At 72.5% G+C, this 57,509-nt stretch carries 49 protein-coding genes (2 of these 49 cut by a window edge); 35 read left to right on the top strand and 14 right to left on the bottom strand.

The annotated features are described in order from the left end of the window. Window positions 1-681 carry the 5' portion of a methyltransferase domain-containing protein gene (locus AB0F58_RS02945; RefSeq protein WP_357137050.1) on the bottom strand. Its footprint begins 66 nt before the window's first position, so 681 of the gene's 747 nt are visible here — the first part of the coding sequence; the start codon lies at window positions 679-681; its stop codon lies off the left edge, out of view. 250 nt (window positions 682-931) lie between these two features. Here AB0F58_RS02945 and AB0F58_RS02940 point away from each other — a divergent pair, with 250 nt between their 5' ends. The 8 genes from AB0F58_RS02940 (at window position 932) to mnhG (ending at window position 8,566) form a co-directional block, all read left to right on the top strand. After that, on the top strand, window positions 932-1,375 hold the full coding sequence (locus AB0F58_RS02940) for an SRPBCC family protein (protein WP_357137048.1): 444 nt from the start codon (window positions 932-934) through the stop codon (window positions 1,373-1,375). A 22-nt stretch (window positions 1,376-1,397) separates the two neighbouring features. After that, window positions 1,398-2,324 carry an ion transporter gene (locus tag AB0F58_RS02935; protein ID WP_357137045.1) on the top strand — a complete coding sequence of 309 codons (927 nt, stop codon included), beginning with the start codon at window positions 1,398-1,400 and terminating at the stop codon, window positions 2,322-2,324. A 142-nt stretch (window positions 2,325-2,466) separates the two neighbouring features. Beyond that, window positions 2,467-5,298 (top strand): Na+/H+ antiporter subunit A, encoded by a 2,832-nt coding sequence (locus AB0F58_RS02930; RefSeq protein WP_357137042.1) that lies wholly within the window; start codon window positions 2,467-2,469, stop codon window positions 5,296-5,298. Further along, window positions 5,295-5,756, top strand: coding sequence for a Na(+)/H(+) antiporter subunit C (locus AB0F58_RS02925; protein ID WP_357137040.1), 462 nt, complete (start codon window positions 5,295-5,297; stop codon window positions 5,754-5,756). The genes AB0F58_RS02930 and AB0F58_RS02925 overlap by 4 nt, the downstream gene beginning before the upstream one ends. Next, window positions 5,753-7,312: a Na+/H+ antiporter subunit D gene (locus tag AB0F58_RS02920; RefSeq protein WP_357137037.1), complete on the top strand. Its 1,560-nt coding sequence runs from the start codon at window positions 5,753-5,755 to the stop codon at window positions 7,310-7,312. Before AB0F58_RS02925 ends, AB0F58_RS02920 begins: the two co-directional genes overlap by 4 nt. Beyond that, the gene (locus tag AB0F58_RS02915; RefSeq protein ID WP_357137034.1) at window positions 7,309-7,929 is read left to right on the top strand and encodes a Na+/H+ antiporter subunit E; all 621 of its coding nucleotides are present in this window, start codon (window positions 7,309-7,311) and stop codon (window positions 7,927-7,929) included. The genes AB0F58_RS02920 and AB0F58_RS02915 overlap by 4 nt, the downstream gene beginning before the upstream one ends. An 11-nt stretch (window positions 7,930-7,940) precedes the next feature. Then, window positions 7,941-8,210, top strand: coding sequence for a monovalent cation/H+ antiporter complex subunit F (locus tag AB0F58_RS02910; RefSeq protein ID WP_357137031.1), 270 nt, complete (start codon window positions 7,941-7,943; stop codon window positions 8,208-8,210). After that, on the top strand, window positions 8,207-8,566 hold the full coding sequence (gene mnhG, locus AB0F58_RS02905; protein WP_357137028.1) for a monovalent cation/H(+) antiporter subunit G: 360 nt from the start codon (window positions 8,207-8,209) through the stop codon (window positions 8,564-8,566). The genes AB0F58_RS02910 and mnhG overlap by 4 nt, the downstream gene beginning before the upstream one ends. Window positions 8,567-8,624: 58 nt before the next feature. Here the strand turns inward: mnhG and AB0F58_RS02900 are convergent, their stop codons facing one another. Continuing rightward, window positions 8,625-9,005, bottom strand: coding sequence for a YccF domain-containing protein (locus AB0F58_RS02900; protein WP_357137026.1), 381 nt, complete (start codon window positions 9,003-9,005; stop codon window positions 8,625-8,627). A 622-nt stretch (window positions 9,006-9,627) separates the two neighbouring features. Between AB0F58_RS02900 and AB0F58_RS02895 the strand changes: the two genes are divergently transcribed. Continuing rightward, window positions 9,628-11,517, top strand: a complete 1,890-nt coding sequence (locus AB0F58_RS02895) for an ABC transporter ATP-binding protein (RefSeq protein WP_357138634.1) — start codon at window positions 9,628-9,630, stop codon at window positions 11,515-11,517. Window positions 11,518-11,642: 125 nt separating this feature from the next. Here AB0F58_RS02895 and AB0F58_RS02890 read toward each other — a convergent pair whose 3' ends face one another. From AB0F58_RS02890 to lanKC, 4 genes are read right to left on the bottom strand one after another with little or no spacing between them, the layout of a single operon-like run. Then, window positions 11,643-11,783: a class III lanthipeptide gene (locus tag AB0F58_RS02890; protein ID WP_357137024.1), complete on the bottom strand. Its 141-nt coding sequence runs from the start codon at window positions 11,781-11,783 to the stop codon at window positions 11,643-11,645. Between the two features lie 42 nt (window positions 11,784-11,825). Then, a complete protein-coding gene (locus AB0F58_RS02885) occupies window positions 11,826-11,990 on the bottom strand; it encodes a hypothetical protein (RefSeq protein ID WP_357137022.1) in 165 nt (54 codons plus the stop codon). A 31-nt stretch (window positions 11,991-12,021) separates the two neighbouring features. Beyond that, entirely contained in the window at window positions 12,022-12,150 is a 129-nt protein-coding gene (locus AB0F58_RS02880; RefSeq protein WP_357137019.1) for a SapB/AmfS family lanthipeptide, read from the bottom strand. Between the two features lie 55 nt (window positions 12,151-12,205). After that, the gene (lanKC, locus tag AB0F58_RS02875; protein ID WP_357137017.1) at window positions 12,206-14,797 is read right to left on the bottom strand and encodes a class III lanthionine synthetase LanKC; all 2,592 of its coding nucleotides are present in this window, start codon (window positions 14,795-14,797) and stop codon (window positions 12,206-12,208) included. A 280-nt stretch (window positions 14,798-15,077) separates the two neighbouring features. On the opposite strand from lanKC, the gene AB0F58_RS02870 reads away from it, so the two are divergent. The 5 genes from AB0F58_RS02870 to AB0F58_RS02850 all read left to right on the top strand — a co-directional run bounded on the left by AB0F58_RS02870 (window position 15,078) and on the right by AB0F58_RS02850 (window position 21,450). Beyond that, complete coding sequence (locus AB0F58_RS02870) at window positions 15,078-16,400, top strand: NAD(P)/FAD-dependent oxidoreductase (RefSeq protein ID WP_357138631.1); 1,323 nt, start codon at window positions 15,078-15,080, stop codon at window positions 16,398-16,400. A 22-nt stretch (window positions 16,401-16,422) separates the two neighbouring features. Beyond that, a complete protein-coding gene (locus AB0F58_RS02865) occupies window positions 16,423-17,985 on the top strand; it encodes an aminotransferase class I/II-fold pyridoxal phosphate-dependent enzyme (protein ID WP_357137014.1) in 1,563 nt (520 codons plus the stop codon). A gap of 195 nt (window positions 17,986-18,180) precedes the next feature. Further along, the gene (locus tag AB0F58_RS02860) at window positions 18,181-19,788 is read left to right on the top strand and encodes an amidohydrolase (protein ID WP_357137011.1); all 1,608 of its coding nucleotides are present in this window, start codon (window positions 18,181-18,183) and stop codon (window positions 19,786-19,788) included. Between the two features lie 288 nt (window positions 19,789-20,076). Continuing rightward, window positions 20,077-20,799, top strand: a complete 723-nt coding sequence (locus tag AB0F58_RS02855) for a hypothetical protein (protein WP_357137009.1) — start codon at window positions 20,077-20,079, stop codon at window positions 20,797-20,799. Window positions 20,800-20,898: 99 nt separating this feature from the next. Beyond that, window positions 20,899-21,450, top strand: a complete 552-nt coding sequence (locus tag AB0F58_RS02850) for a DUF5872 domain-containing protein (RefSeq protein WP_357137008.1) — start codon at window positions 20,899-20,901, stop codon at window positions 21,448-21,450. A 70-nt stretch (window positions 21,451-21,520) separates the two neighbouring features. Here the strand turns inward: AB0F58_RS02850 and AB0F58_RS02845 are convergent, their stop codons facing one another. Further along, a complete protein-coding gene (locus tag AB0F58_RS02845) occupies window positions 21,521-22,087 on the bottom strand; it encodes a hypothetical protein (protein WP_357137005.1) in 567 nt (188 codons plus the stop codon). Window positions 22,088-22,283: 196 nt separating this feature from the next. Here AB0F58_RS02845 and AB0F58_RS02840 point away from each other — a divergent pair, with 196 nt between their 5' ends. Both AB0F58_RS02840 and AB0F58_RS02835 read left to right on the top strand, forming a co-directional pair. Next, window positions 22,284-22,634 carry a PadR family transcriptional regulator gene (locus AB0F58_RS02840; protein WP_357137002.1) on the top strand — a complete coding sequence of 117 codons (351 nt, stop codon included), beginning with the start codon at window positions 22,284-22,286 and terminating at the stop codon, window positions 22,632-22,634. Next, window positions 22,631-23,689: a hypothetical protein gene (locus AB0F58_RS02835; protein ID WP_357136999.1), complete on the top strand. Its 1,059-nt coding sequence runs from the start codon at window positions 22,631-22,633 to the stop codon at window positions 23,687-23,689. Before AB0F58_RS02840 ends, AB0F58_RS02835 begins: the two co-directional genes overlap by 4 nt. 93 nt (window positions 23,690-23,782) lie before the next feature. Here AB0F58_RS02835 and AB0F58_RS02830 read toward each other — a convergent pair whose 3' ends face one another. After that, window positions 23,783-26,248 carry a PASTA domain-containing protein gene (locus AB0F58_RS02830; RefSeq protein WP_357136996.1) on the bottom strand — a complete coding sequence of 822 codons (2,466 nt, stop codon included), beginning with the start codon at window positions 26,246-26,248 and terminating at the stop codon, window positions 23,783-23,785. A 154-nt stretch (window positions 26,249-26,402) separates the two neighbouring features. Here AB0F58_RS02830 and AB0F58_RS02825 point away from each other — a divergent pair, with 154 nt between their 5' ends. From AB0F58_RS02825 to AB0F58_RS02780, 10 genes are all read left to right on the top strand, one after another. Beyond that, a complete protein-coding gene (locus AB0F58_RS02825) occupies window positions 26,403-27,077 on the top strand; it encodes an FHA domain-containing protein (protein WP_357136993.1) in 675 nt (224 codons plus the stop codon). 88 nt (window positions 27,078-27,165) lie between these two features. Beyond that, window positions 27,166-27,429 carry a WXG100 family type VII secretion target gene (locus tag AB0F58_RS02820; RefSeq protein ID WP_357136991.1) on the top strand — a complete coding sequence of 88 codons (264 nt, stop codon included), beginning with the start codon at window positions 27,166-27,168 and terminating at the stop codon, window positions 27,427-27,429. Between the two features lie 43 nt (window positions 27,430-27,472). Beyond that, a complete protein-coding gene (locus AB0F58_RS02815; RefSeq protein ID WP_357136989.1) occupies window positions 27,473-32,032 on the top strand; it encodes an FtsK/SpoIIIE domain-containing protein in 4,560 nt (1,519 codons plus the stop codon). Window positions 32,033-32,142: 110 nt separating this feature from the next. Then, window positions 32,143-33,933, top strand: coding sequence for a serine/threonine-protein kinase (locus AB0F58_RS02810; RefSeq protein WP_357136986.1), 1,791 nt, complete (start codon window positions 32,143-32,145; stop codon window positions 33,931-33,933). Between the two features lie 102 nt (window positions 33,934-34,035). Then, window positions 34,036-35,019 carry a MoxR family ATPase gene (locus tag AB0F58_RS02805; protein ID WP_357136983.1) on the top strand — a complete coding sequence of 328 codons (984 nt, stop codon included), beginning with the start codon at window positions 34,036-34,038 and terminating at the stop codon, window positions 35,017-35,019. Then, complete coding sequence (locus AB0F58_RS02800) at window positions 35,019-36,410, top strand: DUF58 domain-containing protein (protein WP_357136981.1); 1,392 nt, start codon at window positions 35,019-35,021, stop codon at window positions 36,408-36,410. The genes AB0F58_RS02805 and AB0F58_RS02800 overlap by 1 nt, the downstream gene beginning before the upstream one ends. Further along, entirely contained in the window at window positions 36,407-38,620 is a 2,214-nt protein-coding gene (locus AB0F58_RS02795; protein ID WP_357136978.1) for a transglutaminase domain-containing protein, read from the top strand. The genes AB0F58_RS02800 and AB0F58_RS02795 overlap by 4 nt, the downstream gene beginning before the upstream one ends. Before the next feature lie 55 nt (window positions 38,621-38,675). Next, window positions 38,676-38,927 (top strand): hypothetical protein, encoded by a 252-nt coding sequence (locus tag AB0F58_RS02790; RefSeq protein ID WP_357136975.1) that lies wholly within the window; start codon window positions 38,676-38,678, stop codon window positions 38,925-38,927. Between the two features lie 3 nt (window positions 38,928-38,930). Beyond that, window positions 38,931-40,322, top strand: coding sequence for a hypothetical protein (locus AB0F58_RS02785; RefSeq protein WP_357136972.1), 1,392 nt, complete (start codon window positions 38,931-38,933; stop codon window positions 40,320-40,322). Between the two features lie 89 nt (window positions 40,323-40,411). Continuing rightward, entirely contained in the window at window positions 40,412-40,888 is a 477-nt protein-coding gene (locus AB0F58_RS02780) for a hypothetical protein (protein ID WP_357136969.1), read from the top strand. Window positions 40,889-40,948: 60 nt separating this feature from the next. Here the strand turns inward: AB0F58_RS02780 and AB0F58_RS02775 are convergent, their stop codons facing one another. After that, on the bottom strand, window positions 40,949-41,833 hold the full coding sequence (locus AB0F58_RS02775) for a tetratricopeptide repeat protein (protein WP_357136967.1): 885 nt from the start codon (window positions 41,831-41,833) through the stop codon (window positions 40,949-40,951). Between the two features lie 263 nt (window positions 41,834-42,096). Between AB0F58_RS02775 and AB0F58_RS02770 the strand changes: the two genes are divergently transcribed. Then, window positions 42,097-42,303 carry a hypothetical protein gene (locus tag AB0F58_RS02770; RefSeq protein ID WP_357136964.1) on the top strand — a complete coding sequence of 69 codons (207 nt, stop codon included), beginning with the start codon at window positions 42,097-42,099 and terminating at the stop codon, window positions 42,301-42,303. A gap of 98 nt (window positions 42,304-42,401) precedes the next feature. Here AB0F58_RS02770 and AB0F58_RS02765 read toward each other — a convergent pair whose 3' ends face one another. From AB0F58_RS02765 to AB0F58_RS02755, 3 genes are all read right to left on the bottom strand, one after another. Further along, complete coding sequence (locus tag AB0F58_RS02765) at window positions 42,402-42,620, bottom strand: DUF397 domain-containing protein (protein ID WP_357136961.1); 219 nt, start codon at window positions 42,618-42,620, stop codon at window positions 42,402-42,404. 569 nt (window positions 42,621-43,189) lie between these two features. Continuing rightward, a complete protein-coding gene (locus AB0F58_RS02760; protein WP_357136958.1) occupies window positions 43,190-43,513 on the bottom strand; it encodes a hypothetical protein in 324 nt (107 codons plus the stop codon). 148 nt (window positions 43,514-43,661) lie between these two features. Then, window positions 43,662-44,567: a helix-turn-helix transcriptional regulator gene (locus AB0F58_RS02755; protein ID WP_357136955.1), complete on the bottom strand. Its 906-nt coding sequence runs from the start codon at window positions 44,565-44,567 to the stop codon at window positions 43,662-43,664. 293 nt (window positions 44,568-44,860) lie between these two features. Here AB0F58_RS02755 and AB0F58_RS02750 point away from each other — a divergent pair, with 293 nt between their 5' ends. Together AB0F58_RS02750 and AB0F58_RS02745 are read left to right on the top strand one after the other, a co-directional pair. After that, a complete protein-coding gene (locus AB0F58_RS02750) occupies window positions 44,861-46,009 on the top strand; it encodes a glutamate--cysteine ligase (protein ID WP_357136952.1) in 1,149 nt (382 codons plus the stop codon). Window positions 46,010-46,852: 843 nt separating this feature from the next. Then, entirely contained in the window at window positions 46,853-47,152 is a 300-nt protein-coding gene (locus AB0F58_RS02745) for a MerR family transcriptional regulator (RefSeq protein WP_357136949.1), read from the top strand. Between the two features lie 177 nt (window positions 47,153-47,329). Here the strand turns inward: AB0F58_RS02745 and AB0F58_RS02740 are convergent, their stop codons facing one another. Together AB0F58_RS02740 and AB0F58_RS02735 are read right to left on the bottom strand one after the other, a co-directional pair. Further along, window positions 47,330-48,112: a M23 family metallopeptidase gene (locus tag AB0F58_RS02740; protein ID WP_357136947.1), complete on the bottom strand. Its 783-nt coding sequence runs from the start codon at window positions 48,110-48,112 to the stop codon at window positions 47,330-47,332. A gap of 379 nt (window positions 48,113-48,491) precedes the next feature. After that, complete coding sequence (locus tag AB0F58_RS02735; protein WP_357136944.1) at window positions 48,492-49,514, bottom strand: zinc-dependent alcohol dehydrogenase family protein; 1,023 nt, start codon at window positions 49,512-49,514, stop codon at window positions 48,492-48,494. 329 nt (window positions 49,515-49,843) lie between these two features. Here AB0F58_RS02735 and AB0F58_RS02730 point away from each other — a divergent pair, with 329 nt between their 5' ends. The 6 genes from AB0F58_RS02730 to AB0F58_RS02705 all read left to right on the top strand — a co-directional run. After that, a complete protein-coding gene (locus AB0F58_RS02730) occupies window positions 49,844-51,139 on the top strand; it encodes a GAF domain-containing protein (RefSeq protein WP_357136941.1) in 1,296 nt (431 codons plus the stop codon). Window positions 51,140-51,650: 511 nt separating this feature from the next. Next, a complete protein-coding gene (locus tag AB0F58_RS02725; RefSeq protein WP_357136939.1) occupies window positions 51,651-52,856 on the top strand; it encodes a Cmx/CmrA family chloramphenicol efflux MFS transporter in 1,206 nt (401 codons plus the stop codon). Between the two features lie 142 nt (window positions 52,857-52,998). Further along, window positions 52,999-53,757 (top strand): MerR family transcriptional regulator, encoded by a 759-nt coding sequence (locus AB0F58_RS02720; protein WP_357136937.1) that lies wholly within the window; start codon window positions 52,999-53,001, stop codon window positions 53,755-53,757. Further along, window positions 53,751-54,614: a hypothetical protein gene (locus AB0F58_RS02715; RefSeq protein ID WP_357136935.1), complete on the top strand. Its 864-nt coding sequence runs from the start codon at window positions 53,751-53,753 to the stop codon at window positions 54,612-54,614. The genes AB0F58_RS02720 and AB0F58_RS02715 overlap by 7 nt, the downstream gene beginning before the upstream one ends. Before the next feature lie 277 nt (window positions 54,615-54,891). Continuing rightward, window positions 54,892-55,605, top strand: coding sequence for a hypothetical protein (locus AB0F58_RS02710; RefSeq protein ID WP_357136933.1), 714 nt, complete (start codon window positions 54,892-54,894; stop codon window positions 55,603-55,605). Window positions 55,606-57,037: 1,432 nt separating this feature from the next. Next, window positions 57,038-57,509, top strand: the 5' portion of a protein-coding gene (locus AB0F58_RS02705; RefSeq protein ID WP_357136930.1) for a hypothetical protein. Its footprint extends 326 nt past the window's final position; only the first 472 of its 798 coding nucleotides appear in the window; it begins with the start codon at window positions 57,038-57,040; the stop codon falls past the right edge of the window.

Raw genomic sequence — 57,509 nt, 5'->3', positions numbered from 1 at the left:
CGGGTCCTCGGTCAGTTCGGCACGCAGCTGCGGGGCGAGGTCGTCGTCCGGGTTGTCGTCGAGCCACCGGCGCAGGTTGAGCCAGTGCGCCGCCGCGTACCGGTCCCAGCTGTCCTGGTCGGCGAGGACCATCTCGACCAGGTCGAAACCGCACCGCTGGAACAGCTCGACGAGGCCCGGCAGGTCGTGGAAGTCGTCCCGGGAGGCGGCGTGGCAGGCTGTCACGGTCGCCTGGTCCGGCGGCGTCCGCCGCCAGTAGGGCTCGCCGACCAGCAGTGTCCCGCCGGGGCGCAGACCGCGTTCCAGGATGGCCAGGGTGCCGGGGACACCCCCGCCGATCCAGGTGGCACCGACGCAGGCGGCCACGTCGACGGGCTCGTCGGGTACGTACGCCGCGGCGTCGCCGTGCACGAACCGGACCCGGTCGGCCACCCCGAGTTCGGCGGCGCGGTCCCGGGCGGCGGCGGTGAAGGCGGTGCTGATGTCGACACCGGTGCCGGAGATCCCGTGCTCCCGGGCCCAGGTGCAGAGCAGTTCGCCCTTGCCGCAGCACAGGTCGAGGAGGGACATGCCGGGGCGCAGGCGGATCGCCCGTCCGAGCGTGGCCAGTTTGCCGGCGTCGAACGGGTTGAGGATGCGCAGGTCGCCCTCGCGGATGACGTGGCTGCGGTCGAGATCCAACGAACGACTCCTCAGCGCCGGTGCGGTCGGGACCGCCGGGGTGGTGGCGGTCGGTCCCTCGTCCGGAGGGTAGGCCCGGGTGCGGCGCGCGCCAATCCGAATACTGCCCGCCCCGGTGACCTGTGCCGCGGTGAGCACCGTTCATGATTGACCCGGTCGGCGTGGATGAGGTGCGCCGACGACGGACACGGGCGTACCGGTCGGAGGGCCGGGGACGCCGACCGTGTCGGGGCCGATCGGGGGAGGAGCCGTGAGCACGTTGGACATCGCATACCACCGGCAGGTGGAGATCGCCGCGCCGGCCGAGGAGGTCGCCGGGGTGCTGCGGGACGTGGCGGGCTGGCCGCGCTGGAACGCGTCGGTGGCCCGGATCGACCGGCCGGCGTCCGGGGCGCTCACCGTCGGCGAGACCATCCGGCTCAAGCAGCACCGCCTGCCGGCGAACACCTGGACGGTCACCCGGGTCGACGGGTCCGGCTTCGTCTGGACGGCGACCAGCCCCGGGGTCCGCACCACGGGCGACCACCAGGTGCGTCCGACCGGTCCGGGGCGCTCCGAGGCCACCCTCACGCTGCGGCTGGACGGACCGCTCGCCCGGCTCACCGCCCTCTTCGGAGGTCGGCTGATCCGCCGCTACCTGGACCTGGAGGCCGAGGGGTTGCGCCGGGAGGTCGAGCGGGACACCGCCCGATGAGCAGCACGGTGGCTGCGGCCCGGTGAGCGGCGTCACCACCCGGACCGCCGGCCGGTCCGGCCTGGCCGACCGGTGCGGTCGGATCGCCCGGTCCCGCCCGTTCGAGATCGCCATCGTCGTCGTGATCATCGCCAACGGGGTGGTCCTCGGCGTCGAGACGTACCCGCACCTGGGGGTGGCCGGGCCGATCCTGCGCGGCCTGGAGTGGTCCTTCCGGGCGGCCTTCGTCGCCGAGATCGTCATCCGGCTGCTCGCCTACGGCCGCCGACCGCAGGACTTCTTCCGGCACGGCTGGAACGTCTTCGACTTCGTGGTGATCTCGGCGATCTTCCTGCCCGGCCTGCACGGCGACTCCGCGCTGCTGCGGGTGGTGCGGGTCGCCCGGATGGTCCGGCTGGTGCGCTTCTCCCCGGGCCTGCGGACGATCGTCGCCGCGTTGTGGCGCAGCCTGCCCGGGGTCGGCGGCTTCCTCGCACTGGCCGTGGTGACCCTCTACGTCTACGGGATGGCCGGCTGGCTGATCTTCGCCGAGACCCACCCGGAGGAGTACGGGGACATCGGGCGCTCGCTGCTCACCCTGTTCGTCCTGCTCTCCCTGGAGACCCTGCCGGACCTGATCGAGCAGGGCATGGCGGTCTCGCCGTGGACCCTGCTCTACTACGTCAGCTACGTGCTGATCACGGTGAACCTGCTGCTCAACATCCTGATCGCGGTCATCGTGAACTCGATGGAGGAGGCCCGCCGGTTGGAGATGACCGAGCGGCTCGCCCCGGACTACGACGCCGACGGTGACGGCGTGCCGGACGAACTCGACCGGATCGCGCTCACCCAGCGGCTGGACGATCTCCGCGCGGTCATCGCGGAACTCGAACGGGAACTGCGCATCGACCGTGACGATGCTCACCAGCGGTCACCGCACCGTCACCCGGACCGCCCGAACGGGCACTGACCGCGCGTCGTCTCCGGCGTGTCGCCTGGCCAGGGAGTGTTGCGCAGAGTAGTTGATCGATGACTTACCTCCCGAGCCGTGTCGATGACCCGTCTTCCCGGATATCGTTGGGGAAAAGCCCGGTGGATCTTGGGGAGGTTGTGTGCTGGTACTGGTGGCGGTCCATGCCCTGGCAGCTGTGATCGCCCCGGCGCTGGTTCGCACCTGGGGGCGGCGGGCGCTCTACCTCGTGGCGGCCGTGCCGGCGGCGACCCTGGTCTGGGCGCTGGCCCACACCGATCAGGTCCGCTCCGGCGACCCGGTGGTGGAGACCGTTCCCTGGGTCCCGGGGCTGGGACTCGAGATCGCCCTGCGGATGGGCACCCTGGGTTGGCTGCTGGTCGTCCTCGTCGGCGGGGTCGGCGCGCTGGTGCTGGCGTACAGCGCGCACTACTTCAGCTCCGACGACCCCGGCCTGGGCCGGTTCGCGGCGGTCTTCGTCGCCTTCGCCGGGGCGATGCTCGGCCTGGTGGTCTCCGACGACCTGCTGCTGCTCTACGTCTTCTGGGAACTGACCACCGTCTTCTCCTACCTGCTCATCGGGTACGACCCGGCGAAGCGGGCCAGCCGTCGGGCCGCCATGCAGGCCCTGCTGGTGACCACGCTGGGCGGTCTCGCCATGCTCGCCGGGTTCATCATGCTCGGCCAGCACGCCGGCACCTACCGCTGGTCGCGGATCGTCGAGAACCTCCCCGACGGCGGGTACCTGGCCGTGGCGCTGGTGCTGGTGCTGCTCGGCGCGTTGAGCAAGTCGGCGATCTTCCCGTTCACCTTCTGGCTGCCCAACGCCATGGCGGCCCCCACCCCGGTCAGCGCCTACCTGCACGCCGCGGCCATGGTCAAGGCCGGTGTGTTCCTGGTCGCCCTGATGGGCCCGGCGGTCGCCGACGTCGCCCCCTGGCGGCCGGTGCTGGTCACCGCCGGCGTGACAACGCTCTTCCTGGGTGCCTGGTCCGCGCTGCGCCAGGTCGACCTCAAGCTGCTCCTGGCGTACGGCACGGTCAGCCAGCTCGGCCTGCTGATGGTGGTGCTCGGCGCGGGCACCCGGGACACCGCGCTGGCCGGCGTGGCGATGGTGCTGGCCCACGCGCTGTTCAAGGCCACCCTCTTCCTCTGCGTCGGCATCATCGACCACGACACCGGCACCCGTGACCTGCGCGGACTCAGCGGGCTCGGCCGGCGTTCCCCGGCGTTGGCGGTGGTCGCCACGCTCGCCGCCGCCTCCATGGCCGGCCTGCCGCCGATGGCCGGGTTCGTCGCCAAGGAGGCCGCGTACGAGGCGTTCCTGCACGGCGGCACGATCGACCGGCTGGTGCTGGCCGGGCTCGTCCTCGGCTCGGCGCTGACCGTGGCGTACACGCTGCGCTTCCTCTGGGGCGCCTTCGTCGACAAGCCCGGCGTGCCGCAGGTCGAGGCGCATCCGACGCGCTGGCCGTTCCTGGCGGCACCGGCCCTGCTCGCCGCCGGTGGCCTGGCCGTCGGGGTGGCCACCCCGGCCGTCGACCGGTTGCTCGCTCCGTACGCCGACCTGTACCCGAGCACCGGAACCCCGTACCACCTGGCGCTCTGGCACGGACCGACGCTCGCGCTCGGGCTCTCGGTGGTGGCCGTCGCGGTCGGTGCCGGGTTGTTCCTGCTCGTCCACCGCGGTCGACTGCGCACCGGCGCGTGGCTGCCGTTCGACGGTGCCGCCGCCTACCAGCGCGTGATCAACGGGGTGGACCGGCTGGCGGTGGAGCTGACCGGCGCGACCCAGCGTGGTTCGCTGCCGTTCTACCTGGGCGTCATCCTGCTCGTGCTGGTCGTCCTGCCCGGCAGCGCGCTGCTGGCCGGCAGCCCGTGGTCCGGCTCGTTCCGGGCCTGGGACACCCCGCTCCAGGCGGTGGCCGCCGCCGTGGTGATCGTCTCCGCGATCGCCGCCGCCCGGTCGCTGCGCCGGTTGACCGCGATGATCCTGGTCGGCGTCTCCGGCTACGGCACCGCGGTGCTCTTCATCCTGCACGGCGCACCCGACCTGGCGCTGACCCAGTTCCTCGTGGAGACCGTCACGATCGTGATGTTCGTGCTGGTCCTGCGCCGCCTGCCGGAGAAGTTCTCGGAACGGCCGATCCGGTCCAGCCGACGCGGTCGGATCGGGCTCGGTATCGCCGTCGGGGCGGTCACCGCCGGGATGGCGTACGTCGCCGCGGGCGGCCGGACGGCCGTGCCGATCTCGGTCGACTTCCCGGGCGAGGCGGTCTCCTACGGCGGCGGCAAGAACGTGGTCAACGTGACCCTGGTGGACATCCGGGCCTGGGACACCATGGGCGAGATCGCCGTCCTGGTGGTGGCCGCCACCGGCGTGGCCAGCCTGATCTTCCGACGCTCCCGCGACCTGGACCGGCGCAGCGGCATCCCCGGGGCGACCGGCACGGCGTCCCGGCCGCGCTGGCTGACCACCGGCGCGACCACCCGCCGCCAGTCGGTGATCCTCCAGGTGGTCACCCGGCTGCTCTTCCACGCCATCGTGGTCTTCTCCATCTACCTGCTCTTCTCCGGGCACAACGCCCCCGGCGGCGGGTTCGCCGCCGGACTGGTCGCCGGCCTCGCGCTGACCGTGCGGTACCTCGCCGGCGGGCGTACCGAGCTGAACAGCGCCGCACCGGTCGACGCGGGCAAGCTGCTCGGCGCGGGGCTGTTCGTGGCGGTGGGCACCGGGGTCGCCGCGATCCCGTTCGGCGGGGAGTTCCTCCAGAGCGCCCTGCTGGACTTCCACCTGCCGGTCGTGGGTCATCTGCACTTCGTCACGTCGGTCTTCTTCGACGTCGGCGTGTACCTGATCGTGGTCGGGCTCGTGCTGGACATCCTGCGCAGCCTCGGCGCGGAGATGGACCGGCAGCACGAGACCGAACGGAGCGACGTACCGGCCGAGGTGCGGGACAAGGAGCTGGTGTGACCCCGAACCTCACCTACGTCCTCGTGGTCGGCGTGCTCTTCGCCGCCGGGGTGACCCTGCTGCTGGAGCGCAGCCTCACCCGGGTGCTGATGGGCGTCATCCTGCTCGGCAACGGGGCCAACCTGCTCCTGCTCACCGGGGGCCGGGCCGGCGGTCCGCCGATCGTCGGCACCACCCCGGAGGGGGAGATGAGCGATCCGCTGCCGCAGGCGATGGTGCTCACCGCCATCGTCATCACCCTCGGCATGACCGCGTTCCTGCTCGCCCTCTCCTACCGGAGCTGGCACCTCAACGGCCACGACGAGGTGCAGGACGACGTGGAGGACCGCCGGATCATGGACCTGGCCGAGCGGGACGAGGGTCCGGGCACCGCCGACGAACAGGCCGCCGGCGAACCGGGCGAGGACGACGACCCGGTGCCCACCCCCTCCGGCGCGGACGCGGGGAGGGTCGCATGAACCACCTCGTCCCGATGCCGGTGGTGATGCCGCTGCTCGGCGCGGCGCTCACCCTCATGCTCGCCGGCCGGCCCCGCGCCCAGCGTTGGGTCAGCCTCACCGTGCTCACCGCCACCGTCGTGGTCTCCGCGCTGCTGCTGATCCGCTCCACCGTCGACGGCCCGCTCGTCGTCGAGGTGGGCGGCTGGGTGGCGCCGCTCGGCATCGTGCTGGTCGCCGACCAGCTCGCCGCGCTGATGCTGGTCGTCTCCGCCTCGGTCACGCTCTGCGTGCTGGTGTACTCCATCGGGCAGGGCATGGCCGACGGCGACGAGGAAACGCCGCTGTCGGTCTACCACCCGACCTACCTGGTGCTCACCGCCGGTGTGTGCAACGCGTTCCTCTCCGGCGACCTGTTCAACCTCTACGTCGGGTTCGAGATCCTGCTGGTCGCCAGCTACGTGCTGCTGACCCTGGGCAGCACCGAGACCCGGATCCGGGCCGGCACCACGTACGTCGTGGTCAGCCTGCTGTCCTCGATGATCTTCCTGGTGGCGATCGGGCTGGTCTACTCGGCGACCGGCACGCTCAACCTCGCCCAGTTGGTGGAGCGCCTCGACGCCCTCCCGGACGACCTGCGCCTGCTCCTCCAGGGCATGCTGCTGCTCGCCTTCGGCATCAAGGCGGCGGTCTTCCCGCTGTCGGCGTGGCTGCCGGACAGCTACCCCACCGCACCCGCCCCGGTCACCGCGGTCTTCGCCGGCCTGCTCACCAAGGTCGGCGTGTACGCCACCATCCGGACCGAGACGCTGCTCTTCCCCGGTGGCCGCACCGCCGACCTGCTGCTCTGGGTGGCCGGGCTGACCATGCTGGTCGGCATCCTCGGTGCGGTCGCCCAGTCCGACATCAAGCGGCTGCTGTCCTTCACGCTGATCAGCCACATCGGCTACATGCTCTTCGGGGTGGGGTTGACCACCTCGCTGGGCCTGGCCGCCGCGATCTTCTACGTGGTCCACCACATCACCATCCAGACGACCCTGTTCCTCGCCGCCGGCCTGGTCGAACGGCGGGGCGGCAGCACCGCCCTGGACCGCCTCGGCGGGTTGGCCCGGCTCTCCCCGCTGCTCGCGGTGCTCTTCTTCGTACCCGCACTGAACCTGGCCGGCATCCCACCCTTCTCCGGGTTCCTCGGCAAGCTCGGGCTCGTCCAGGCCGGGGTCGACAACGGCGGGGCGCTGGCCTGGGCGCTGGTCGCCGCCGGCCTGGTCACCAGCCTGCTCACCCTCTATGCGATCGCCCGGGTGTGGAACCTGGCCTTCTGGCGGGCACCACACCCGGAGATGCCGACGGGAGCCGACCGCGACGACGCGGACCAGCCGTACGAGGACCCGGCCGCCGGGCAGTCGGGCGTCATGCTGCCCCGGTTGATGATCGGGTCGACCGCTGCCCTGGTGGTGTTCGGGCTGGCCCTGACGGTGGTCGCCGGTCCGCTCTTCGACATCAGTACGGACGCCGCCGACGACCTGCTGCGCCGCACGCCGTACGTGGAGGCCGTCTACCCGGAGGGGACGCCGTGAGTGCCGATCCGATGACGCCGGGCCCGCCGATCGAGCCGTCGAACCCGCCGCTGACCCGCCGTGACCGGCGGCGCAACCTGGTGATCGCGGCGACCGGCCTGGTCGCCGTCTGGGTGCTGCTGTGGGGCACCTTCACCTGGGCCAACCTGATCAGCGGGCTGCTCGTCGCAGCGGTGCTGCTGGTCGTCTTCCCGCTGCCACCGGTGACGTTCGCCGGGCGGCTGCACCCGCTGGGACTGCTCCGCTTCGGGCTCCGCTTCCTCTACGACCTGGTGGTGGCCAGCGCCCAGATCGCCTGGCTGGCCGTCCGGTTCGGGCACGAGCCGCGCGGCGCGATCATCGCCGTGCCGTTGCGGGTCAACACCGACCTGAACCTCACCCTGACCGCCGAGGCCCTGTCGCTGGTGCCGGGCAGCCTCATCATGGAGGCCGACCGGACCACCGGCACCCTCTACATCCACGTGCTCGGCGTCCGCTCCCTCGACGAGGTCGAGCGGTTCCGGCGCGGGGTGCTGGAGCTGGAGGAACGGATCATCGCCGCCGTCGGCTCCGAGGACGAACAGCGCCTGATGATCGAAGCCACCCACACCGGCACGTCACCGCCGGCCGAGCTGTAAGGGGCACCGAGATGACCGCCGTAGCCGTGACCGTCACCGTCCTGCTCGCCGTGGCCGGTGGGCTGACCCTGATCCGGATCATCCGGGGACCGTCCATCCTCGACCGGGCCGTCGCCACCGACGTACTACTGGCCGTCGTCGTCGCCGCCATCGCCACGGAGGCCGCGTACAGTCGGGACGCCACCGCGTTGCCCGTGCTGGTGGTGCTCGCCATCCTCGGCTTCGTCAGCTCGGTCAGCGTCGCCCGCTTCGCCGCCTCCGGGCGGAGGAGCCCGAAGTGAGCCTCGACGCCGTCCTCGACGCCCTCGCCGCGGTCTGCCTGGTCGCCGGGGCGCTGCTCAGCCTTGCCGCCGGGATCGCCCTGGTCCGCTTCCCGGACCTGCTCTCCCGGATGCACGCCGCCGCCAAACCCCAGGTCCTCGGCCTGCTGCTGGTGCTGCTCGGCTGCGCGTTGCGGCTGCGAACCGGGGTGGACATCACCACCCTCGTCCTGGTGGGGGCGTTCCAGTTGGCCAGTGCGCCGGTGGCCGCGCACATGGTCGGCCGGGCCGCGTACCCGCACGACCGGATCCGGACGGACCTGTTGATCACCGACGAACTCGCCGCGCACCTGGACCGGATCAGCGAGCGTTCCTGACCCGCGACCGGCGTGCGCCGCCGGTCGCGGAACGGGCGTGCGCTCCCGACGCCGCCGGTCAGGGTGTTTCGACGACCTGCCGTCCGAGCGGCCAGAGCGCCGCCGGCACGAGCTTGAAGTTCGCCACGCCGAACGGGATGCCGACGATGGTGACGCACTGGGCCACCCCGGCGACGACGTGCGCCAGGGCGAGCCACCAACCGGCGACCAGCAGCCAGACGACGTTCGCCACGCCGGAGGGCAGACCGGCGTCGGGCTTGTCGACCAGGGTGCGCCCGAACGGCCAGAGCGAGTACGCGGCCAACCGCAGCGAGGCCACCCCGAACGGGATCGTCACGACGAGTGCGAAGCAGATGAGTGCCGCGATTCCGTACCCGATTCCCAGCACGATTCCGCTACCGAAGATCAGCCAGAGCAGGTTCAACAGAAAACGAATCACCCTTTCATCATGACCGGCCCCCGCAACTCTCCCTCCCCGGCCGCACGGGTGCCGCTGCCCAGTTGGCGGCGGGTGAAGCCGGGCGGAAAAGGGGCGCCCCGGATGGCGGGTACTCGATTCTGTCAGCGATTTCCCAGGTTGCATTGCTGGCTTCGCCGCCTGGCGGGGTCCACACTGGAGCCGGCGATGATCCGTGGTGCCGGTGCGGCCGCCTGATCATTTCCGTGCGGTCAGCGCCCTGGTCGCGCTGCACGCCGAGTAGCAGTCCCGAATCGTCCGGTGGCCGTGGAGTCGGGTCCTCCCGGCCACCGGGCCCACCTCGCGGCGGGGGTGCCCCCGGTCAGCGCACCGGGTCGTGGGTGCCGCGCGGCACCGTGGGGCGGGGCGGGCGACCGGGTGGAGGTGACCACTTCCCTCCACCCGGCTGATGGCGTTAAGTGGTGGGGTCGGCACCGTCGGCGACGGGGTCGGCTGTCGTGTGCTCACCGGTCCCGTCGGGCCGTACGCCCACGTCCCCGCCGTCCTGCGAGGAGCGCCCGTGACCGGAACCGTCGTCGGATCCGCCCGCCCCACCGACGGGGACGACCCCGGAGTACGCGGCCGGGCGTCGGGGGAGGCGGTCCTGCCCGAGTTGCGGGCGATGTGGTGGGAGACGGGCGTGCGGGCCCGGGCCGAGGCGGGTCTCTTCGCCGTCTTCGCCGAACTGCCCCGGCTGGTCGCGGAGGCGGTCCGGGTCAGTTGGCGGGCCGACCGGTTCCGTACCTCGGTGGTCGCCGTCGCGACCGTCGGCGGCGGGGCGATGTCGGCGTTCGGGCTGCTCGCCACCCAGCGGGTGCTGGTGGAACTCTTCGCCGGTGGTCCGACCGCCGACCGGCTGGGCGCCGCGCTACCCGCGCTGCTGACCCTGGCGGGGGCGACCGCGATCCGGGCGGGCACCGGCATCGCCACCGGTTACGCCCAGAACGGGCTCACCCCGAGGGTCGGCCGGGAGGTGGAGCGCCGGTTGTACGAGGTCACCACGGCGGTCCGGCTGGACGCGTTCGACGCCGACGCGTTCGCCGACGAGATGGAACGCGCGTCCCGGGGCAGCAACTCGGTGATCCTGCTGGTGCAGGCGTCGATGAACCTGCTCGCCGCGCTGGCCGGCCTGCTCGCGGTGGCCGTCGCGGTGGTCGTGATCCATCCGCTGCTGCTGGCGGCGTTGCTGGTCGCGACGCTGCCGAAGGCCTGGGCGGCGCTGCGCGCCGGACACCTGCGCTACCAGACGTACACCGCCGGGTCGGTCCGTCGTCGCCGGCAGTGGCTGCTCAACCGGCTGATGGCCGAACGCGACTCCGCCCCGGAGCTGCGCGCGTACGGGCTGCGCCGGTTCCTGCTCGACCAGTACGACCGGGTGATGGGGGTGGAGACCGACATCCAGCTCGCCCTGGCCCGCCGGGTCACCACGATGACCAGCCTCGGCGCGCTGGTCGGCGGAATCGCCACCGGGGTCGTCTACGCCCTGCTCGGCCTGCTGCTCGTCGACGGGCGGATCCCGCTCGCGGCGGCGGCCACCTGCGTGGTCGCCGTGCAGGCCGCGCAGCGTTCCCTGGCCACCGTGACCTACCAGATCGACGAGGTCTACTCCGACGGGCAGCACGTCGGCGACTACCTCGGTTTCCTGGCCCGAGCCGCCGACCACCTGCCCGCTCCGGGCGGTGACCTGCCGCCCCCACCGCCGCTGCGGGAGATCGCCGTCCGGGGGGCCGTCCTGCGCTACCCCGACCGGGAGACACCGGCCGTCGACGACGTCACGCTGACCGTGCGGGCGGGGGAGACGGTGGCGTTCGTGGGGGAGAACGGCTCCGGCAAGTCCACCCTGGCCGCGATGATCGCCATGCTGCGCACCCCCAGCGCGGGCGTGATCGAGTGGAACGGACGGCCGCTGGCGGAGTGGCACGCCGGCGGGCTCCGCGCCCGGATCGCCGTGGTCACCCAGGAGTACCACAAGTGGCCCTTCACGGCCGCGACGAACATCGCCATCGGCGACGTGGAGACCGAGGCCCGGCAGGACCGGATCGAGGCCGCCGCCGCCCGCGCGGTCGCCCACGACATGATCCGCGACCTGCCGTACGGCTACGAGACGCTGCTCGACCGGACCTTCGCCCAGGGGCAGGATCTCTCCGGCGGACAGTGGCAGCGGATCACCGCCGCCCGGGGGTTCCTCCGGGACGCCGAACTGCTGATCATGGACGAGCCGTCGTCGGCCCTCGACCCCCGGGCCGAGGACGCCCTCTTCCAGGCGATCCGGGACCGGCAGGGGCGGGCCACCACCATCCTGATCACTCATCGGCTGGCCAACGTCCGGCACGCCGACCGGATCTTCGTCCTGCACCACGGGCGGCTCGTCGAGGCCGGCAGCCATGCCGAGCTGACCGCCGCCGGCGGACGTTACGCCGAGCTCTTCGCCCTCCAGGCGGCCGGCTACGACGATCCGTCGACCTCCCGGCAGGACCGGTCGGCCGCGCCCTGAGCGCCGTTCGCCACCGGGCCGGACGACGCGCCCACGACCAGGGCCGTGGACGCGCCGCCCTCCGGGCGGCCGGCCGGGCGACCACGGGGTCGTCCGGAGCCGGCGTCCCGGAGCCCGCCCGTCGGCTACTCCGGCTGGTGCGGGTGCTGGCACAGCACGATGCTCACCGTGCTGTCCTCACACGCCGCCCAGCTGTAGTTGCTGACCAGCGGGCTGCCGATCGACCCGGTCGGGTCGATCGACTGGAGGTCCAGGACGTGCGACATTCTCATCACCTCCTCCCGGGGGTGCCGTGGGCCGTGCCGGTGTCAGCCCCGGTTCCCGGCGTTCTCCGCCCCCATGCAGATCGGTCCGGAGGGGCAGAGCAGGACGCTGACGACGCTGACGCACAACTGTTCGCTCCAGGTGCTGAGCGAGGCGTCGGGTCTTCCCACATCCCCCGGGTCGAGCATCTGGAAGTCCAGCACGTGCATGTCGAGGCTCCTTCCGTTCCCGGGCCGCCGGTCAGCAGCAGATGATCAGACTCGGGGTGCTGGGGCAGGGCGGACAGGTCAGCACGCTGACGTTGCTGTCCAGCCCGTCCGTGTGCTCCTCGGTGACCAGCGTCTGCAGGTCCAGGATGTGTGGTGTCATGATCGATCACCTCCCTCCACGTCCGGTCGGCTCCGTCCCGCCCGGTCGGGCGGGATCAGCGGATCCCGATGAACGAGAAGAGGTCGTCGGCGGTGCCCCGGGTGCGGGCGTCCAGCGCGAGCAGCACGCCCGCCGAGCCGGTGGCCAGGTCCGTCGACAACCGGAGGAGCTGGTCGCCGGGGAAGGCGACCTCGTTCCGGTACGGCATCATGTGCCAGGCGAACCGGCGCAGGTGCCGGTCGATCCGGCCGTCCGACCGGGCGTCGCCGGCCGCCCCGGTCGTGGTCGCCGCCAGGAACGTGACCAGGCCCGCCCGCCCGTTGAACAGTCCGCTGCCGATGACGAACTCCGCCTCGGCCGCCCGGCGGATCCGGCCGAGGGCGTCGGTGAACTCCTCGTCGGTCCGGTGCCGGAGGAAGCGGTGGACGACCATGCCCACCCCGGCGCTCCCGCTGGCCAGGTAGGGCAGTGTCCGCCAACCCTCGTTCATCTGCAGGCCGTCGTCGGGCGTCGGCACGCAGGCGGCCAGGTCCCGCCGCAGCAGGGTGGCCGCCTGGTCGAGGAAACCCGGGTCACCGGTCGCCTCGAACAGGCGGACGAAGAACAGGGCGTGCCCGGACGGGCCGCGCAGCAGGCCCTGGTGGAGCCGGTTCGCCACGGACGTCGACGCCGGTCGCGTCCGCAGGTGCTCGGCGAGCCGGTCGCCGATGGACACCGCCCGTTCCCGGAGCGTGCTGCCGCCGGTGATCCCCGCCAGCCGCAGCAGGCTCACCCCGACGCCGGCCAACCCGTCGAGGAGGTCGTGGGAGAGCGCGTCGACCGGGGTGTCGAGGACCCGGTCCAGGACGTTCGCGGCGTCGTCCGGCCGGCCCAGCTCGGCCAGGACGCAGGCGACGCCGTGCAGGCCGTCGAAGAGCCCGACCGGGCGGACGCCGTTCCCGCTGACCACGTCCCGGCCCTGCCGGACCGCGTCCACCAGCCACGACTCGTGCTCCGGGAAGCGACCCGACCCGGTGTGCGCGAGCGCGCCGAGCACCCCGGCCGCCCCGTGGGCGATGCCCAGCCCGCCGTGGGTGAACTGGTCGATGTCACCGGGGAAGAGCCGGTCGGTGCGGTGCGGGGTGGCGCTGGCCAGGATCGCGTCGCGCATGGACCGGCGGACCTCCCCCCGGTCCGCCGTGCCGGCGTCGACGGCGGCGGTGAGAGCGGCCACCCGGTCACCGCCCCCGCCGGCCGGGCGGCGGTCCCGCAGCGTCTCGGCCAGCCGGTCGACGAACTCGCGCGGTACGGGGAAGGACTGCGCCAACGAGGCCAGCAGCATCGGCAGCTTGGCCGGGGCCAGCGGCAGCAGGATGGTCAACGGGAGGAACATGAACACCCGCAGGCAGGCCATCGCGTAGCGGTCCGCCTCGACTCCGACGCGACCGTCGGGGGGCAGGAAGCCGGGCGCGCCGAGGACCAGCGGCTTCTCGTCGGCGGCGTGTGAGGCCAACTCCAGGTCGATGAAGCGGACGTCACCGTCGTCGGTCAGGACGACGTTGTGCGGATGCAGGTCCCCGAAGACGTACCCGTGCTCGTGCACGGTGCGCAGTCGTTCCTCGACCCGGTCGAGGGTGGACAGCGCCCACTCGGTGTACGCCTCGATCTCCGCCCGGCCGGCGTCGGCGCGGACCAGCGGGTTGCGCTGCACCATGGCCCGACCGAGCGTCTCGCCGGAGAGGTACTCCTCGGCCAGGAAGTGGTGTTCCCAGCAGACGAAGTCACCCAGCACCCGGGGCACGACCCCGGTGTCGGCGAGTTTCTGGAGGAACTCCCGCTCGTGTCGCAGGCGCTGCACGGCGTCCTGTCCGGTGCCGTCGACCCCCGCGCCCGGCCGGGCCTCCTTCAACACCACCGGCCGCTCGTCGACCGGGTCGGTGGCGAGGTAGACCCCGCCACCGTTGGAGTAGTGCAACGGGCGCTCGATCCGGTAGGGCAGCTCGTGCGGGGTCGCCGGACTCGTCCGCGCCGTGATCGCCCGTTCGACGAAGTCCGGCACCGCCACCCAGTCGGGTAGCCGGAAGCTGGGCTGGCGACGGTCCGGCACCAGCTGGCCGGTGGGGTCGGCGAGCGCCAGGACCAGCGCGCCCTCCTCGGTCCGGCAGTACCGCTCGGCGAAGCCGCCGTAGCGGACGTAGAGCGGCCCGGCGTTCCACCGGACGTCGCTGAGGATGTACGGCCCCGGGCGCCCACCGAGTACGCGGTCCAGGTCGACCAGGAGTTCGTGCAGCTCGGCGGTGTCCCGGGGGTAGATCGTGATGAACTTCCCGCTGCTCGCCCGGTCGGCGTACTTCATGTTGCTCAGCATCAACGTCGTCGCGTCGGCGAGGTGCTTGAACGGGACGTTCCGGTCGACGCAGTGGCGCCAGACCACCTCCAGCGTGTCGGTGGCGTCGGCCGGGGTGGTCGAGACGTGGATCTTCCAGCCCTGGGCGGGCAGGCCGGGCCGTTCCGGGGAGACCATCGTCCAGGGGCCCCTGGTGCGTACGCCCCAGCCGGGAGGCAGTGACCGTCCGGTGCCGAACCCGGGCACCGCGGCGACCCGCGCGGTGGGCAGGTCGTAGAAGGTCGGATCGGCGAGGCAGTAGTTGTGGTAGCGGAGATCCATCGACCGGGCCTCTCGTCGGCGGACAGGGCGTCGGCCTGACGCGCGACCGAGGCGGCCCCCCGTGCGCCGCTGCCACGAAAAGTAGCCGCAGCGCAACTCTGGGTCAATCGGCGATAGTGGATTTAAAGAGGGCCGTGCGGTGGTAGCGCGGGACCGCGCTCTTCCACTGTGTACGGTGGCTGTCCATACCCGCCGCTCGACCGGTGGCACCTTCCTGCTGTCGCCCGCGATGGTCGGGCCGGCGGGGGACATGGACTCACCTTCAAGGATCGAGACGAACATGTACGACGCGATAGTCGTCGGTGCGCGCTGTGCGGGCGCCTCCACCGCCCTGTTGCTCGCCCGGTGCGGGCACCGGGTGCTCGTGGTGGACCGCTCGTCGTTCCCCAGCGACGTCATCTCGACGCACTTCCTCTGGCCGCACGGGATGTCCTACCTGAACCGGTGGGGCCTGCTCGACCAGGTCACCGCGGTCACCCCCACGCACGAGAGCGTGGACGTGGTCAACGACGGCATCCGGCTGACCGGCTCGGTGCCGACGGAGCTGCTCCGGGAGTACTTCCGGGACCTGCACGGCGACGACTCGGGGGTGGTGCGGAGCTTCGCCTCCGTCCGCCGCCGGGTGCTCGACCAGATCCTCGTCGAGGCCGCCGCCAAGGCGGGCGCCGAGGTCCGCACCAACGTCACCGTACGGGAACTGATCATCGAGGACGGTCGGGTCGTCGGCGTCAGGGGTCGCGCGGCCGGCGGCGAGACGTTCGAGGAACGCGCCCGCGTCGTGGTCGGCGCGGACGGCCGGAACTCGTTCGTCGCCCGTGCCCTGGACCTGCCGAAGTACGACGAGCGCCCCCGGTGCACGTTCGCCTACTGGAGCTACTTCTCCGGCTTCGACCTCGGCCCCGGGCAGATCCACCGACGGGGCCGGCTCGCCTGCGCGGTCGTGCCGACGAACTTCGAGCAGAACATGGTCCTGGTGTGGGGGCCGAGCGACTGGTCGCGGGAGTTCCGGGCCGACGTGCCGGGCAACTTCCAGAAGGCGCTGGACTTCGTCAGCCCGGAGCTGGGCGAGGTCGTCCGTACCCGGGGCACCCGGGAGGAACGGATCTACGGCACCCTGGACCAGTCCGGCTTCCTCCGGCAGCTGCACGGGCCGGGGTGGGTGCTGGTCGGTGACGCCGAGTCGTCGAAGGACCAGTGCACGGCGATCGGCATGACCCATGCCTTCCGCGACGCGGAACTGGCCAGCGCGGCGCTCGACCGGTGGCTGACCGGTGACGCGTCGGTCGAGGAGGCGATGACGGCGTACGAGGGCCGTCGCCGCAGCCAGAACGCCGCCGCCTACTACGACTACGTGTGCACGCTCGCCGAGATGCGCCCGTACCGGCACGACGAACTGCAACTCTTCGTCGCCCTGCGCGGCAACCAGCAGGAGACCGACCGGTTCATCGCCACCCACGCCGACGTCGCCCCGGTGTCGGAGTTCTTCCAGGCGTCCAACCTCTTCCTGCTCAACGACGCCGCCAAGGAGTCCTCCGCCGACCACGCGGTCTTCGAGAACTTCGCCGAGACGTCCCGCTCGTACCAGCAGAACCCCTTCGCCTGACCTCGCCCCGGGAGACGACTTCATGACCACCACCGAGCTGCACCAGCGTGACGACGGCGAACTGATCGAGGTCATCCTCGCTGCGGCCCGCCGGGGCGACGTCGAGACCATGGCGCGGACCGCCGACGACATCTCCGAGATGACCCGCAACTGGGCCGGTCACATCCCCTGGGAGGACTTCGCGACCCTCGACGCGTCCGGGGCCGACGGCGAACTCGCCCGGATCGTCGAGGACCTGACCGAGATGTGGGAGCCGGCCCACCTGCGCAACCCCGTCGACCCCGACGAGGAGTACGCGCTGGACAAGAACGCCTACGACTTCTACCGGCCCGCCGGCCGGAACCTGCTGGACCGCACCGAGGACTTCTACGGTTGGGTGGAGGCCCGCCGCCGGACGGAGACCTGGCAGTACTCCCGGGTGCTGGAGGCGGCCCCGGACAGCGTCGCCCAGATCACCAACGACCTCGGCAAGCGGACCCGGGGCATCAACTTCAACTCCCAGGACTACCTGTCGTTCAACACCCACCCGGCGATCCGCGAGGCGGCGACGCGGGCGATGCGCGACTACGGTCCGCACAGCGCCGGCTCGCCGATGGTGCTCGGCAACACCCACATCTCGAACGAGCTGGAGGCCGCCCTCGGCGAGCTGGTGGGGCTCGACCACGTGACGCTCTTCCCTACCGGCTGGGCGGCCGGGTTCGGCGCGGTGGTCGGGCTGGTCCGCCAGTCCGACCACATCCTGATCGACCGGTTGGCGCACTCCTGCCTGCAACAGGGCGCACGGGCCGCGACCCGCAACGTGGTGCGCTACGAGCACCTCAACGTCGAGGCGGTCCGTCAGCACCTGGTCGAGATCCGGGCCACCGACACCCGCAACGGCATCCTGGTGGTCACCGACGGCCTCTTCTCGGTGGACGCCGACTGGCCCGACCTGGTCACCCTCCAGCGGGTCTGCCGGGAGTACGACGCCACCCTGCTGGTCGACGTCGCCCACGACCTCGGCTCGATGGGACCGGGCGGCACCGGCGTGCTGGGCCTGCAGAACCTGCTCGGCGAGATCGACATCGTGATGGGCGCGTTCTCGAAGACGTTCTGCTCCAACGGCGGCTTCGTGGCCTCCAACTCCCCGGCGCTCAAGCAGTACATCAAGATGTTCGGCGGCTCGCACTTCTTCTCCAACGCGCTCTCGCCGGTGCAGACGGCGGTGGTGTTGCAGGCGGCCAGGATCATCACGTCGGCCGAGGGGGACGCGCTGCGCGGGAAGCTCTTCACCGCGATCCACGCGCTCCGCGACGAACTCACCGGCCGGGGCCTGACCTGCATGGGCGAGCCGTCCCCGATCGTGCCGCTGCTGATCGGCAACGAGAAGCTCGCCCGCATCGCGAACCGGCTCCTCTTCGACCGGGGGGTGCTCGCGTTCATGGTGGAGTTCCCGGTGACCCCGACCGGGTCGTCCCGGTTCCGGCTCCAGGTGCAGGCCGGTCACCGGCCCGAGGAGGCCCGCGAGGCGGCCCGGATCATCGAGGGTGCCATCGCCGACGCCCGCGGGTACCTGTCCAGCGCGTTCGGCAGCGCCGCCAAGTAGTCGGAAGGGGCCGCGTCGCGGCCGACGGCGGCTCCGTACGGTGCGGAGCCGCCGCACCCGCCACCGCCGGCCGCCGGGCCCTCCGGGGGCCGGCACGCTGCGGGACCCCGTGCCGGACCAGCGGTCCGGGGCCACGGACCGACGTGCTGCGGCACTAGCATGGTGGCCCCTGCCCGACCGTCGAATCAGGCCCCCATGACCGACACGGTTTTCGAGAACGCCCGGATCCACACGCTCGACCCCGCCCGTCCGTACGCCGAGGCGATGCTGGTGCGCGGCGAGCGCATCGTCGCCGTCGGGGACCGCGACGAGTGCCGGGACCGCGCCGGCGCCGGGGCGCGCCGGGTCGACCTGGGCGGGATGGCCGTGCTGCCCGGACTGATCGACAGTCACATCCACTCGGCGCTCTACGTACGCGGCCTGGAGCAGGTCGACCTGCGCGGCACCACCAGCCTGGACGAGGCGTTGGCCCGGATCGCCCGGCACGCCGCCGGCCTGCCGGCCGACGCCTGGCTGTTCGGCGGTCGCTGGGACAGCCACCGGTGGGCCCGGCCGGTGCAGCCGAACCGGGCCGACCTGGACCGGGTCTGCCCGGACCGGCCCGCCGTGCTGCCCAGCATCGACGGGCACACCACCTGGGTCAACAGCGCCGCCCTGCGGCGGCTCGGCATCGACGCCCGTACCCCCGACCCGGTCGGCGGACAGATCGTCCGCGACGAGCGCGGCGAGCCGACCGGCATCCTGCGGGAGGCGGCCGGCGACGCGGCCTACGAGCTGATGCGGTCCTCCCTCACCGGGGACCTGGTCGAGCAGCTGCGCACCCACCTGCCCCGGCTGCTCGCCGTCGGCCTCACCAGCATCCACGACCTCGACGGGCAGGACTGCCGGGCCGCGTACGAGAGCCTGTACGCCCGGGGCGAACTGCCGCTGCGGGTGCACAAGTCGATCCCGTCGACCGCGTTGGACGAGGCGATCGACCGGGGCTGGGCGACCGGCGACGGGGACCGCTGGCTGCGTACCGGCCCGGTCAAGATCTTCACCGACGGGGCGCTCGGTTCGCACACCTGCCTGATGACCGAGCCGTACGAGGGCGAGCCGGACAACCACGGCATCGCGGTCACCCCGGCGGAGGAGTTCGAGCGGCTCGTGGCGAAGGCGTCCGGGGCGGGCATCGCCGTCGCGGCGCACGCCATCGGCGACGAGGCGAACCGGATGGTGCTGAGCGCGTACTCCCGCTGGCAGGAGACGGCGTGCACCGACCCGGCCGCCGCCGGGGCGGTGCCCCGACTGCGGCACCGGATCGAACACACCCAGCACCTGCGCCCGGCGGACGTGCCGCTGCTCGCCCGGCTGGGCGTGACCGCCTCGATGCAGCCGACCCACTGCACCAGCGACATCCCGCTGACCAGCAGGATGCTCGCCGGGCGGGACCTGGCCTCGTACGCCTGGCGCAGCCTGCTGGACACCGGGGCGACGGTGGCGTTCGGGTCGGACGCCCCGGTCGAGGACCCGGACCCGTTCCACGGCATCCATGCCGCGGTGACCCGGCAGCAGCCCGACGGCACCCCGCCCGGTGGGGTCGACCCGCACGAGCGGCTCGACCTGGACGCGGCGCTGCACGGCTTCACCGCCGCCGGTGCGTACGCCTCGTACGAGGAGCACCTGAAGGGACGGCTGCGCCCGGGGATGCTCGCCGACTTCATCGTGCTGCCGGTCGACCCGTACCAGGTCGAGCCGGCGGGCCTGCGCGACCTCACGGTGGCGCTCACCGTCGTCGGCGGCGTCGTCCGCTGGCAACGCTGATCCCGCCCGGTCGGGAGGCGTCCGGCTGCCGGCGGGGTTCCCCGGCAGTGGCCGGACCGGACCGCGCTGGACGGCTCGGGGGATCAGGCGCGCCGCGTCGAGGACGCCGAACCCGCTGACCCGGTTCCGGCCGGTCGGCGGCGTCCTGCTTGCCGTTTACCTCTGCCGGGTTTGATCCTGATGGATAACGAGCATACGGAATGGTCCGACGAGGTGTGGTCGGGCCGACGGCCTCCACCGACCGTCACGGCCCGCTGAGCCGCCCGGTGAGTTGAGGAGGCATCCGAGATGCAGCGTCCGATCACCCGTTCCGCCCGTTCCGCCCGTTCCGCCCGTTCCGGCCTGGTGGCGGCGCTCTGTGCCGGCCTGCTGGTGACCCAGCAGGCATGCGCCGCCGACCCGGACGGGGAGCCCACCGAGGCCTCCTCGGCCGGCACGACGACAGCTGCCCCGACCGGCGACCCGCAGACCACACCGTCGGTCAGCACGTCACCGACGACCACCGGTTCGCCCCCGGCGGGCGGTGGCGGCGGGGCAGGCGAGGCCATCCTGCGAGGTGAACGCCAGGTCGTCATCGTGCCGGTCGATTCCTTCGAGGCGATCCTGGCCGTCGACCCGAAGGGGCGACTCAACCTCACCGACGGCGAGGCGGAGTACACCCTGTTCGTCCTCGACCCGGTGGGTGGCGACCGGCATCAGATCAAGACGGCGAAGGTCGGCACCGGTGGCGAGCCGTTCTGCATGGGCCTGCGGGACAACGGGACCGGCCCGACCACCGTCGTGGCGGCCGGCTGCGACACCTCGGCGGCCGGACAGCTCTTCACGCTGGAACGGACGCGGGCCACCGACGAGAAGGGGCGCCCGACGTACGTGATCCGTGGCGACGGGAACCTCCACCTGCGGACCGCCGCCGACACCGGCCTGGTGGCCGAGGCGGCGGGGAACGGGAAGCCCGACACCACCTTCGTCTTCGTCGACAACGGCAAGGCCACGCTGCCGGCTCTCGACTAGTGAGCGCTTCCGGTGCGGCCGGGCGGGGTGCCGGCCCCGGCGACGATCCGGGCGGCCGGGGTGATGTTCACACCGCCCGGCGGCGGGTAACGACACGGCATGGCGCGGTACACGAAACCGGAACTCCGGGAGCAGATCAAGGCGGAGATCAGGGCCTCCGACAGGGGCGGCCGGCCGGGACAGTGGTCGGCACGCAAGTCGCAGCTGCTCACCAAGGAGTACCAGAAGCGTGGCGGGGGCTACCAGGGGCCGAAGGACCAGCGGCAGCGGTCCCTGCAACGGTGGGGTGGCGAACAGTGGCAGACCAAGGAGGGCACCACCCGCGCGCGCGGCAACGGTGAGACAGGCCGTTACCTGCCCAAACGAGCCTGGGAGCGGCTCTCGGAAGGGGAACGGCGCGCGACCGACGAGCGGAAGCGGAAGGCCTCCAGGACCGGCCGGCAGTACGTGGCCAACACGGGACCGGCCAGTCGCGCACGCCGGGAGGCCAGCTCGCCCGAGCAGCTGACGGACCTGCCGGTGGCCGAGGCGGGCAAGCTCGTGCGGGGACTCGACGCGCGCCAGCTCCGGGCGGCCCTGCGACGTGAGCGCGGCGGCAAGGCCCGCAAGACCATGATCCAGCGACTGGAGTCGGAGCTGAAGCGGCGCTGACCGGTGGGCGCGCGGTGCGACGGTCGGAGCTGAGGCGGCGCTGACCGGTGGCTGTTGGGGGCCGGCCGGTTCAGCCGGCGCGCGGGGCGGCGGCGAGCGGAAAGAGCCCGGCGAGGACCAGCGCCGCGCCGACCGGCAGCAGGTCCAGGTTCACGGCGATCGCCGTGAAGCCGACCAGCACCAGCACCGGCCCCCACACCGGTGCCAGTCGGGCCCGTACCGCCAGCACCAGCAGGGTCAGCAGTCCGAGCTGGAACAGCAGCGGTCCGCCGAGCAGCACCGGGTCCGGGGTGCCGACCGCCTCCGCGAAACGGGGGAACAGGTCCCCGACGATGACCCAGACGAACGCGGCCGCTCCCGTCAGCCCGGCCAGGGTCGCCACGTCCACGACGGTCGCCTGCCGGGGGAGCCGCGTCCGGAGCAGGTCGCGCAACCACACCAGCAGCACCGCGAACACCAGGATGCCGAGCAGGAACAGGACGTGGCCGACGATCCACTCCCAGCCGCCCTTGTCGCGGTGTCCGTCCAGACCGTCGAGCAGCCGCAGCAGGCCGTAGCCGAGCAGCAGCAGCGGTGCGGTCACGGCCGCCGGCCGCAACCAGGGGGACGGGGTACGCCGGGCATCGTCGAGGATCACCGCCCCAGCCTGGCAGCGGGCGGGGTCGGCGACATCCGGCGCGAACCCGGACCCGTCCCGGACCCTGGCACCCCGGCCCGGTTCAGGGCCCGCACCGGCGGAGGACGGCGGTCTCGTCGGACCGGGCGCAGGTCGTCGACCGGTGCTCACCGACTATCTGTATCCAAGATATCTTGTCGTGCATTATATTGGCACGATGAGTTCTCGGGCGATGACGGAACCCGCCTTCTTCATCCTCACCGTGCTGCTCGCCGGGCCGCGACACGGCTACGGCATCGTCAGCGACGTGACGGACGCGTCGGACGGGCGGGTACGGCTGAAGATCGGCTCCCTGTACGGGGCACTGGACCGACTCGTCGGTGAGGGCCTGGTGGAGCCGGACCGCGAGGAGGTGTGGCAGGGCCGGTTGCGCCGGTACTACCGGTTGACCGAGGCGGGTCGTCACGCCCTCGCCGAGGAGGCCGACCGGCTGGCGGCCAACGCCCGCATCGCCTCGACCCGGCTCCGGGGGCAGCGGCCCCCGATCGCGGACGCGACGCCGTCGTGAGCCGCCTGGAGGAGCGCTACCGCCGGGTGCTGCGGCTGCTGCCCGCCGCGTACCGGCAACGGTGGGAGGACGACATGGTGGCCGCCTTCCTGGACAGCATGGACACCGGTGACCCCGAGACGACCGGGGACCTCCTCGACCACGGTCGGCCGACCCTGCCGGAGGTCGCCAGCATCGCCTCCCTCGCGGTCCGGTTGCGCCTCGGCGGGGCCGACGCGCCACCCCGGCCGTACGCCTGGGGCGAGGCGGTACGGCTGGCCACCCTGATGGCCGTGCTCGCGCACGCCGTCATGGCCACCGGGGGCATCGCCGTCGCACTGTGGTCGGCGGGCCGGATCGGCTGGCTACCGACGCCCCCGCCCGACCTGGCGCTCACCCCGTCGTCGAGCACCTGGCGCGCGGCGTGGGACCTCACCGGCTACGCCTGGCTGCCGGCCTACCTCGCGCTCGTCCTCGGGCACCGGCGGGTGGCCCAGGCGGTCGCCCTGCTCGCCGTCGTCCCGCCCCTGGTCACCACCGTCGTTACCCAGACCTCCGGTGCCGTACCGCTGTCCGTGTCGCCCTGGGCGGGCCTGCTCCTCGACGTGGCCCTGCTCCTGGGCATGGCGGCGTTTCCCCACGACGGCACACCGGTGCCGCGCCGGCCCTGGCTGCTCGCACTGCCGATCGGCATCCTCGCCGTCCCGATCCCGTTGTTCGCCCTCCAGGCCACCCGACCGGCCCTCCGGCTGCTCGACTGGCCCGGTCTCTGGTGCGTCCTGGTCACCGTCGCCCTGCTGGTCCACCTGGCGCTCCGGACGGCCGACCGGTCGGCCCGGCTGCTGCCCTGGTCACTGGCGTTCACCCTGCTCACCGCGACCACGCTCGTCCTGCGTCTGGTCACCCTGCCGGACTACGGCGCACAGGCGCAGCGCACCCTGCTCCTCGCCGTCGCCGGCGCGCAGGTCGTCGTCGTCCTGGCGGTGGGCGTGCCGGTCGCCCGACGGGCGGTCCGGGCGGTGCGCCGCCTCCCCTCGCTGGCCGTCGACACCCCGGGGACCGCAGCGGGCGGATAGCGATCCGCCGACGGGGGCGGTGCCCCCGCTGCCCGGACCTCGGCGGTCGCCGACCTCGTGTCGGAGGAGCGCCGGGGGCCGGGCAGCGTTCGGTCAGGGGCGGGGCCAGACGTGGCAGATACCGAACTCGAAGTGGTGGTCGAACCCGCGCTCCTTGAAGTAGGTGTACTCCGCGCTGCCGGGCTGCGCCCAGACCCAGACGGCGCCCGCCCCGTGGAAGAGCGCGTGCAACGGGACGGTGCCGGGCTGGCTGTCCTGGAAGCAGGCGAAGGCCGGCCCCTCCATCACCCAGTTCTGCTGCGCCTGGGGGTTGTCCGAGAAGTAGTAGCCACCCACCTCACCGCAGTTGGCGGCACAACGCGACTGGTAGATGACCTTCAACCCCGGCACCGCGCCGCTCTGCGCCGCCCCCGGCGGGTAGACCTGCCCGATGGTGGACTGCTGGCTCCAGCCGCCGGGGCCGCCGCCGCCCGGGGAGAGGAAGTTGGCCCGGTTCGGTGCCGGTGCCTTGAACCGGTGCAGCGGTACCGCCGGGGTCGACTCGTAGGTGATGGTCACCGCTCCGCCGGCCGGCAGTGCGGCCCCGGCCGCCGGGTCCTGGGCCTGCACCTGGTTGACGGTCAGGGTGACCGCGTTGTCGTTGCGGGTGCAGCCCAACTGCACCGCCTGGAGAGCGGCGCACGCCTGGTCCGGACTCATCCCGACCAGGTTCGGTACGGCCGAGTGCGCATAGTGGTCCAGCACCACGTTCGAGCCCGGGTCCGCGCCGGCGCCCGCGGCGGGGCTCTGCGCCACCACCACGTAGGCCGGGGTGCCCGGTCCGAGGTTGCGGGGCACGCAGTTCAGCCCCACCGGGCACGGCGTGTCGTACGGCTGCCCGGCGAAGTTGCCGACCGCGATCTGCGCCGGATAGACGATCTCCACCGGGGCGTCGGTGTCCGCCGCGCTCTCCGGTGCCGGGTTCTGCCCGGTCACCACCCGCACGGTGGTGCCGTCCACGGCGAGGCCGGAGACCCGCTCCACGCACTTCAGCCGGGCGGCGATCAGGGCCTGGCAGGCCTCGCCGGCCGGAAGCCCGGCCACCCGGGGCACCCGGGCCGGACCCCGGTAGACCACGGTCACCGAGCGGCCCTCGCCGACCCGGGACCCGGCCGGCGGATTCGTGCTCAGCACGTGGTCGGTCTCGCCCGCGCCGTCCGGCTGGGCCACCGGCACGCAGCGCAGCTTCGGCTCCAGCCGGGCGCAGGCCGCCGTCCGGTCCAACCCCACCAGGTCCGGGACGGTCAGCAACTCCGCCGGGCGCGGCGGTGGGCTGGGCCGGGGCGTCTTGGGCGGCGGAGGGGTGGCCGAGCTACTCGGCTTCGGCTTCGGCTTCTTCGGGTCGTCCCCCCGACCGGTGATGTCGATCTCGGTGGAGCGGCCGTTGGTGTCGAAGGAGACCACGATGCCGGTGCCGTGCGGGTCGTTGATCCACACCCGGCTGTCCCGGACGGTGACCTCGAAGGTGGCCGAGGTGCCCGGCACGGTGGTGTAGGTGGCCACCCGCAGCTCGGCCACCGGGACCACCAGCACGTGCCGGGTGGTGAAGTCCGGCACGTACACCCGTCCACCGAGGACCACCGGCGGGCCGAACTGGTGACCAACCCGGTCCGGCAGCGTCATGCGCCGCACCTCGCCGTCGCCGAAGTCGGCGATCACCAGTTCGCCGCTGTTCGGCACCACCACGGCCAGGTGGGTGGGGGCGCCGGGGGCGGAGGCGACCCCGTACCGGGCGTCGAGGTCGAGCTGGCGACGCAGCCCGTCCGGCCCGTAGAGGCTGGCCTGTCCGGTCTCCGGCCGGTAGAGCACCGGCGCACCGCTGACCAGGGTCAGGGCGACCTGCTCACCGCTGCCGGTGACCCGCTGCTTGCCGGTGACCGCACCACCGCTGATCTGCACCAGCTCGCCGCTCTCCGGCGCGTACGCCCAGGCGGTGCCGTTGCCGTCGACCACCGCCGCGGTGACGCGCGGCGCGGGCACCGGCGCGCCCGGACCGTCCTTGCGCTCCAACCGGTTGAGGGTGCCCTGCTCGGCGTCGACCAGGTAGGTCGACCCGCCGCCGCTGACCACGGAGAGCTTGCCCTTGGAGTCCGGCCGCCGCTGCACCGGCTCCGGTTCCAGGGACTCGGTGGGCAGCCGGGTGACCACGCCGGTCTCGTTGTTGACCACGTAGACCAGCTCCGGTCCGACCTGGACCACCTCCAGGGTCTGCCGGCCGGTGGCCAGCCGCTTGGCGGTCCGCGCGTCGATGTCCCGGTTGTCCGCGTTGACGTGCACGACCCGCGACGACTTCTGCAGGTACGCGCCGCCGTCGTCGAAAGCCGCCCGGGAGGACCGGTAGCCGGTACCGAAGGCGAAGGCGGTCCCCGCGACGACCAGGGCGGTCACCAGCAGCACCCGGTTGAGTCGGGTCCCGGTGAGCGCACTCCGACCGGGCCGTACGGCGGCCAGTCGGCGCAGCGCGCGCGGACCGCGCCGGGGCGGTGAGGTGGATCGGTCTGCTCCAGTGGAGCCGGACATGGGAACCCTCCAGAGAACGCGGTAGGCCGCGGGCGCCCGGGGCGGCATCGGCGCGGTGAGGCGGCAGTGTCCGAGAATAGGCGAGGGTCGCGGCGGTCGGCGGGCCCGGCGGATGGGGAAGGATCCCCAGGGGACGCGGGAAGGAGCGGAACCGGTGACAGGGATGCGGATCGAGGCGGCCGACCACACAGTGGAACTCGACCCGGACCAACGGTTGACCTTCGGCCGGATCCGGGAGTGCACCATCTGCCTGGACCCTACCGACACCGGCATCTCCCGGATCGCCGGCACGGTGGCCCGGGACGGCGACACCTGGTGGTTGACGAACAGCTCCACCACCCGTCCGCTCTCCGTCGTGGACGACCTGGGCTTCCGCTCGGTGCTGGCGCCCGGTCGCCGGATCGCGGTGGAGAGCCCGACCAAGGTGCTGGTCGACGGCACGCACGGCCAGCACGGCCTGACCCTGCTGCCGCCGACGGATCCCGTACCGGCCGGGGCGGCGCCTCCGGCGGACGTGGCGGAGGCCACCGCGGTCGGCGCCGAGGTGATGATCAGCGAGGCGGACCGGCTGGCCATGGTCGCGCTCTTCGCCGGCTACCTCGAGGAACTGCCCCGCTACGACCCCTATCCGAAGAGCTACGCGGCGGCCGCCGCCCGGCTCGGCTGGCCCCGCAGCACCCTGGTCAAGCGGATCGAGTACCTGCGGACCCGGCTGCACGCCGCCGGGGTGCCCAACATGACCGGCTTCAGCGCGCTCACCAACCTGGCCGAGTACGCGATCAGCCGGGGCCTGGTGACCCGGGAGGACCTCACCCTGCTCCGTCGCTGACCGCCCCGGTTTGGGGAGCCTTTCCGATGTCGCCGGCCGGGACCGCTGCCTAGCGTGGTCGACGACGCCGACCAGCGAAGGAGATCCGATGTCGGTCATCGGTGGCGAGATCAGCCAACTGCACTCCCTGAACACCAACTTCAACCGGCAGAGCTCGGCGGTGGACAGCCTGCTGCGCGCGCTGCGTACCGAACTGGCCAACACCTACTGGCGGGGCGGGGCGGCCGAGCGGTTCCGGACCTCCTGGAGCAGCGAGTACGAGCCGGCGCTGACCCGCCTCTCCGCCGCCCTCCAGGACGCGGCCCTGGAGGTCCGACGTCGCGCGGACGCCCTGGAGCAGGCCGGCGGCTGACCGGTCGGCGGGCTGGTACGGGTCGGGGCGCGGGAGGCCGGGGATGGAACGGGAACTACGGATCGCGGTGGGGGGACGGGAGGTCCCGATGGTGGTCCGGGCGGGAGCCCGAGCCACCGTGGCGGACCTCGTCGCAGCGATCGACCGGGCGTTGCCGGACGCCGGTCCGGTGGGGCGGACCGCCCCGGTCCGGCTCTGGCTCCGGGGGCGGCCGTTGTCCCGTACCGCCCGGCTGGCCGAGCTGCCGCTCCCGGCCGGCAGCCGGATCGAGGTGGCCGCCCGCCCGGGGGAGGCCGGCGCCGAGACGCCCGGCGCGGTCGAGGTGGCCGTCGTCGGCGGGGCCGGTGGGGTGGCGGCCACCTCGTTCCGTCCCGGCACGGGCCTCACCGTCGGCCGGTCACCCGAGGCTGACCTCGTGCTGACCGATCCGGAGGTGAGCCGGTTCCACGCCCGCCTGACGACCGGACCGGACGGCGCCGCGGAGCTGGCCGACGCCGGCTCGCGCAACGGTACGGCCTGGCGCGGCGTCCGGCTGGACGCGCCGACCCCGGTCGCTCCCGGGGACGTCTTCGGCGTCGGCGAGACGGTGCTGACGCTCCGGCCGGTGGACCCGGCCGACGCCCCGGTCGAGCCGGTCGACGCGACCGGCACCATCCAGTACAACCGGCCGCCGCGGATCGCCGTCCGGGCCGCCACCCCCCGGCTCACCGTGCCCCGCCGCCCCGAACCGCCACGCACCGTACGGTTCCCGCTGCTGGCCATCCTGCTGCCCGTGCTGCTGGCCGGGGTGGCGTACGCGATCTTCCCGAACGCCGGCTACCTGCTGCTGTTCATGGCGCTCTCGCCCCTGCTGCTGCTGGCCAACGTCTTCTCCGACCGGCGCGGCGGTCGTCGGGAGTACCGCCTGGCGCTGGCCGAGTACGAGCGGCAGCGCACCGAGTTGACGGAGCGCCTGGACCGCCTCGCCGAGGAACAGGGGCGGACCCGGCGGGAGGAGCTGCCCGACCCCGGACGCCTGTTGCGGACGGCCACCGGACCCACCCGGCGGCTCTTCGAACGCCGACCGACGGACGCCGACTTCCTGCGGCTGCGGGTGGGGCTGGCGTCGACGACGGTGGAGGCGGTCCTGACCGGCCCGGGTGCCGAGTTCGAGGCGACCGCCGAGCCCCTGGAGCTGCCGGTGGTGGCGCAGAGCCCGGTCGCGGTGGACCTGACCGTCGCCGGGGTGCTCGGACTGGCCGGTCCCCGGCCCGGCCTGCTGGCCACCGTCCGCGCGGTCCTGGCCCAGCTGGCCACCCTGCACGCCCCGCACGACGTCGGGGTCGTCCTGCTCACCGGGGGCGACGAGGCCGACGACTGGAGTTGGCTGAGCTGGCTGCCGCACACCCTGCCGCACACCGCCGACCTGGAGTGCGACCGGATGGTCGCCACCGACGCCGAGCAGGCCCGCGCCCGGCTGGCCGGGCTGCGCCGCATCGTCGACCAGCGCCGGGCCGAACGGGCAGCCACGCTCCGGGCCGGCGCGCCGGCCGGTCGGCGGCTGGTCCTGGTGGCCGACGGGGCCCGCCGGTTGCGGGGCCTGCCCGGCCTGGCCGAACTGCTCGCCGACGGCCCCGAGGTGGGGGTGTACGCGATCTGTCTGGACGCGCTGGAGACCGAACTGCCCGGGGAGTGCCGGGCCACCGTGGTGGTCACCAGTGGCTCGGGCACCCGGGCGGTGGTGCGCCGACCGGAGCACCCCGACCTGGCCGGGGTGCTGCTGGACCGCCTCGACCCGCCCGCTGCGGCCCGGCTCGGGTACGCGCTGGCCCCGCTGCGGGTGCTCGGGGAGCGCTGGGGTGAGGGCGGCGGCGTACCGGAGACGGTCCGACTGCTGGAGCTGGCCGGTCTGGGGCGGACCCCGGGGCCGGCGCGGATCCAGCAGCGCTGGGCCGCCGAGCCGGCCGGACGCTCCACCCGGGTGCTGCTCGGCGTCGGGCCGGACGGGCCGATCACCGTCGACCTGCGTCGGGACGGCCCGCACGCGCTGATCGCCGGCACCAGCGGGGCCGGCAAGTCGGAGCTGTTGCAGACCCTCGTCACCGGCCTGGCGCTCGGCAACACCCCGGACGCGCTCTCCCTGGTGCTGGTCGACTACAAGGGTGGCAGCGCGTTCGCCGAGTGCGCCCAGCTGCCGCACTGCGTCGGCATGGTCACCGACCTCGACGGGCACCTGGTCAACCGGGCCCTGGCGGCGCTGCGGGCCGAGCTGCGCCGCCGGGAGGCGCTGCTCGCCGAGGCGGCGGCGAAGGACATCGAGGACTACTGGGCGATCACCGGCGGGCGGCTGCCCCGGCTGGTCATCGTGATCGACGAGTTCGCCTCGCTGGTGGAGGAGGTACCCGAGTTCGTCAGCGGGGTGGTGGGCATCGGCATGCGCGGGCGGAGCCTCGGCGTGCACGTGGTGATGGCCACCCAACGACCGGCCGGCTCGGTCAACGCGGAGCTGCGCGCCAACCTCAACCTGCGGATCTGCCTGCGGGTCACCAGCGCGGCGGACAGCGCGGACGTGGTGGACGTACCGGACGCCGCCCGGCTCTCCCGACACCAGCCCGGACGGGCGTACCTGCGGGCCGGGCACAGTGACCTGACCTTGGTGCAGACCGCCCGGATCGGCTGGCCCCGGGCGACGGCCACGGCGGAACCGACGAGCGTGGCCCTGCGTCCCCGCCGGGTCCGGGAGCTGGGGCGGGTCGCCCCGGCCGCCCCGCCACCGGCCGCCCCGCCACCGGCCGCCCCGCCACCGGCCGCCCCGCCACCGGCCGCCCTGCCACCGGCCGCCCCGCCACCGGCCGCTGGGCACCGGCCGGCCCCGAGCAGCGGGGCGACCCCGCCGTCGGGACCATCGCCGGTCGGGCCGGCCGGCCCGGCAGTGCCGGACCAGGTGGAAACCGACCTGACCGTCCTGGTCACGGCGATCCGGCAGGCGGCCGAGGCGGCCGGCATCCGTACGCCGGAGAGCCCCTGGCTGCCGCCCCTGCCCGAGCTGGTGGTCGACGCCGAACTGCCCGGTGGCACCGGCGGAGGGGCGCTGGCCGCGCCGATCGGGCTCGCCGACCATCCCGAGCAGCAGGCACAGCGCCCGTACCTGCTGGACCTGGAGCGCACCGGGCCGGTGCTGGTCGCCGGGATGTCCCGCAGCGGCCGGTCCACCCTGTTGCGTGCGCTCGTGGTCGGGCTGACCCGGCGGACCGGCCCGGCCGACCTGCACCTGTACCTGCTGGACCAGGGCAACCGGGCGCTGGCCCCGCTGGCCGGGCTGCCGCACTGCGGCGCGTACGTCGACGGCGACGACGGTGACCGCACCGCCCGGGTGCTCGCCCTGCTCGACACCGAGATCGGCCGTCGGCAGCGGCTGCTGGCCAGCGGCGGGTACGCGGCCCTGGCCGAGCAGCGGGCCGCCGTCGCCGACACCGAGGCGTTGCCCTACCTGGTGCTGATCCTCGACCGGTACGAGACGTTCGTCGCCCGGTACGGCGAGACCGACGGCGGACGGCTGGTGGACCTGCTCGACTCCCTGCTGCGCCGGGGACCGGCGGTGGGCGTGGTGACCGTGCTCGCCACCGACCGGTCCGGGTTCACCCACCGACTCGCCGGGGCGGTGGCCACCCGGTTGATCCTGGGCCACGCCGACCCGGACGACCTGGCCGCGTACGGCATCAACCCGCGCGAGGCCCCGCGGTCGATGCCGCCGGGGCGGGCCATCGGGCTGCCCGGGAACACGATGTTCCAGGTGGCGCTCCTCGACCCCGACCCGGACGGCACGGTGCAGGCGGCAGCGGTGCGGCGGCACGTCCTGGCGACCCGCTCCCGCTGGGACGGGCTGCCTGCGGAGCTGCTGCCCCAGCGGGTCGATCCGCTGCCGGTGACGATCACCGCCGTCGAGGCCGACGCGCTGCGCCGGGGCCCGCGGCCGACCCGGCCCACCGTCGGTACGGTCGGCGTCGGCGGGGACCATCTCGGACCGGTCGACGTGGACCTCGCCGAACTCGGGCACACCTTCCTGGTCGCCGGGGCCCCCGGCACCGGGCGCAGCGGGGCTCTGCTGGCACTGGCCGACTCGCTGCTGCGCCGGCCGGAGGCGCTGCCGGTGGTGGCCCTCTGCCCCCGCCCGTCCCCGGTGCAGGAGCTGGCCGGCCGACCCGGCGTGGCGGCCGTCCTGGTCGGACCGCGGGCCGACGCCGAGCTGGCGGCGGTGCTGGCCGGACTGCCCGGCCCGGTCACCGTGCTGGTCGACGACGCCGAGCTGCTCGCCGACGGGTCGGCCGCGCACCTGCTGGAGGACCTGGCCCGGCAGGCCCGGGACACCGGCAACCTGCTGCTCGCCGCCGGCACCACCGACGACCTGGTCCAACTGCGCTACCGGGGCTGGCTGGCCCGGATGTGCCGGGCCCAGGCCGGGCTGCTGCTCAACCCGGTGTCCCACGTCGACGGTGACCTGTTCGAGGTCAAACTGCCCCGCTCGACCTGCGGTGCCTGGCCGCCCGGTCGCGGGCTGCTGATGGTGCGCCGACGGGCCAGTCAACTCCAGATTCCCCTGCCCGAGCTGGCGGTGCACGGATGAGTCGCCCGACGCCGGAGGCGGACGGCTATGGTACGACCACGGTGGCGTCCAGAACGGAGCATCGGGCGCCCCCGCACCGGTCCGACCGCACCCCTATCACCGTGGAAACCATGACCAGTCCGGACGCAGACCCGGCGGGGCAACCCACGTTGCCGCCGACCATGCCCACCGCCGCACCGGCCCCGCCGGCCGTGCAGGCTGTCGCGCTCGGCAGCCGTTACGTGATGGACCGCCCGATCGGAGAAGGCGCGCACGGTCGGGTGTGGCGCGGCCGACGCCTGGTCGACGACGCGCCGGTGGCGATCAAGACCCTGCGGGAGGAGTACGCCGCCGAGCCCGCCGCGGTGGCCCGCTTCCTGCGCGAACGCAACGTGCTGCGGGCGCTGCGCCACCCGCACCTGGTGCCGGTGCACGACCTGGTCGTCGAGGGCGACACCCTGGCGATCGTGATGGACCTGGTCACCGGGGAGAACCTGCGGGTCGCCGCCGGCCGGGGCGCGTTCGACCGGCACCGGGCGCTCACCGTGCTCGCCCAGGTCGCCGCCGCGCTCGCCGCGGTGCACTCGGCCGGGATCGTGCACCGGGACGTCAAACCGGAGAACGTGCTGATCACCTGGCGGGGTGGGGAGCCGTGGTCCCGGCTGACCGACTTCGGGGTGGCGCAGGTCGCCGACGGACAGACGCTGACCCAGCACGGCCACACCGTCGGCACCCCCGCCTACCTCGCCCCCGAACTGGCCCTGGGCCGTACCGCCACAGCGGCGGTGGACGTGTACGCCCTCGGCGTGCTCGGCTACGAACTGCTGGCCGGCCGCCGGCCGTTCGCGTCCGAGCACCCGCTCGGGCTGCTGCGGGCACACATCGAGGACGAGCCCGTCCGCCCGGACGAGCTGGCCGAGCCGCTGTGGCACCTGCTGCGCCAGTGTTTGGCCAAGCGTCCGGAGGACCGGCCGGACCCGACCCGGCTCGCCGAGCGGTTGACCGCCCTGGGCGCACCGGCCGGCACACTGCCGGTCGACGCCCCGCCGCCGCTGCCGCCGGTACCGGGAACCACCGGGGCGGGGCAGCCGGCATGGCGCTTCGAGCCGACCCCGGTCGCCGCACTCGGCCCGCCGGATCCGGAGAACTTCCGCCCGGACCCGGACGCCGGGACCACCCCGGCCAGCCGGACCGGCACGGACGCACCGGCCGTGCCGACCGGGGCCGACCGCACCGGTACGGGGTCGACCGGAGCCGACCGCACCGGCACGCCGTCCACCGGGGCGGCGTCCACGGGGGCGGGGTCGAGCGGGGCAGCGTCCGCCGGCACGGCGTCGACCGGCAGCACGGCGTCCAGCGGGGCGGCGTCCACCGGCACGGCGTCGAGCGGGGCGGTGCGGTCAGCGGGCGCGGTGGAGGTGCTGGCCACCACCGGCGCGACCGTGCCGGTTCCGGAGCCGGCCCGAACCGAGCCGGTGAAGCGTCGTCGTTGGCTGGCCCCGGCCGCCGGGCTGGCCGTACTGGCCCTGGTCAGCGCAGGTGTGGGAGTGTGGCTGGGCCGACCGGACGACGATCCCCGACCGGCCCCTCCGGTCGTCGCCGCCCCCACCGGTCCCGCTGCCCAGTTGTATCCGCTGCCGGTCACCGCGAGCAGCCCGCGTGCCGGCACGGTACGGCTGGACTTCGGTGACCAGTCCAAGCTGCCGGGCTTCGACTCGTACGTGATCTGGCGGGACGACACGAAGATCGGTCAGGTCACTGCCGGCAAGGTGCCGCCGTACCTGATCCCCGGCGTCGACCGCCGTACCCGGCACTGCTACCGGGTGTGGGCGCTGGTGGTCACCGACCGGCAGCCACCGGCACCGGCCGAACCGGCCTGCCTGACCGCCGACGGCCGACAGTCAGCCAGGGACCCGGGCTGACCCACCGGCTGCCCGCCGGCCGTACCGGCGGACGCCCCCACCCGGCGACCCGCGTCGCCCGCCGTACCCGGCCGTCCGACCGACTCCCAGAGTGAGGATCGCGTGAACACCAGCAATTCCGAGGCCGGCCAGGACCCCGCCGCCTACTTCGCGGCCCGGTACGAGGCGGTCCGGGCCAACGTCAGCCGGGCGCTGTCCGGCAAGCCGGAGGCGGTACGTCTCGCCCTGACCTGCTTCTTCGCCGGCGGTCACCTGCTGGTCGAGGACGTGCCAGGGGTGGGCAAGACCACCCTGGCCAAGGCGATCGCCGCCTCGGTGGACGCCAGCTGGCACCGGATCCAGTTCACCCCGGACCTGCTGCCGTCGGACATCACCGGCACCACCGTGTACGACCAGCGCACCGGTACCTTCGACTTCCGGCCCGGACCGGCCTTCGCCCACCTGGTGCTCGCCGACGAGATCAACCGGGCCTCGCCGAAGACCCAGTCGGCGTTGCTGGAGGTGATGGCGGAGCGGCAGGTCACCGTGGACGGTCGCAGCTATCCGGTACCGGCACCCTTCCTGGTCGTCGCCACCCAGAACCCGGTCGACCTGGCCGGCACCTACCGGCTGCCGGAGGCGCAGCTCGACCGCTTCCTGCTGCGGATCTCCGTCGGCTACCCGGACGTGGCGGCCGAACGGGACATCCTGGTCGGCCGGTCCCGGGACGGCGGGGCCCCGGAACTCTCCCCGGTGGCCAGCGTCGAGCAGGTGCGCTGGATGATCGAGTACGTCAGCCGGGTGCACGTGGCGGACGCGGTGGCCGAGTACGTCGCCCGCATCGCCGAGGCCACCCGCCGGGACCAGCGGTTACGCCTCGGGGCCAGTCCCCGGGGCAGTCTGGCCCTGGTCCGGGCCGCCCAGTCCTGGGCCGCCGGGCAGGGTCGGGGCTACGTCGTACCGGACGACGTGAAGGCGGTCGCCGGGCCCGCCCTCGGGCACCGGCTGCTGCTCGCCTCCGCCACCGAGATCGAGGGCGGCTCGGCCGACGACGTGCTGCGCGACGTGCTGGCGACGGTACCCGTGCCCTTGGCGGCCACGGTCTGATGCGCCGCCTGCGCCGAACCACCGGGCTGACCGGCACCGGTCTGGCGGTGGCCCTGGGCTCGATCGTGCTGCTCACCGCCGGCACCCTCGGCGGCCATCCCACGCTGGGCGGGCTCGGTGCCACCGGTGCGGTGGTGGTGCTGGCCGCCGTGCTCCTGGTCCGGCTGCCGGCCCGGGTCCGGGTGACCCGTACCGTCGCCCCGCACCGGGTGACCGTCGGCCACCAGGTCACCGGCTGGCTCGAGGTGGTCAACGCCGGACGCCTGCCCACCGGCCGGTTCGAGGCGGTCGACGGGCTGACCGCGCTGGGCCGGCTCACCGCGTCGGGCCCGGCCGCGAACCCCGTCCCCGCCGGCCGGGGCACCACCTCCGCCCCCGTCGACCGGGGCGCGGACCCCGCCGGGCGGTCCGTCTTCCTCCGCCGCCGGACCCGGGCCGATCGGGACGACCACGGCAGCGGGCTGCGCGTCGTGGTGCCCCCGCTGTCGCCCGGCGCGACGACCCGCCTCGGCTATCCGGTGCCGACCGCCGATCGTGGCGTGCTGCGACTCGGGCCGGTTCGGCTGCACCGTCGTGACCCGCTGCGGCTGGCCCGCCGTACCCAGACCCTCGCCGCACCCGACCGGGTCTGGGTGCGGCCCCGGGTGCATCCGGTCCGCCCGCTGCCGATCGGCCCGGTCCTCGACTTCGAGGGACGGCTCACCGACCGGGCGCTGCGGGGTTCGATGGCCTTTGCCGCGCTGCGCGAGTACCGGCCGGGCGACGATCCCCGGCAGATCCACTGGCGGTCCACCGCCCGGCTGGGCGAGCTGGTCGTCCAGGACCGGGTGGACACCACCGAACCGAGCGCGGCGGTGCTCCTGGACACCCGGGCCGCCGTGCTCGACCCGGAGCTGTTCGAGGAGGCGGTGGAGCTGACCGCCTCGGTGGTGGTCTCCACCAGCCGCTCCGGTCAGGTGGTCGACCTCGCGGTGCTCGGCGAGGACGTCGCGGAGCTGGCCCGGCTCGGGGCCCGTGGCCCGCTGGACCGGCTGGCCGCCGCCGGCCGTACCGACGACCTCGCCCTGACCGACCTGTTGGCGCTGGTCGCCCGCGCCCCGGCCGGGGGCGGGCTGGTGGTGGTCAGCGGGGCGGATCCGGCGCTGGCACCCGCGCTGGTCGGGCAGCTGCGCCGGTTCGGCGGCATCGTGCTGGTGCAACTCGTCGCCGACGGGTCGGCGCAGCCGGCCGTCGCGCCGGACGGCCCTGTTCCGCCCCGGCCGGCCACCCCGGCCACGGAGCCGGCCGCCGGCACGTCGGTCAGCGCCCAGGGGGGCCTGGTGGTCATCCGCGCCGACCGGGCCCGGACGGCGGCGACCGCCTACAGCGGACTCGCGGGAGGTCGCCGGTGAGTCGATGGCTCCTGGCCAGGTCGGTGCTGGCCGGCCTGCTCGCCCTGGCACCGGTGGTCGCCTTCGCCGGACTCTTCGGCCGGAGCGCCGGTCAGGCCCTGGCCGATCCCGGTTACCTGCTGCCGACGGCCGGTGCCGCCCTGCTGCCGGCGGTGGCCGGGTTGCTGCTCGCCATGACCACCCGGATTCCGCCGGTCACCCGCCTCACCGTCGAGCTGCTGGTGCTCGTCGGCTACGTCGGGCTGGTCAGCCCGGCCCGGGTCACCGACGGGCCGTACCGGTTGCTCACCTCCGTGCCGCCGATCGATCCGGGTGGGCCGGAGCTGGCCCTGGTGGCCGTGCTCGCCGGGCTCGCCGGCATCGGTGCGGTGGAACCGTCGCTGCGGCGTGCCGCCGTGCCCTGGGCGCTGCCGGTACCGCTGCTGGCGATGACCGCCGGCCTGTGCCTGACCACGCCCACCGGTGTCCCGGATTGGCTGGCACCGGCGGTGGCCGGGACCGTCCTGGCGATGCTCGCCACCGCCAGCGCCGCCCCCTCCACGACCACCTCCGCCGCCGCCACGGCCACCGTCTCCACCACGGCCTCCGCCACCGACGCCGCCACGGCTACCGCCACCACGGCTACCGCCACCGCCGGGCCGTCCGGTCGGCTGGTCGGCGTGCCCGGTCTGGTGCTGGTACTGGCCGCCGGGGCGGGGGCCAGCCTGCTCGGGCCGGCCCTGGTCACCGCGTCCGGCGACCGGACCCCACCCGATCCCCGGGACCTGGTCGCGCAACCCGTACGGCCGCGTACGGGCAGCAGCCCGCTGGCCCAGTTCCCGGCGCTGCGCACCGGAAAGCTCAACCTGCGGCTGACCGTCACCGGTGACGGGGCGACCGAACGGTTGCGGTACGCCACCCTGGACCGGTTCGACGGCACCTACTGGACCAGCGCGGCCACCTACTGGCGGGCCGGTCGACAGCTACCCGCCCCGACCGGCCCGGCGGAGCTGGTCACCCAGCAGATCCGGATCGACCAGCGGGGCCCGATCGAGTGGCTGGTCAGCGCCGGGCGACCGGTCGAGGTGTCGCTCGGCGGGCTCGGGGTGGACCGGGCCACCGGCGACGTGATCTTTCCGGAGAACCGGCCGGCGCCGGACGGGTACACCGTGCGCAGCGCCGTACCCCGCTTCGAGCTGGCGGACCTGCCGGTCGATCCGCCGGCCGCGCTCCCTCCGGGCGCGGTGCCGGCCGGGTCGGTGCCGGCCGGGCTGCTCGCCAAGGCCACCTCGATCACCGGGGCCAGCGCGGGCTATCCGGCCCTGCGCCGGCTCGCCGACCATTTCGCCCGTACCGGCGGCTACCGGCTGGACACCTCGCGACGGCCACCGGCCGGGCACGGGCTCTACCAGATCGACCAGTTGCTCGACACCCGCAACGGCACCGCCGAGCAGTACGCGTCGGCGTTCGCCGTGCTGGCCCGGGCGCTCGGCTACGACGCCCGGGTGGTGATGGGGTTCCGTCCCCGGACGGGCAACGCCGACCGTCGCGTGATCACCGGCCGGGACGTGGACGCCTGGGCGGAGGTCCGGTTCACCAGGGCCGGTTGGGTGCCGTTCCACCCGACCCCGGGTCGGTCCGGCGACCGCCGTCCGGACCAGGCCGAACCGCCCCCGAGCAGCCCGCCCGAGCCGCAGCGCACGCTGAGCGCACCGACCCCCGCCGGCTCCACCGGTACGGCCACCCCACCCGGCGCCGGTGCGAACGCCGGACGGCCCGGGGCGGGTCCACCCTGGCTCGCCGTGACGGTGCTGGTCGTCCTGACGCTGGTCGTCGCGGTGGGCGCGCCACCGGCGGTGAAGTGGGCGGTACGGGCCAGACGCCGTCGCCTCGACGACCCCGGCCGTCGGCTGCTCGCCGCCTGGCGGGACACCCTGGACCGCTGTGCCGAGACGGGAGTCGCCGTCTCCCGGGCCAGTACGACCGGCGAGACACGGGCCACGCTGACGGGCCGGGCCCCGGCGGCCGACCTGCCGGCGCGGGAACTGGTGGCGCTGGTCGACGCGGCGGCCTACGGTCCGGCCGCGGTGACGACCGCCGACGCCGAGCGGGCCTGGGCCCTGGCCGACACGGTACGGCGGCAACTCGCCGTGGCGTCGTCGCGCCGGCAGCGGATCGCCGCCGCGCTGCGGATACCGGCGCGGCCCCCGGCGGTCGACACCGGACGGTGACGCTGGGAAACACTTCCCATTGGCCGCCGTCCGACCCGGACCTAGCGTGTCGTCCATGAGCTTCGGATCGATTGCCGCCGCCCCCGCCGGGCTGCGCGCGGTGAGCACCGCGGTCAGCGCGGCGGCGGCCGGACTGCCCCGGACCTGCCCCGTCCCGGCATCGGTGGGGGACCCGGCTGCCGACGCCGCGCTGGCCGACTTCGTCCGCCGGTGGAGCAGCCAGTTCGGGCGGCTCCAGGACGCGGCGACGGTGATCGCCCGTCAGGCGAACCTGACCGCGGTGGCCTTCGCCCTGGCCGGGGAGTGACCGATGACGACCGACACCGCCGACCCGGACGCCCTGCGCCGGGCCGCCCGGGACAACGGGGCCCGGGCCGGTGCCCTCGACCAGTCGGTGCGCACCGTCCGGCGGGTCAGCACCAGTTTCGCGGGCACGGGGACCGCCGGTGCCGCCCAGGTGCTGGTCGGCCCGGCCGGTGCCCGGTTCCACGGCGCCCTCGGCGCGCTGGACGCCGCGCTCGCCGCGGCGCGGGCCGCGCACGAGAGGGTCGCCCACGCGCTCGGCCTGGTCGCCGGACCCATCGAGGACGAGCAGCGCGCCCGCAAGGTGCTGGACCGGGCCGAGACCCGGCTGACCGAGGCCCGCCGGCAACTCGCCGCCGAGCGGGTCGGCTTCGCTGCGGCGGCCAAGCGTGCCGCGGCCGACTCCGCCGCCGGACTGTCCGTACCCGCACCGGATGCCTCCGGCATGCACCGGGCACAGCGGGAGGTGGAGGAGGCCGAACAGGCGCACCGCCGGGCCGCCCACCGGCACGAGGACGCGCTGCGGGACCGGAAGCGGGCCGTCCAGGCGTTCGTCGGGGTGTGCCGGTCGGCCGCCGCGCTGGCGCCGGCCCTGCCGTCCGCCCCGGGCGCTCCCGGCGCGGTGACCAACCACACGGTGTTCGGCCCCCGACTCCTCGACGACGTGAAGACCCGCAGCATGCCCAACAAGGGCCGGGCCACCGGTGGCCGGAACCTGACCCCGGCGGAACGGGCGCGGCTGGCCCGCAACGGCCTGAGCCCCCGGGACCCGATCTTCTCCCTGCTGTACGGCTCACGGACCTGGCAGGGCGCGTGGAAGAACTACGAGAAGACCCTGGTGCAGGGGCGCAACGGCAGCGTGGAGACGCAACTGCGACTGCTGCACCGGCTCGCCCGGGCCGAGGGCGGCCTGGGCCGGTTCGGCAAGGACCGGTACGGTGCGTCGCTCAACGCGCGGGTCGAGGCGTACGTGTTCGACGCCCGGGCCAAGGCCCGGTTGCGGGCCGGCGGGTTCGGTGCGACGGGCGAGGCGTACGGCCGGGGCGGCGCGGACGCCAGCGGCGGGTTGGATCTCAACGCGGGGCGCAGCGGCGGCCGGCTCCGGGCGGAGGCGGAGGCCTTCGCCGGACTCCGGGGCGGTGCCCGAGCCGAGGTGGACGTGCTCGGGGTGCGGCCCCGGGCGGGCGCGGAGGGGCAGATCGGGGTCGGCGCCTCGGCCGGGGTGGACGCGGGGGTCGACGGCGGCAGGGTGAAGGTGCAGGCCAGCGTCGGTCTGGCGCTCGGCCTCGGCGGCAAGATCACGGTTGGCGGCGAGGTGGACGTACCCAAGATCGCCGATCACCTCGGCGACGGGGCCAAGGCGCTCGCCGACGGCATCGGCAAGATCACTCCGTTCTGATCCGACCGACCCACCACCGGGACCGCCCCGACCGGGCTGTCCCGACCGGCCGTGCCACCGGGCCCGGCCCGCGACAGGAAGGAGCCGCCATGACCGTCGTGGAGTGGCCGAACGCGATCTCCCCCGGACTGTGGCCGTTCCGGCTGGCCGCGCCGGAGCAGTGGAGCGCCGTCGAACCGGACGAGGGACTGATCGCCTTCCTCGGCCCGCCGGTGGACGGCTTCCGGGCCAACCTGGTGCTCTTCGGCCGGCGGCTGCCGGAGGACCTCACCCTGGGCGAGGTGGCCGAGCTGGCGCTGCTCGACGGTGGACCGCACCGGGTCGTCGATCCCGGTATCGACCAGCCGGCCGCCCCGGGTGGCCTCCCGGTCGCCGTCCGTTCCAGCGGCACCGTGGTCGACGGCCGCGAGGTGCGCCAGATCGCCGTGGTGACCGAGGCGCCGGACCACTCGCCGGCCGGACTGCGCAGCGTCTACACCATGCTCGGCACCTGTCTGGCCGGACGTGCCGACCCGGACGAGTCGACCCTGACCTCGGTGATGGCCTCGTTCGAGTTGATCCGCTAGTCCGCTAATCCGCTAATCCGCTAATCCGCTGGTCCGTCGGTCCGTCGGTCCGTTGGTCCGCTAGTCCGGCGGGTCGCCGGACGCCGTCCGGGCGCGTGCGAGTTCCCGCGCGACCTGCTTCCTCCGGACGTGGTCACCTGCCCGGTCCAGCGCGGTCATCAGCTTCTCGGCGGTGTCGGCGTACCGGGCGTGACCGGGGCTCGTCTCCGGCTGTCGCGCGAGGAGCACCTGCTCGAAGAGTTCTATGGCCGCGTCGAGGTGGCCCATCTCGGCCGTGGTGGTCGCGAGGTTCTCCAGCGTCGACAGCGTGGCGGAGGCCTCCGGGCCGAGTACGCGCCTGCGCGCCTCGTACGTCTCGGACAGGACGCGGCTGGCCGCCGTGTGCTGGTCGAGTTGGGCCAGCACGGTGCCGAGGTTGTGGGCGGCCTCCAGGGTGAGCGGGTCGTCCGGGCCGAGGATCTCGGACCGGGCGGTGCGGACCCGCTCGTAGAGGCGCCGCGCCGCCGCCAGACCCCCGTTCCTTCCGTCGAGACGGGTCGCGACCTCCATCATCACCCTGAGCGTGGTCAGATGCCCCGGGTCCGCGGTCGGCCGCGCGGCGGCGTCGCTCTCCGACCGCTGGTCCGGGGCGGTCGTCGATGCCTCGGTGGGGACACCGCGGACCCTCCGCCATGCCGTCACCAGCGCGTCCCGCTCCGTCTCGGAGACGCCGCAGGCGACGGCGAAACTCTCGACGAACCTCAGGGGCAGGTCACCGTCACCGCTGAGGTGGCGGCTGATGGTCGACCTGGAGAGGCCCGCCTGGTCCTTGGCACGGGCGTTCTCGGCACCCAACGCGCGAATGGATCTGCCGGACTCGTCCTGGACGTGGCGGAGTAGTCGACGGAGTTCGGCAGGCGTGGTCACCTTCTTCGCCCATGCGGTGACTGTCGAGTCGGTACTCATGGATCCCCTACGGTGTCCCGCGTTGTCCCGCACTGTCCCGTGGCGGCGTCCCGTCGACATTAGACGGTTGGTTCCGTCCCGGGACGGCTGGATGGTGTCCTGAAGACGACCCGGAACGGCCCTCCGATGTCCCGGATCCGTTGCCGCGTAACCCGTTCCGGACCTATCCCGTCCAGCTCGTTGAGGGACATCCAGGACGCCCCCAACGTGGTTCTTGTCCCGCTCCACCTGCGGGAACATGTCCACTGAAGGGTGCCGAACCAGTGATTGCCATCGTCACGTACTGCCTCTCGGTGATCGAGCCGGCGCAGATTCTGGGCTGGCTGCCGTCGATCACCGTGGTCCTCAAGTTCCTGTCGGCGCTCACGGGGTTGGCGGTGACCGCGGTGCCGCCCGCCATCCGGGCGTACCGGCGGATGCGCCGTCGGGCCGCCCGCCGTCGTGCCGCGAAGCCCGTCCGGCGGGGGTGAACAGCCCTGCGGAAACGGTCGAACCGGCTGCCCGGACCCGCACGGGTCCGGGCAGCCGGCTGTCCGTCAGCGGTCGGATCCGGGCAGCTGCGTGTCCCTCAACGGTCGAACGAGCGCGCGTCCGCCAGGCCGGTCGTCTCCGTCATGCCGGTCAGGAACCTGCGCCACGCGGCGCGGCTGATCCGTAACGCCGGGCCGTCCGGGTCCTTGCTGTCCCGCACCAGCACCGATGGGCTCACGATCGAGACCTCCACGCAGTTTCCCTGGCAGCTCCGGGAACTCTTGCGCCACGCAACGGGCGTAGGCGTGTCGCCCAACGGTCCTCCTCTGCCGGCGGCTGGATGTCTCTCGCCATGATCGTTACGGATGGGGAGCAGGCCCGTTACCGCAGTATCTGAGTCCTGCGGTGCAGCCGAGATCCCGCAGCGCCTATGAGTCTAGATAGACTTCGATGCGCAAGCTAGTCTGTCCGGTGGAGGCCGAATTCTCTTCCGAGGGCAGGTCCGTCCGGAGGACGGCATGGTTATGCGGCCTCGGGTCGGTTCCGATAAGCTGGCATGACCGGTGCGGTGGCCAGGAGTGACGGGCCACCCTGAGGAGGTGGCGGTGCCCGGCAGCGGCTTCACCGACAAGCGCGCACCCGTACGTCCGGAGCCGGCTCGGGACCACAGCCGGAGCCAAAAGGACGAAGCCGCATCGCCTGTTCGGGATGATCCTGCCTCACCCGTTCGGCTGGCCCTCTACGCGACCGGCGCGGGAATGGTCGCGCTGATTGTCGGAAAAGCGCTCGGTTCCGCGCTCTTCGCCGAGAACGGTACGGCGCGAGGGGCGACGCTCGTCATCATGATGATTGTCGTCGGAGGCGGTGCCGGCGTTCTCGCGGACCCTATTCTGTCCGCTCTCGCCGCTTTTCACCGGCGCCACCGCCGCTAGCCCTCCGCTTCTCGCGACGCGCCCGCCTCACCGCCCACACCAGGAGTGTGATCGCGCCCGGGAAGAACAGCATGAAGCCCCAGTACCTCCCGGTGACGAAGGCCAACAGGCTGCCGAGGAGGCAGGCGATGAACAGCGTCAGAGCCATCGCGCCGGCGAGCATGTCGGGCTTGCTGAGCACCTCATGGCAGAGCCCGAGCAGCGTGGTGTCCGCCGTGGTCGGCGTCGGCGCCTGGGCGGCCGGGCGGAACGGCAGGTCGCGATCGAGGTCAGCCACGAGGGCCTGCCACGTGCGCGGCGCGGGCGGCCTCGGACCGGACGGCAGGCCACGAGGCGCGCGCCGCTGGCACGTCGACTTGGCGAAGCATGCGGCTGGCCTCCTCCGGTCTGCGCGGGCTGTCGGCTGCGGGGCGGTGGCGATCGGGCTAGAGGGCCGCGAGCGCCTCGTTCAGTAGGGACCGGAGCTCGCCGCCCCCGCAGGCCTGCGCCTGAAGGTTCTCGAACGACGAACTGGCGACCTTGATGCGTGTCTCGTCCTCCCGGGTGGTCAACTCGCCGGCGGCGCCCTCCTCGTAGAGAAGGGTCGGGTCGTCGACGTTCGGGAAGTCCAGCAGAATGTACGACGAGTTGCCCATTCCGACGTGCGCCCCGCTGTTGAAACGGATCACCCGCAGATCCACCTTCGGGTTGTCCAGCGCGGCCTCCAGTCGTTCCAGCTGCTCCCGCATGATCGTGGTGTCGCCGACCTCGGCTCCGATGGTCCGCCGGATCACCGCCTCGTCAACGACGAAATTCGCGTTCGCGAGCGAGCCGCCGTTCTCCAGGATTCGCTGACGCCACTCCATCACCTCGACCTTCTGGGCGATCTTCTTTTCCACCTCCGCCCGTTCCCGCTCGCTCAGGGACGAGAACCGGTAGTCGTTCTTGAGTACCGCGATCCGGTATCTCGGTGTCTGTAGGAGGCCGGGTACGTAGGACGGTTCGAACGAGTGGAGGGTCTGGGCGATCTGCTCGTTCTCGAGATACTCGCGGAAGGCCTTGGAATGGACGTCGCTCATCTGCGGAAGACTCGGTCGTCGGGCGATGTCGGCTATCTTGGTCAACTCGCGTACGGTGCCGTCGTCGGAGAGGCCGTAAAGAGCGAGCAGGGCGAGCAGGTCGGTGTGGGAAATTCCCACGTCGCCACTTTCGATCCGGGTGACCTTCGATTGTGACCAGCGCAACTCCGCCGCCACCTGCTGTTGGGTGAGTCCGGTGGAACGCCGCGTGCGCATCAGTCGTCGACTGAGCCTCTTGCGTTGGTAGGCCGGAGCTTCCAGTAGGTGTTCCATGTAACCCGTCCGATACTCTGTGTAGTTAGACCTCTCTATGGCTGGAGGTCAACTACCCCAGGTTAGCGCGAATATGCATCCCGACTAATCGAAGAGATTATGCGTGACGGTGGTCACCAGCGGGTTTGGCGAACGCCGAACGTGGGTAGGGCACCTGCCGCATGATCACGTCCGATGTGGTCAGCTCACGATGGGTAACTGCCCGCACTGCCAGGGGCTGCCGTTTGCCGGAGCCACGACCGGGAAATCGGCTCCCCTGGCGGCGGCAACCGTCGGCCGCAGGAGGGACGACGATGACGACGAATCGTCCGTCCACCGCACCGTCCGCACGTGCCGTGGACGCGCCGACGCTCCTGACTCTCGGCGTGGAGGAGGAGTTCCTGCTGTTGGACCCGGCAACGGGGGAGAGCCTGCCGGTCGCCGACCGGGTGCTGACCGCACTGCACGGTAGGGCCCGGGAACAGAGCCGGCAGGAGTTCCGGCACAGCATGGTGGAGATGGTCACCCCGGTCTGCACGGACCTGACCGATCTGCGGGAGCACCTGGTGGCGCTGCGTCGTGCGGCGGCCGACGCGGCGCGGGCGGCCGGGGCGCGACTGGTGGCGGTGGGAGCCACCCCGGTCCACGAGTCCCACCGAACGGTGCCCGACGAACCCCGCTACCACGCCATGTCCCGCCGGTTCGGCCCGGTCGCGCACGACCCGGCCGTCTGTGGCTGCCACGTGCACGTGGGCCTGCCCGATCGAGGGCTGGCGGTGCAGGTCTGCAACCACCTGCGGCCGTGGCTGCCGGTCGTGCAGGCGCTCACCGCCAACTCCCCGCTGCACGACGGTGCCGACACCGGGCACGCGAGCTGGCGGTCCATGCAGCTCGAGCGCTGGCCCAGCATCGGACCCACCCCGTACTTCGCCTCCGTCGCCGACTACGACGCGACCGTGGCGGAACTCGTCGACGCGGGAATCATGCTCGACCCGGCGATGGTCTACTGGTACGCCCGACCGTCGGCCACCTATCCGACCGTGGAGATCCGGGTGGGGGACGTCTGCCCCGGCGTGGACGACACCGTGCTGGTCGCCGCCCTGGTCAGGAACCTGGTCGCCACCATGGTCGACAACGTGCGCGCCGGGGTCCCGGCACCCCGGCTGCGCAGCTGCCTGATCGCGGCGGCCCACTGGCGAGCCGCCCACGAGGGGTTGGACGGCCGGCTGATCGACCTGCGGGCCGGCGGGACGCGACCGGCGTGGGACCTGGTGGAGGAGCTGCTCCACCTGGTGACGCCGGCGCTGGCCCGGCACGGTGACCTGTCGTACGTGCTGGAGCAGCTGGCCCGGCTCCGCCGCGAGGGCACCGGCGCGGCCCGGCAGCGGCGGATCATCGCGCGTACCGCTGGTGACCTGGGTGCGGTCCTGGATCATCTGGCGGCCGAGACCATCGCCGGCTGAGCGCGGTCACTTGCCGTCCGGTGCGGACCGGTCGTCGCCACCGGCCTGCACCGGGGCGCGGCTGCGTACCCCCTCGCCGGCGAGGGAGAACCGCCATCACCGCCGTCGGCGAGGTCGGGCATCCGGGTACGTCCGTACCGTCGCTGCGCAGGTCAGGCCCTGACGAATGCGTCTGGACGCGTGGCGCGGCCGTCGATGCGTCACGGAAGCCGGGGACGATCGCCCAGAAAATCTATGCCCAAACCACTAGACATTCTCATCGGGGCTGCTAGTGTTCCTCTTGTTGACAGCAGAGATCGTCGAAGACGCAGACGAGGCACGCCGAGCGTTACGCAGGGCCCGGGACTCATGTCGTGGGCTCGCTCGGCACGGCGGTGGAAGTCTGATCACCGCACAGGCAAGGCATGTGGGAGTGGTACGTCAAGACCCTGGCGTAGTTCCAGGTCAGGGCACGCAGGTGGGCCGATGCTGGTTCAGGGCTCGCCTGGCAGGACAGTCCGCCGCACGTGGACGGGGCCATGAAGTCGCGTGGGGCTCCGACACCGGCGGGCAGCACGACAAGCGCGACCCGGATTGGAAGCAGAGGAAAGGGAGGGCCCGAACACCATTGGATCGCCCGTCTCCGGGAGGCAGTTCGACCCTGGAGCCGGACACCGCAGTTTCCATCGAACGAGAGGTGGTCTCCGGTCACGCTTATGCGATCCTCGCACGCTGAACCGCCGACGGCGGCAGGTGCGGATACGACATCCCGACAAACCTGTCGGTAGATGGTGTTTTTGACCCGTAACCCCGGGCCCCGGCGAGCAACAAGCGCCGGGGCCCTCGTCATGGAGAGGTACCTGTATGGCCCAACCCGACGACATGTTCGGTGACGACGACTACCCCGCGTACACGATGGGCCGCGCCGCGGAGATCACGGGCGCTTCGCAGGACTTCCTGCGTCGCCTGGACGAGGCAAAGCTGATCACCCCCACCCGGTCGGCCGGCGGCCACCGGCGCTACTCCCGTTACCAGTTGCGCCTCGCCGCGAGGGCCCGGGAGATGGTCGACCAGGGCATCGCCCTGGAAGCCGCCTGCCGGATAATCATCCTCGAAGACCAGCTCGCAGAAGCCCTCCGGCACAACCAGAGCCAGCAGCGCTGACGGCAACCGGACGCTGTCCGGTCCCATCTCCCCATGGTCCTTCTGCACAGAGGGACCATGTTCCATGTGGAGCCGGCCCACCACCGCCCATCGACAGGGGACCGGCCCGCGAGCGGATCGTCACAGGGGCTTCCGGCCCGGTCGATCCGCCGATCGGAAGACCGACCGGCGTCGGGGTCAGGCCGGCACGCTCCCGTTGAGGTAGGCGTTGATCTGGTCGATCTCCAACGCGTTGAAGACCTCCGGCTGGGCGGCGGCCTGGTTCGAGTTGATGATCCGCTTGAACAGGTTGTAGTGCGCCATCGACCGCAGCCCGATGACGCGGTTGGGGGTGACGAGATAGCCGGTGCCGCCGGTGCTCCAGATGAGATACATCAGTCCGTCCTTGGTGAGAATTCCGGGTGGCTGTCCGGGCGCCCCGGCCAACGGCGCGCCCGCGAGGACCGACTCGGGGTCGACTCTCGCACCGTTCGGGTGGATGACCTCGAGGTGCAGGTGCGGGCCTGTCGAGCGGCCGGTCGAGCCGACGTTGCCGACGTGCTGCCCGGCGGCGACCTGGGTACCCGTCCCGACCACGGGAGCCTCCCGCAGGTGCGCGTAGATGCTCCGCCAGCCGTCGGCGTGGGTGACGATCGCGTGGTGGCCGAAGCCGCTCGCGTTGTAGCTGACGCTCGTCACCGTTCCCGCGGCGATCGACCGGGCCGGGTAACCGAGGATCCCGGAGTAGCTGTAGTCCGTGCCGTTGTGCTGCCGGGTCTCGCCGGTGATCGGGTCCCGTCGCGGCCCGAAGGACGACGTGACCGGGACCCACTTGTCGAAGGGTCGGTTCCAGCGGGGCGTGGCGCCGTACGCCGCCTCCGCGAGCCATGCCTCCGGGATGACGCCGACCGCGAGCGCAGCGGTGACCGCTCCGAGTAGGTGGCGACGATCGATCCGGGACGGCGACCGGCCGTCTTCCACCGCTGCTCCATCGGTTCGCCGCATGCGCTTCCTCGGTCACGTCGGGTCACGACCGCTCAGCGTTCCACGCAAGACAAACGGCAACGACAAGCCTCGATCGCAAGAGGTCTGGATCTTAAGCGGATCGATGCCACTCCTGTCAATACCGTGCCGTGACCGGCCCCTCGTCGTCGTACCCGCGTCGGACAGCGGGCCTGCCCGGCCCGTACTCCACCCCAGCGGTCCGGCGGGCGCCACTGCGATCCCGTCACCGGCTGCACTGCGGGCCGGACGCCACGTGCCGCATCGACCGGTGGCCGTCCCGGTGGCCGTCCTCCGTGAGCCCGGTCCGATCCGGGCTGTGCATGCCGGCCGCCCCGCGACCGGGGCGGCCGGGACGTCACAGGGTCAGGAGCACCTTGGTGGCGCGCCGCTCGTCCATCGCCCGGTAGCCCTCCGCCGCCTGCTCGAGGGGCAGGGTGAGGTCGAAGACCCTGCCGGGGTCGATCGTGCGATCCCAGATGAGCTGGATCAGGTCGGGCAGGAACCGGCGCACGGGGGCCGGGCCGCCGTGCACGTGGATGCCGGCGAAGAACAGGTCGATGCCGGGGATCGTGACGTCGTAGTTGACGCCGACGATGCCCAGGTGCCCGCCGGGCCGGGTAGCGCCGATCGCCTGCATCGTCGCCTCCTGGGTGCCGACCGCCTCGATGACCGAATGCGCGCCGAACCCGCCGGTGAGCTCCTTGATCTTCGCCACCCCCTCGTCGCCGCGCTCGGTGACGATGTCGGTCGCGCCGTAGAAGCGGGCGAGTTCCTGCCGCTCGGGGTGCCGCGACATCGCGATGATCCGCTCGGCGCCGAGCTGCTCGGCGGCCAGGATGCCCATCAGGCCGACCGCGCCGTCACCGACGACCGCGACGGTCCTACCCGGGCCGGCCCCGGCGGCGACCGCGGCGAACCAGCCGGTCCCGAGCACGTCGGAGGCGGCCAGAAGTGAGGGGATCAACTCCGGATCGGGCGGGCCGGGCGTGGCCACGAGGGTCCCGTCGGCGTACGGGATGCGGGCCTTCTCGGCCTGCGTGCCGATCGTCTGGGCGACGAACTCGCGGTGCACGCACTGGGACTGGTTGCCCGACTGGCAGATCTCGCAGGTGTTGTCGGAGATGACGAACGATCCGACGACGAAGTCGCCGACCTTGATGTTCTTCACCTCGGAACCGGTTTCCTCGACGGTTCCGACGTACTCGTGCCCCATCGGCTGGTGGTCGGCCGGCTCGACACCGCGGTACGGCCACAGGTCCGACCCGCAGATGCACGTCGCGGTGAGCCGGATGATCGCGTCCGTCGGCTCGATGATCTCCGGATCCGCACGCTCCTCCACCCGGACGTCCCCGGCGGTACGCATGATCACTCCACGCATGGCCTGTCTCCTCGCTGCTGTGTCGACGGCTGGCGGCGACTGCACCGCCCACGGACAGCGCACCATCCGCACTGTCGGAATCCCCATGGAAATCCCGACAACCACCCCGGCTGGCAGGGGCTGACGACACCTTCAGCCGGTGGAGCGGTGGGGGTGGCCGGGGTGGTCCCGGCCGACGTCGACCCACACTGTTCGGCGGACACCCGACGGCCATAAGGTGTCAGGTGATCTGCCCGATCAGTGCGGGTATTCCACGTCCCGAACACCATCACCGACCGGCGCACCATCGATCTTCTCCCGCGTCCGCAGACGAGAGGCAGGCCACGGACATGACGGCGGTACCAGGCCAGCGGCCGACATCTGCGGATCCGGCGGGCGCCGGGCAGGAAGCGTCGGGGGAGGATCTGCGGGCGTTGTTCGGGCAGTCCATCGCCGTCTACGCGTCACTTGCGGGGCCGGCGCACCTGGTGGAGACGGCGAACCCGGCGTTCTTCGCCACGATCGGCGAGGAACGGGCTCGCACCGGGGTCGCGATCGCCGAGCTGATGCCCGAACTGGCCGAGCAGGGCTTCATCGCGCTCCTGGACCAGGTCTACCGCACGGGTGAGCCCTACACCGGCCGTGACGTCCGGATCGTGCTGGGCACCGGCCCGCAGGCGCGGGAGACGTTCTTCGACTTCACCTACGAGCCGCGCAGGGATACCGACGGCAACGTGACCGGGATCCGGGTGATCGGCGTGGAGACCACCCAGGTCAAGCACGCCCAACGGCTGATGACCGAACACCGGGCCCTGCTGGAGCAGATCGCTCGCCAGGCACCCCTGGCCGAGGTGCTCGACGGGATGGCCCGCTGTATCGAGAATCTGGCACCGCAGGAGGTGCTCGTCTCCGTCCTGCTCGCCGATCCCGACGGTCTGCACCTGCGCCACGGCGCCGCACCCAGCCTGCCCGACTTCTACAACCAGGCCATCGACGGGATCGCCACCGGCGAGGGCGTCGGCTCCTGCGGCACCGCCGCCCACCGGCGGGAACCGGTCATCGTCAGCGACATCACCACCGACCCGTTCTGGACCGACTTCCGGCAGCTGGCCGACCAGGCGGGACTGGCTGCCTGCTGGTCCACGCCGATCCTGGCCCGCGACGGCGGCCTGCTGGGCACCTTCGCCATGTACCACCGCGCCCCACGCGTCCCGCAGGACTCCGACCTCGCCCTCACCCGGGTCTTCGCCGACACTGCGGCCCTGGCCATCGAACGTCACCACATCGAACAGGCGAAGGCGGCTGCCGAAGCACGCGCCAAGTCAGCCCACGACGAGCTGGCCAAGGCGGTACGCGCGGAGCGGAAGCTGCGCGCCGAGGCCGAGCAGCGCGCGGCCGCCTCTGCGGAACTCGCCGCCCGGATGCGCGCCGCAGCGGCCACCCAGGCCGCCAAGCCGCACCCCGAGCACTGCCAGCTCGGCGGCGCCCCAGGATGCACCGCACCTGCCGAAATCAAGATCGCCGACTCGTGGGGCGATTCGGCGTGGGGCTGCCCCACCCACGTCGAGGAGGCCATCCTCAACGTGCGGTCGGTGTTCATCGCCAGCGAGGAACTCGGCGGCCTGTCCGCCTACCTCAACCGCTGACCCGCCCGGGAGGGTCACCGGGCGGCCCCGCCCCGCTCCGGGGGGCCGGTCGGGCGCGGTCGCCCACGGCCGGCACCTCGTAGCCGGCACCATGACGGCGGCGGCCGACGTCGATGTCCGAGAGGAGCCCGTCGGGGAGGCGTTCGGCCAACCGCAGGCCAACAGCCGGTCGGTGCTCGGGAGGCGGTCCCTGGGCCGTCACCGGCATGCGGGCCGGGGACATCTGCCTCGCGCTCGACGGGGAACCCGTACCGAAACACGTCGCAGGCCTGCGCAAGCCTCAGCGAAACACGGTTGCGCGATGACCGGTGGGTCTGAGTAGGGTTAGTGGCATGTCGAGCCCTGAGGCATCCAGGGTGGGGGCTTTCGGTCACGCCGTCAGCCCCCTGAACAGCTGAGTTCACAGCCCGCTTCCCAGCAGTCTTCGCTGCCTGGGCACGTGCGTGCACCCGTGGGGCGCTGGCCGCGGTGACGAGACACCTCCTCGTTCTCTCTCACCTCGGAGTTCTTGATGCCCCTGCCGCTGTACCTGCTTGCCGTGGCGGTCTTCGCCATGAGCACCTCGGAGTTCATGCTTGCCGGCCTGGTGCCGGACATCGCCGTAAGCCTCGACGTGTCGGTCGGGGCCGCCGGGCTCCTGACCTCGACGTTTGCTGTCGGGATGATCGTCGGCGCGCCGCTGATGGCAGTGCTTGCCCGCCGGTGGCCCGTCCGGGCCAGCCTGCTGGGCTTCGTGTTCGCCTTCGCCGTGGCCCACGTCGTTGGCGCCCTCACGACGAGTTTCGCGGTTCTGCTCGTCACCCGGGTGATCGCCGCCCTGGCCAACGCGGGCTTCCTTGCCCTGGCACTGAGCACGGCGGCCACGCTCGTCGCAACTGATCAGAAGGGGCGCGCGCTGGCAGTACTGCTCTCGGGTACGACGGTGGCCACCATCGTCGGAGTTCCCGGCGGTGCGTTGCTCGGCGCGGTGCTGAGCTGGCAGGCGACCTTCTGGGCGATCGCGCTGCTCTGCCTTCCCGCCGCCTTCGGCGTCCTGAAGGGCATCCCGGTCGATGCCGGCGAAACCCCTCAGGGCACTCCGGCCGGATCGTCTCTTCGACACGAGATCGCCCAGCTCGCGATGCCCAGGCTGGCGCTGGTCATGCTGCTCGGTGCCCTGGTCAACGCTGCCACCTTCGCCACGTTCACCTTCCTGGCCCCGATCGTGACCGACACCGCCGGCCTCGGCGAACTCTGGGTTTCGGTCGTGCTGGTGATATTCGGTGCGGGATCCTTCGTCGGCGTCACCCTCGCGGGACGGCTCTCCGACGAACGTCCCGGCATCGTGATCGCAGTCGGAGGCCCGTTGCTGTTGCTCGGCTGGGTCGCGTTGGCGACCCTGGCTGCCCAGCCGGTGGCGCTGCTGCTCCTCGTGTTCGTGCAGGGCACGCTTTCCTTCGCGTTGGGCAGCACCCTGATCGCCAGGGTGCTCCATGAGGCAGCAAGTGCCCCGACCATGGGAGGGTCGTACGCGACTGCGGTGCTCAACATCGGTGCTGCCGGCGGCCCTGCCGTTGCCGCAGCGACCCTCGGGACCAACGTGGGCGACCTCGGCCCGGTCTGGGTCAGCGCCTCCGTGACTGCGGTCGCGATGCTCGTCGCCCTGCCGCTCCAACGGTTCATCGCACCGCGCGTCGTTCAGGCGATGCGACGACCCACGCGAACGCTCGTCGAGTGAGGCCTTTCAGTCAGATGTCACCTGTCGGTGCAGCAGATCCCAGCTCCTGCTGTTCACGGCGGGTAGCCGGAGCTCAAGCGCTCACCGGGGCCGGGCAGCTTGACCTTGACCTTCACGTAACGTCAACGTCTCTAATGGGGCCATGCGTATCGGCGAGCTAGCCGCGCTGGTCGGAGTGACCACCCGTACCGTGCGCCATTACCACCACCTCGGGCTGTTGCCCGAGCCGGCGCGGACCCCCGGCGGCTACCGCGACTACCGGCTGCGCGACGCCGTCCTGCTCGCCCGGGTCCGCCGCCTCGCCGAGCTCGGTCTGTCCCTCGACGAGATCCGCGACGTGCTCGCCGACGACCAGGGCCGTGAGCTGCGCGAGGTGCTCACCGAGCTGGATGCCGACCTGGCCCGCCAGCAGGACGCCATCGCCGCCCGCCGGGCCCGACTGGCCGTGCTGCTGGCCGAGGCCGACCTCAACCTCGACACCACGGTCGCCCCCGACCTGGGGGACCTGCTGCACGACATCCACCCGGCCGGCTCCGCGTTCGCCGCGCTCGATCGCGACATGTTGTCGCTGATCGACACCGGCGCCGACCCGGCCGCCCGGGAACAGATCATGGCGATGTTCCAACCGCTCACCGCGTCGGACGCGCGGGGCCGGGGCCATGCCCTCACCGCGCGGATGGACGCGATCGCCGGTGCGGACCCATCCGATCCGCAGGTCGCCGCGCTCGCCGCCGAGTTCGCGGCCCACCTGCCCGCCGAGATGGCCGCGGCGATGGTGGCCAGCCTCGAACAGGCGGAAACCCGCCACTGGTTGGACCTGATGGCCTCCGAACTCGCCCCAGCCCAGGTCGAGGTGCTGCGCCTGATGGTGACGACGCTCAAGGAGCGCGCAAGATGCTGAAGATCGCCCGAGCGGCTCTGTTCGCGATCCTGCCGGCAGAGGTGCTGCTCGCCGTCCTGCTGGTCTCCGGCGTCGCGCTGCCGCGCCCGGTCGTCACTGCCGCCGAGCTGGTCGTGCTGACAGTGCTGCTGCTGGAGGCGTTGGTGTTGTGGCGGGGTTACCGCGCTCTGCGCCAGGACGGCGCCAGACGCAGAACGGCCCTGCGCGGCGCATACGAGCAGATCGTGCCCGAGAAGGTGCGGCGGATCATGGGCTTCGAGGCCAAGGGCCTGGTCAGCCTGGTGCTCTGGGTCGGTCATCGCCGACACGGAGTGCCGCCGGGCGCCGTGACACTGTCGTACCACCGCGAGCAGACGGTGCTCATGTTCGGGTTCCTGTTCGCCTGCGTGATCGAACTCGTAGCCGTGGAGATCCTGCTGCGCTCGTTGGACGCCCCGGCTGGGCTGCGCGGGGTGGTCCTCGCGCTCGACGCGTACGGCATCCTGATCGTGCTGGCCGTCCTCGCCAGCTACATCACCCGCCCGCACGTGGTCACCGCAGACGAGCTGCGCGTCCGCTACGGCGCGTTCTTCGATCTGCGCATCCCTCGTCGCCTCGTCACCGGGGTGCAGCACAAGCGCAACTACCACGAGACCGGCATGATAAAGACGGACGGTGATTGCCTGGCCTTGGCTGCGAACAGCCAGACCAACGTGATCGTCGAGCTTGCCGAGACCGTTGTCGCGGTACGCCCGCTGGGGCGGCGCGAGCATGTCCGCGTACTGCGGTTCTTCGCCGACGACCCGCCGGCCGCCGTCGAGGCGCTACGGCCGTCCCGGGACTCGGCTGCCATCGGGCCAGCCGGTCGGGCAGGGTAGCGGGCGCCACACCCGTCAGCGCCGGCCCACCCGGCCGGGTTAGAGCGTTTCGGCACGCGTGGGCGTAGCTGACATCGGTCGCCCACGACGACACCCGCGCCCAGGGCCGTAGCCGGCTCATGGCGCTGGCCCTCGGTCTGCTCCCCGAGTCCATAATGAAGCGGTGACATCCGACGCGCCCCCGCGACGACCGCCACTCCTGCCTGTGCCCGCTGGCTCCCGAGCCGTTCTCGTCGGCCGGGACACTCCCGATGCCGACTACGACTACAGCTCGGCCGTGCAGGCGACCAAGGCGCTGGCCCGCGCGCTCTCCTCCCCGAACATCGGCACCCCCTTCCTCGAGGCTCACACCGAACAGCTCGTGGGTGGCGAATCCCCTGACACGGTGATCGACGCGGTGCGCCGAGCCGCTGCGGCGTCGTCGGACACCCTGCTCTTCTCCTACGCCGAGACCGGTCCGGAAAGCTTGGACTCCCCCGACGGGGCCGAGCAGCCGGGCAGCGAGCGGTCCATGCTGGCCAGGGTCGCCGACCTCATGTGGGACAGCGGGGCCACCCGCCTTGTCGTCCTGCTGGACTGCGGCTCTGCGGAGATCGCCGCACAGCACTTCGTCCGGCCCACCCCAGCGGGCCGTCCCCAGCGCGGCCCATCCGTGTCAGTGCTGGGCGCCAGCAGGTGGATGCTGTTCGGGAGCGAGATCGACCCCTTCATGAGCACCCTCACGGAGGCACTCCAGGCAGGGGTCAACGACGGTCCGCAGACCCTGGATCTGGTGACGCTCCGCAACGCGGTGGAGGCCAAGTTCACCGAACTGCGGTACATGGTCGAGAACGAGTACATTCCGGGGGCGAAGCAGCTCCTTCTCCACGGTGGCCACGAGGTGGCACTCGGCCTGAACCGGGCCTTCCCACCCAGTTCACGGTATCCGTCGCACTATCCCGGCTCCTTCTTCGCCCATCCCGACGCGGTGCGCGAAGCCGAAGGCTACTGACCCGGCGCGACGCCGGCCCCGGGGCCGGGGTTGCTGGGCACGGAGGTCGAAGCGCTGGATCTTGCTCCGGAGTAGTTTCCGGCGGTCCTCATCGTGCGACGTCGAAAGCGCGGACAGGTCGTACCACCCTGGTTGTCCTGCACGCCCTGCCGGGCAGCGGGCCGATGCGGATGTCCGAGCCTGCCGGCGAGGCATAAGCGTCGAGCCCAACGGCAGGATCCGCGCGGGCAGGGCATCGCCGGGACGATCCCGAGCAAGGCCGACCAAGCCCCCGTCGGCGGGCCGAGGGATCCAAGGGTGGCCGCCTCGTCAGGTTAGTCGCCGAGCATAGTGGTGACGCGATCACTGACGGCGGCTGGGCCGACAGTGATTCCTCGACCTCGCCGATCGGGTGTTGCTGGTGACCGTGCACTGGCACCGAACCTGACCATACGCCGCCAGACCCGCTGTTCGGGGTGTCAGACGAGCCGGCGTCCGCAGGCTCCGTCACGAACCACGACCGAATTTCACGGAGGCGGCGGCAATAAAAATTGCGGCAGCAGCTAGAGGGCCGATAGTATTTGACGGATCCCCGACGGCAATCAACAGGATGAGGATTAGGCTGAGGAGAAATGCTGAGATAAATAGTCTCATCAGTCGGATCAGCGCCCGATACGTAGGCTGCTTCCGAAGTTCTTCTATGTCACCCACGGGGCAAGCTCACCAAACCTCCCAGTGCCAAGCCCGTGCCTTAGAGTGCCCAGCCTCCCTGAACGGGACGCCATAACCAACTGAGGCATCGACGCCAATCGTATGAACGTTGGAAGTCTCAGACTTTGCTCAGCTTACAGCAGGTCCCGCAGGGTGCTCGACTCCCACTTGTCCGATGACTAATGTGTTGGCTTGATCCTTGACTCCACCGTTGGAGAATTGCGAGCCTCCCGTTACCTCGACGCCCACCCCGGGCCCCATTTGGAGCTTTGGGTCGGCGTAGATGCCCACGCTGTCGTGATCGGTACCCGCGCGCAGCGACCAGCTACCCGCACCGCCGATTTGGCCGCTAGCACCAAAACAGACCGCAATCATTCAAGGCTGTTCCTTGTTGCTTTGAGGCCGAATCGGAGTTTTCACTTCAGGTCGCCTCGGCTGGTCCGGAATAATTTCCGGAAGGACGATTTCCGGGGCGTCCACGGGTCGCGAGTTTTTCGGCACATGATTCGGTGATTAACGTCAGCCCCGACACCTACGAGAAGATCCACCACAAGTCCCTGACAGCCATCGAGGTGTCCGGCCGATAGGGGTCACTTCAGCCGCCCGCAGGAGGTGCCTCCACTCGTGGCGTCATAGGCAGCATCGACGAGGGCTCCATGGCAAGATGCGCCTAATGCGTCCTGGGAAACCTCTCCTGACCGCTGCGGCGGCGTGTGCCATAGCCCATGCTGTAGGCATTCTGGTGGCCAACCCGGTCTGGCGTTATGCTGAGGTGCTGAGCGTCGCTCTCCTCCTCGTCTACGCCCTAGTCAACGGACTGCCATCGCCTCGCTGGGTGGTGCCGACAGCCTTAGCGGTGCTGCTCGCGAACGCCGCGCAGAGGCTACCCGCCGACCTTCACGCCGGACAGTTCGGCTGGCAGGTCCTTCAACCGGGTGTCACCGGCATCGAGACGTGGGTTGGCTTCAAGGCGGGTTTCGCTATCTCCTGGGCGCCGTTAACGGCGGCTGCGGTCCTGCTCGCGATCCGGCGCCGTATTGGCTGGCGGCGACGTTCAGGGACCACTGCGGCCATCGCGGCAACCTTGGTCGCCGGATACGCCGTCGTCAGAGTTGTCGACGTCTGGCTTGCCCTACGGCCCTTACAGCAGCAGGAAGTGAACGATAGCGGCTCGTCGGCTACGCTGATCACAGTGGGGTTGGCGGTGCTGCCGC

Origin of the sequence: Micromonospora sp. NPDC023956 (assembly GCF_040639195.1) — a bacterium.
GTDB lineage: Bacteria > Actinomycetota > Actinomycetes > Mycobacteriales > Micromonosporaceae > Micromonospora.
Note: the sequence above shows the minus strand (reverse complement) of the source record. Positions and strands in the feature narration are given on the sequence as shown.

Bases quoted from the DNA above. Each gene is read 5' to 3' on its own strand.
- AB0F58_RS02920 (WP_357137037.1), top strand. From the start codon at position 5,753: ATGAACCACCTCGTCCCGATGCCGGTGGTGATGCCGCTGCTCGGCGCG.
- AB0F58_RS02910 (WP_357137031.1), top strand. From the start codon at position 7,941: ATGACCGCCGTAGCCGTGACCGTCACCGTCCTGCTCGCCGTGGCCGGT.
- AB0F58_RS02890 (WP_357137024.1), bottom strand. From the start codon at position 11,783: ATGTCGCACGTCCTGGACCTCCAGTCGATCGACCCGACCGGGTCGATC.
- AB0F58_RS02885 (WP_357137022.1), bottom strand. From the start codon at position 11,990: ATGCACGTGCTGGACTTCCAGATGCTCGACCCGGGGGATGTGGGAAGA.
- AB0F58_RS02880 (WP_357137019.1), bottom strand. From the start codon at position 12,150: ATGACACCACACATCCTGGACCTGCAGACGCTGGTCACCGAGGAGCAC.
- lanKC (WP_357137017.1), bottom strand. From the start codon at position 14,797: ATGGATCTCCGCTACCACAACTACTGCCTCGCCGATCCGACCTTCTAC.
- AB0F58_RS02870 (WP_357138631.1), top strand. From the start codon at position 15,078: ATGTACGACGCGATAGTCGTCGGTGCGCGCTGTGCGGGCGCCTCCACC.
- AB0F58_RS02865 (WP_357137014.1), top strand. From the start codon at position 16,423: ATGACCACCACCGAGCTGCACCAGCGTGACGACGGCGAACTGATCGAG.
- AB0F58_RS02860 (WP_357137011.1), top strand. From the start codon at position 18,181: ATGACCGACACGGTTTTCGAGAACGCCCGGATCCACACGCTCGACCCC.
- AB0F58_RS02855 (WP_357137009.1), top strand. From the start codon at position 20,077: ATGCAGCGTCCGATCACCCGTTCCGCCCGTTCCGCCCGTTCCGCCCGT.
- AB0F58_RS02850 (WP_357137008.1), top strand. From the start codon at position 20,899: ATGGCGCGGTACACGAAACCGGAACTCCGGGAGCAGATCAAGGCGGAG.
- AB0F58_RS02840 (WP_357137002.1), top strand. From the start codon at position 22,284: ATGAGTTCTCGGGCGATGACGGAACCCGCCTTCTTCATCCTCACCGTG.
- AB0F58_RS02830 (WP_357136996.1), bottom strand. From the start codon at position 26,248: ATGTCCGGCTCCACTGGAGCAGACCGATCCACCTCACCGCCCCGGCGC.
- AB0F58_RS02820 (WP_357136991.1), top strand. From the start codon at position 27,166: ATGTCGGTCATCGGTGGCGAGATCAGCCAACTGCACTCCCTGAACACC.
- AB0F58_RS02815 (WP_357136989.1), top strand. From the start codon at position 27,473: ATGGAACGGGAACTACGGATCGCGGTGGGGGGACGGGAGGTCCCGATG.
- AB0F58_RS02810 (WP_357136986.1), top strand. From the start codon at position 32,143: ATGACCAGTCCGGACGCAGACCCGGCGGGGCAACCCACGTTGCCGCCG.
- AB0F58_RS02800 (WP_357136981.1), top strand. From the start codon at position 35,019: ATGCGCCGCCTGCGCCGAACCACCGGGCTGACCGGCACCGGTCTGGCG.
- AB0F58_RS02790 (WP_357136975.1), top strand. From the start codon at position 38,676: ATGAGCTTCGGATCGATTGCCGCCGCCCCCGCCGGGCTGCGCGCGGTG.
- AB0F58_RS02785 (WP_357136972.1), top strand. From the start codon at position 38,931: ATGACGACCGACACCGCCGACCCGGACGCCCTGCGCCGGGCCGCCCGG.
- AB0F58_RS02780 (WP_357136969.1), top strand. From the start codon at position 40,412: ATGACCGTCGTGGAGTGGCCGAACGCGATCTCCCCCGGACTGTGGCCG.
- AB0F58_RS02775 (WP_357136967.1), bottom strand. From the start codon at position 41,833: ATGAGTACCGACTCGACAGTCACCGCATGGGCGAAGAAGGTGACCACG.
- AB0F58_RS02755 (WP_357136955.1), bottom strand. From the start codon at position 44,567: ATGGAACACCTACTGGAAGCTCCGGCCTACCAACGCAAGAGGCTCAGT.
- AB0F58_RS02750 (WP_357136952.1), top strand. From the start codon at position 44,861: ATGACGACGAATCGTCCGTCCACCGCACCGTCCGCACGTGCCGTGGAC.
- AB0F58_RS02745 (WP_357136949.1), top strand. From the start codon at position 46,853: ATGGCCCAACCCGACGACATGTTCGGTGACGACGACTACCCCGCGTAC.
- AB0F58_RS02735 (WP_357136944.1), bottom strand. From the start codon at position 49,514: ATGCGTGGAGTGATCATGCGTACCGCCGGGGACGTCCGGGTGGAGGAG.
- AB0F58_RS02730 (WP_357136941.1), top strand. From the start codon at position 49,844: ATGACGGCGGTACCAGGCCAGCGGCCGACATCTGCGGATCCGGCGGGC.
- AB0F58_RS02725 (WP_357136939.1), top strand. From the start codon at position 51,651: ATGCCCCTGCCGCTGTACCTGCTTGCCGTGGCGGTCTTCGCCATGAGC.
- AB0F58_RS02720 (WP_357136937.1), top strand. From the start codon at position 52,999: ATGCGTATCGGCGAGCTAGCCGCGCTGGTCGGAGTGACCACCCGTACC.
- AB0F58_RS02715 (WP_357136935.1), top strand. From the start codon at position 53,751: ATGCTGAAGATCGCCCGAGCGGCTCTGTTCGCGATCCTGCCGGCAGAG.